General features: G+C 71.1%; 46 protein-coding genes, 10 tRNA genes, 1 other RNA gene, 1 pseudogene and 1 riboswitch (1 of these 59 running past the window's edge). Of the genes and pseudogenes, 24 read left to right on the top strand and 34 right to left on the bottom strand.

Translation table 11 applies throughout. The features are described from left to right. Positions 1-1973: the 5' portion of an asparagine synthase-related protein gene (locus NW895_RS31620; RefSeq protein ID WP_289939899.1), read on the bottom strand. The gene continues 127 nt to the left of window position 1, outside the view; 1973 of the gene's 2100 nt are visible here — the first part of the coding sequence; its start codon is at positions 1971-1973; the stop codon falls past the left edge of the window. A 699-nt stretch (positions 1974-2672) separates the two neighbouring features. Here NW895_RS31620 and NW895_RS31615 point away from each other — a divergent pair. The 4 genes from NW895_RS31615 to NW895_RS31600 all read left to right on the top strand — a co-directional run bounded on the left by NW895_RS31615 (position 2673) and on the right by NW895_RS31600 (position 7999). Continuing rightward, positions 2673-4097, top strand: coding sequence for an MFS transporter (locus tag NW895_RS31615; RefSeq protein ID WP_289939898.1), 1425 nt, complete (start codon positions 2673-2675; stop codon positions 4095-4097). 42 nt (positions 4098-4139) lie between these two features. Next, on the top strand, positions 4140-5381 hold the full coding sequence (gene lhgO / locus NW895_RS31610) for an L-2-hydroxyglutarate oxidase (protein WP_289939897.1): 1242 nt from the start codon (positions 4140-4142) through the stop codon (positions 5379-5381). A gap of 434 nt (positions 5382-5815) precedes the next feature. Then, positions 5816-6646: a tRNA (guanosine(46)-N7)-methyltransferase TrmB gene (trmB, locus tag NW895_RS31605; RefSeq protein ID WP_289939896.1), complete on the top strand. Its 831-nt coding sequence runs from the start codon at positions 5816-5818 to the stop codon at positions 6644-6646. Between the two features lie 42 nt (positions 6647-6688). Further along, entirely contained in the window at positions 6689-7999 is a 1311-nt protein-coding gene (locus NW895_RS31600; RefSeq protein ID WP_289939895.1) for a PrsW family intramembrane metalloprotease, read from the top strand. Between the two features lie 129 nt (positions 8000-8128). On the opposite strand, the gene NW895_RS31595 is transcribed toward NW895_RS31600, so the two are convergent. The 4 genes from NW895_RS31595 to NW895_RS31580 form a co-directional block, all read right to left on the bottom strand. Further along, positions 8129-9073: an aldo/keto reductase gene (locus NW895_RS31595; protein ID WP_289939894.1), complete on the bottom strand. Its 945-nt coding sequence runs from the start codon at positions 9071-9073 to the stop codon at positions 8129-8131. 111 nt (positions 9074-9184) lie between these two features. Continuing rightward, positions 9185-10201, bottom strand: a complete 1017-nt coding sequence (locus tag NW895_RS31590; protein ID WP_289939893.1) for a M23 family metallopeptidase — start codon at positions 10199-10201, stop codon at positions 9185-9187. 12 nt (positions 10202-10213) lie between these two features. Next, a riboswitch (cyclic di-AMP (ydaO/yuaA leader) is annotated at positions 10214-10371 on the bottom strand. A gap of 304 nt (positions 10372-10675) precedes the next feature. Next, positions 10676-10749: transfer RNA gene (locus NW895_RS31585), tRNA-Met, on the bottom strand. Between the two features lie 232 nt (positions 10750-10981). Beyond that, positions 10982-11569, bottom strand: a complete 588-nt coding sequence (locus NW895_RS31580; RefSeq protein WP_289939892.1) for a helix-turn-helix domain-containing protein — start codon at positions 11567-11569, stop codon at positions 10982-10984. Between the two features lie 74 nt (positions 11570-11643). Between NW895_RS31580 and NW895_RS31575 the strand changes: the two genes are divergently transcribed. Next, positions 11644-12474 carry a class I SAM-dependent methyltransferase gene (locus NW895_RS31575; RefSeq protein WP_289939891.1) on the top strand — a complete coding sequence of 277 codons (831 nt, stop codon included), beginning with the start codon at positions 11644-11646 and terminating at the stop codon, positions 12472-12474. Positions 12475-12550: 76 nt separating this feature from the next. Here the strand turns inward: NW895_RS31575 and NW895_RS31570 are convergent, their stop codons facing one another. Next, positions 12551-13684, bottom strand: a complete 1134-nt coding sequence (locus tag NW895_RS31570; protein ID WP_289939890.1) for a dihydrofolate reductase family protein — start codon at positions 13682-13684, stop codon at positions 12551-12553. A gap of 71 nt (positions 13685-13755) precedes the next feature. Between NW895_RS31570 and NW895_RS31565 the strand changes: the two genes are divergently transcribed. Together NW895_RS31565 and ribA are read left to right on the top strand one after the other, a co-directional pair. Continuing rightward, entirely contained in the window at positions 13756-14268 is a 513-nt protein-coding gene (locus NW895_RS31565; protein WP_289939889.1) for a MarR family transcriptional regulator, read from the top strand. A 104-nt stretch (positions 14269-14372) separates the two neighbouring features. Beyond that, entirely contained in the window at positions 14373-15014 is a 642-nt protein-coding gene (gene ribA / locus NW895_RS31560) for a GTP cyclohydrolase II (RefSeq protein WP_289939887.1), read from the top strand. A 21-nt stretch (positions 15015-15035) separates the two neighbouring features. Here ribA and NW895_RS31555 read toward each other — a convergent pair whose 3' ends face one another. The 5 genes from NW895_RS31555 to NW895_RS31535 are packed head-to-tail and all read right to left on the bottom strand — an operon-like array spanning position 15036 to position 19646. After that, positions 15036-16292, bottom strand: a complete 1257-nt coding sequence (locus NW895_RS31555; RefSeq protein WP_289939886.1) for a cytochrome P450 — start codon at positions 16290-16292, stop codon at positions 15036-15038. Between the two features lie 44 nt (positions 16293-16336). Then, entirely contained in the window at positions 16337-17524 is a 1188-nt protein-coding gene (locus tag NW895_RS31550; RefSeq protein WP_289939885.1) for an FAD-dependent oxidoreductase, read from the bottom strand. Continuing rightward, on the bottom strand, positions 17521-17721 hold the full coding sequence (locus tag NW895_RS31545) for a ferredoxin (RefSeq protein WP_289939884.1): 201 nt from the start codon (positions 17719-17721) through the stop codon (positions 17521-17523). Before NW895_RS31545 ends, NW895_RS31550 begins: the two co-directional genes overlap by 4 nt. 12 nt (positions 17722-17733) lie before the next feature. Then, on the bottom strand, positions 17734-18396 hold the full coding sequence (locus tag NW895_RS31540) for a TetR family transcriptional regulator (RefSeq protein WP_289939883.1): 663 nt from the start codon (positions 18394-18396) through the stop codon (positions 17734-17736). A 2-nt stretch (positions 18397-18398) separates the two neighbouring features. Continuing rightward, positions 18399-19646: a cytochrome P450 gene (locus tag NW895_RS31535; protein ID WP_289939882.1), complete on the bottom strand. Its 1248-nt coding sequence runs from the start codon at positions 19644-19646 to the stop codon at positions 18399-18401. A 226-nt stretch (positions 19647-19872) separates the two neighbouring features. On the opposite strand from NW895_RS31535, the gene NW895_RS31530 reads away from it, so the two are divergent. Together NW895_RS31530 and NW895_RS31525 are read left to right on the top strand one after the other, a co-directional pair. After that, positions 19873-20370: a phosphatase PAP2 family protein gene (locus tag NW895_RS31530; RefSeq protein ID WP_289939881.1), complete on the top strand. Its 498-nt coding sequence runs from the start codon at positions 19873-19875 to the stop codon at positions 20368-20370. A gap of 169 nt (positions 20371-20539) precedes the next feature. Next, on the top strand, positions 20540-21010 hold the full coding sequence (locus NW895_RS31525; protein WP_289939880.1) for a DUF3618 domain-containing protein: 471 nt from the start codon (positions 20540-20542) through the stop codon (positions 21008-21010). Between the two features lie 27 nt (positions 21011-21037). Here NW895_RS31525 and NW895_RS31520 read toward each other — a convergent pair whose 3' ends face one another. From NW895_RS31520 to NW895_RS31495, 6 genes are all read right to left on the bottom strand, one after another. Further along, complete coding sequence (locus NW895_RS31520) at positions 21038-21757, bottom strand: leucine-rich repeat domain-containing protein (protein ID WP_289939878.1); 720 nt, start codon at positions 21755-21757, stop codon at positions 21038-21040. A gap of 94 nt (positions 21758-21851) precedes the next feature. Beyond that, positions 21852-21927: transfer RNA gene (locus tag NW895_RS31515), tRNA-Lys, on the bottom strand. Positions 21928-22036: 109 nt separating this feature from the next. Further along, positions 22037-23572, bottom strand: a complete 1536-nt coding sequence (locus NW895_RS31510; protein ID WP_289939877.1) for an amino acid permease — start codon at positions 23570-23572, stop codon at positions 22037-22039. 111 nt (positions 23573-23683) lie between these two features. Then, the gene (locus NW895_RS31505; RefSeq protein ID WP_289939876.1) at positions 23684-25795 is read right to left on the bottom strand and encodes a DEAD/DEAH box helicase; all 2112 of its coding nucleotides are present in this window, start codon (positions 25793-25795) and stop codon (positions 23684-23686) included. A 279-nt stretch (positions 25796-26074) separates the two neighbouring features. After that, on the bottom strand, positions 26075-26605 hold the full coding sequence (locus NW895_RS31500; protein WP_289939875.1) for a hypothetical protein: 531 nt from the start codon (positions 26603-26605) through the stop codon (positions 26075-26077). 87 nt (positions 26606-26692) lie between these two features. Beyond that, complete coding sequence (locus NW895_RS31495; protein ID WP_110629035.1) at positions 26693-27043, bottom strand: metallopeptidase family protein; 351 nt, start codon at positions 27041-27043, stop codon at positions 26693-26695. Positions 27044-27127: 84 nt separating this feature from the next. On the opposite strand from NW895_RS31495, the gene NW895_RS31490 reads away from it, so the two are divergent. The 7 genes from NW895_RS31490 (at position 27128) to NW895_RS31460 (ending at position 33843) form a co-directional block, all read left to right on the top strand. Continuing rightward, positions 27128-28690, top strand: a complete 1563-nt coding sequence (locus NW895_RS31490) for a metallophosphoesterase (protein WP_289939873.1) — start codon at positions 27128-27130, stop codon at positions 28688-28690. An 80-nt stretch (positions 28691-28770) separates the two neighbouring features. Continuing rightward, a tRNA-Glu gene (locus tag NW895_RS31485) sits at positions 28771-28843 on the top strand. 35 nt (positions 28844-28878) lie between these two features. Continuing rightward, positions 28879-28953 (top strand) — tRNA-Asp (locus NW895_RS31480). A 24-nt stretch (positions 28954-28977) separates the two neighbouring features. Further along, positions 28978-29051: transfer RNA gene (locus NW895_RS31475), tRNA-Phe, on the top strand. A 349-nt stretch (positions 29052-29400) separates the two neighbouring features. Further along, the gene (gene hrpA / locus NW895_RS31470) at positions 29401-33345 is read left to right on the top strand and encodes an ATP-dependent RNA helicase HrpA (protein ID WP_289939872.1); all 3945 of its coding nucleotides are present in this window, start codon (positions 29401-29403) and stop codon (positions 33343-33345) included. A 95-nt stretch (positions 33346-33440) separates the two neighbouring features. Beyond that, positions 33441-33515 (top strand) — tRNA-Asp (locus tag NW895_RS31465). Positions 33516-33657: 142 nt separating this feature from the next. Continuing rightward, on the top strand, positions 33658-33843 hold the full coding sequence (locus tag NW895_RS31460) for a DUF6274 family protein (protein ID WP_289939871.1): 186 nt from the start codon (positions 33658-33660) through the stop codon (positions 33841-33843). A gap of 492 nt (positions 33844-34335) precedes the next feature. Here the strand turns inward: NW895_RS31460 and bldC are convergent, their stop codons facing one another. Then, positions 34336-34542, bottom strand: coding sequence for a developmental transcriptional regulator BldC (gene bldC, locus NW895_RS31455; protein WP_003949541.1), 207 nt, complete (start codon positions 34540-34542; stop codon positions 34336-34338). 543 nt (positions 34543-35085) lie between these two features. Then, the gene (locus tag NW895_RS31450; protein ID WP_289939870.1) at positions 35086-35937 is read right to left on the bottom strand and encodes a hypothetical protein; all 852 of its coding nucleotides are present in this window, start codon (positions 35935-35937) and stop codon (positions 35086-35088) included. 222 nt (positions 35938-36159) lie between these two features. Here NW895_RS31450 and NW895_RS31445 point away from each other — a divergent pair, with 222 nt between their 5' ends. Together NW895_RS31445 and NW895_RS31440 are read left to right on the top strand one after the other, a co-directional pair. Continuing rightward, positions 36160-37263 carry a Glu/Leu/Phe/Val dehydrogenase dimerization domain-containing protein gene (locus NW895_RS31445; protein ID WP_289939868.1) on the top strand — a complete coding sequence of 368 codons (1104 nt, stop codon included), beginning with the start codon at positions 36160-36162 and terminating at the stop codon, positions 37261-37263. Positions 37264-37565: 302 nt separating this feature from the next. Continuing rightward, the gene (locus NW895_RS31440) at positions 37566-37814 is read left to right on the top strand and encodes a DUF3073 domain-containing protein (protein ID WP_289939866.1); all 249 of its coding nucleotides are present in this window, start codon (positions 37566-37568) and stop codon (positions 37812-37814) included. Positions 37815-37928: 114 nt separating this feature from the next. Here NW895_RS31440 and purM read toward each other — a convergent pair whose 3' ends face one another. From purM to purS, 9 genes are all read right to left on the bottom strand, one after another. Continuing rightward, positions 37929-39008, bottom strand: a complete 1080-nt coding sequence (gene purM / locus NW895_RS31435; protein WP_289939865.1) for a phosphoribosylformylglycinamidine cyclo-ligase — start codon at positions 39006-39008, stop codon at positions 37929-37931. 43 nt (positions 39009-39051) lie between these two features. Beyond that, positions 39052-40581, bottom strand: a complete 1530-nt coding sequence (purF, locus tag NW895_RS31430) for an amidophosphoribosyltransferase (RefSeq protein ID WP_289939864.1) — start codon at positions 40579-40581, stop codon at positions 39052-39054. 72 nt (positions 40582-40653) lie between these two features. Then, positions 40654-41424, bottom strand: a complete 771-nt coding sequence (locus NW895_RS31425; RefSeq protein WP_289939863.1) for an META domain-containing protein — start codon at positions 41422-41424, stop codon at positions 40654-40656. Between the two features lie 40 nt (positions 41425-41464). Then, positions 41465-42262 carry a maleylpyruvate isomerase family mycothiol-dependent enzyme gene (locus NW895_RS31420; protein ID WP_289939861.1) on the bottom strand — a complete coding sequence of 266 codons (798 nt, stop codon included), beginning with the start codon at positions 42260-42262 and terminating at the stop codon, positions 41465-41467. A gap of 9 nt (positions 42263-42271) precedes the next feature. Beyond that, positions 42272-43105 carry a M23 family metallopeptidase gene (locus tag NW895_RS31415; RefSeq protein ID WP_289939860.1) on the bottom strand — a complete coding sequence of 278 codons (834 nt, stop codon included), beginning with the start codon at positions 43103-43105 and terminating at the stop codon, positions 42272-42274. Positions 43106-43136: 31 nt separating this feature from the next. Continuing rightward, entirely contained in the window at positions 43137-43637 is a 501-nt protein-coding gene (locus tag NW895_RS31410) for a helix-turn-helix domain-containing protein (RefSeq protein ID WP_289939859.1), read from the bottom strand. Positions 43638-43752: 115 nt separating this feature from the next. Then, positions 43753-46011 carry a phosphoribosylformylglycinamidine synthase subunit PurL gene (gene purL, locus NW895_RS31405; protein ID WP_289939858.1) on the bottom strand — a complete coding sequence of 753 codons (2259 nt, stop codon included), beginning with the start codon at positions 46009-46011 and terminating at the stop codon, positions 43753-43755. Continuing rightward, positions 46008-46688 carry a phosphoribosylformylglycinamidine synthase subunit PurQ gene (gene purQ, locus NW895_RS31400; protein ID WP_289939857.1) on the bottom strand — a complete coding sequence of 227 codons (681 nt, stop codon included), beginning with the start codon at positions 46686-46688 and terminating at the stop codon, positions 46008-46010. Before purQ ends, purL begins: the two co-directional genes overlap by 4 nt. Further along, positions 46685-46948 (bottom strand): phosphoribosylformylglycinamidine synthase subunit PurS, encoded by a 264-nt coding sequence (gene purS, locus NW895_RS31395; protein WP_289939855.1) that lies wholly within the window; start codon positions 46946-46948, stop codon positions 46685-46687. The genes purQ and purS overlap by 4 nt, the downstream gene beginning before the upstream one ends. 343 nt (positions 46949-47291) lie before the next feature. Between purS and NW895_RS31390 the strand changes: the two genes are divergently transcribed. From NW895_RS31390 to NW895_RS31370, 5 genes and pseudogenes are all read left to right on the top strand, one after another. Then, positions 47292-47609 (top strand): Lsr2 family protein, encoded by a 318-nt coding sequence (locus tag NW895_RS31390; protein ID WP_289939854.1) that lies wholly within the window; start codon positions 47292-47294, stop codon positions 47607-47609. Positions 47610-47733: 124 nt separating this feature from the next. Beyond that, positions 47734-47805, top strand: a tRNA-Gly gene (locus tag NW895_RS31385). 81 nt (positions 47806-47886) lie between these two features. Further along, positions 47887-47959: transfer RNA gene (locus tag NW895_RS31380), tRNA-Gly, on the top strand. A gap of 49 nt (positions 47960-48008) precedes the next feature. Next, a pseudogene (locus NW895_RS31375) lies at positions 48009-48243 on the top strand (hypothetical protein); the annotation flags it as partial. Between the two features lie 23 nt (positions 48244-48266). After that, positions 48267-48339 (top strand) — tRNA-Gly (locus NW895_RS31370). Between the two features lie 93 nt (positions 48340-48432). On the opposite strand, the gene NW895_RS31365 is transcribed toward NW895_RS31370, so the two are convergent. From NW895_RS31365 to ffs, 6 genes are all read right to left on the bottom strand, one after another. Beyond that, positions 48433-49332, bottom strand: coding sequence for a phosphoribosylaminoimidazolesuccinocarboxamide synthase (locus tag NW895_RS31365; RefSeq protein ID WP_289939853.1), 900 nt, complete (start codon positions 49330-49332; stop codon positions 48433-48435). A gap of 69 nt (positions 49333-49401) precedes the next feature. Beyond that, entirely contained in the window at positions 49402-50973 is a 1572-nt protein-coding gene (locus NW895_RS31360; protein WP_289939850.1) for a N,N-dimethylformamidase beta subunit family domain-containing protein, read from the bottom strand. 322 nt (positions 50974-51295) lie between these two features. Further along, a complete protein-coding gene (locus tag NW895_RS31355) occupies positions 51296-53161 on the bottom strand; it encodes a hypothetical protein (RefSeq protein WP_289939928.1) in 1866 nt (621 codons plus the stop codon). Positions 53162-53576: 415 nt separating this feature from the next. After that, positions 53577-54830, bottom strand: a complete 1254-nt coding sequence (gene purD / locus NW895_RS31350) for a phosphoribosylamine--glycine ligase (RefSeq protein ID WP_289939848.1) — start codon at positions 54828-54830, stop codon at positions 53577-53579. Positions 54831-54980: 150 nt separating this feature from the next. Beyond that, entirely contained in the window at positions 54981-57314 is a 2334-nt protein-coding gene (locus NW895_RS31345) for a DNA polymerase III subunit gamma and tau (protein WP_289939846.1), read from the bottom strand. A gap of 76 nt (positions 57315-57390) precedes the next feature. Further along, positions 57391-57487: signal recognition particle sRNA small type (gene ffs, locus NW895_RS31340), an RNA gene on the bottom strand. Positions 57488-57559: 72 nt separating this feature from the next. Here ffs and NW895_RS31335 point away from each other — a divergent pair. Then, positions 57560-57647, top strand: a tRNA-Ser gene (locus tag NW895_RS31335). Positions 57648-57671: the final 24 nt, after the last annotated feature.

Below are 57671 nucleotides of genomic sequence, written 5' to 3'. Positions count from 1 at the left end.
AGCCACAGTTCCAGGGAGACCAGGTCCGCGAGGCCGTCCACGGGCAGCGGTTCGCCCGCCGCGGCCCCGCGCACGGCCTTGCGGACCACCCGTGCCTCGACCAGCCCCGCCTCCGCGAGGAGCGGGGTGTCGAACAACGTCACCAAAGTGTCCGCGGCGACCCTCAGCCCCGTACGCGCCGCCGCTGCCGCCACCCCCTGAGTCGGCGTCCCCCATCCGGCCGGCAGTTCGCCGACCCCCGCACCCTCCAGCACCGTCCGCAGGATCGCGGCTCGCGCCCCCGGCTGCACCCGCAGCGCCTCGGGCAGCGCGCGGCACGCGCGGACCACCTGGTTGTCGAGGAACGGCGCGTGCAGCCGCTGGAAGCGGATCTCGGCGGCCTGCTCCAGCACCCGCAGATCCGCCGCATACCGAGCCAGCGCCGCACGCGCGCGGAAGTCGCCGGGACGCTGCCCCGGCCCCACCCCGGACCGGTTCGTGGACGCCCCCAGGCGAACCGATACTTCAGCGAGCGCCTCCCCGGTCAGCCAGCGCGCGGCCGGCCCGGGTCTGCCCCAGGTGAGCGCCGCGAGCGACGCCTCGACCGCCCCGCCGGGCTCGTCGAAACGCCGGTGCAGCAGCAGCTCGGCGAGAACCTCCAGTCCCGCCCGGTACGGCGTACGCGCCAGCCGCCGTGCCGCGGCGTACACGCGCGCGGGAACCATGACGGACCCGTCCGCCTTCGCCAGGGCGGCGACCGGCCGCACGAGGTGGCGCCGCTTGCGGTCCATCAGCAGATCCGCCAGGCGCGCGGGATGGGCGTCCAGCACCTGCCGTGCCCCGTATCCCGTGAAGTGGTCCGCGCTGCCGGACGCCAGTCGTGCCCGGTGCCGGGCCGCCGTCACCAGGGACGGGCCCGGTTCGTCCGTCAGCGGCCCGTCCAGGTCGGCGTACGGCAGGGTCTCCTCGCCACCCGCCACCACGACGTGGTGCAGCCGGGGGTTCGCGGCCAGCGCTCCGGCCCGCTCCAGCTCGGCCTCCCGCCCGCCCACAGCCAGATCGTTGAAGGTGACCGCCAGCAGCCGCTCCCCCGCCCCCGTACCGTGCCCCAGCACGGTCCCCGGCATCCCCGGCAGCCCCGCCGCCAGCAGCGCCAGTGTCCCCGAAGCCGATCCACCGGACAGGTCGGCCCCGATCCCCGGAACCGGCATCCCGCGCGCGGCACGCCGTTCGGCGGGCCCCATCCCGGGCACCGGCCCGGGGTCGATGTCGGCGCCGGGGACATGCCGGGGCGCCGACAGCCGCGTACGGACCGCCTCGACGAGCGCGTCCCGTACGGCGTCGACCGCACTGTCCGGGTCCGCCGGAGGCGCCGCCACCGCGAGCGAGGCCACCGGCTCGTACCCGGCGATCTCCCGTGCCCCGGCGCGCAGGATCAGCGCATGCCCCGGCGGAACCCGTCGCACGCCGTCGTACGGGGTGGAGTCGTGCAGCGCGGCCGGCACGTCAGGGGCGGCCAGCAGCGCGGCGAGGTGTCCGAAGTCGAGATTGGCCTCGATGAGGTCGGCCAGGGGCAGCGCGGCCGTCGCATACGCGGTTCCGCCGGCCCAGGGGGTGTGGAACACCGGCCGTGCGCCTGCCAGATCACCGCAGACGGTGATCCTCCGGCCCACCTGGACGACGGCCGTGTAGCTGCCGGGCCAGGCCGTCAGATGCCGAAGTGCCCCACCGCGCGCGGCGAACAGCCCGACACGCAGCTCTTCGTCCGAGGCGCCGCAGATGCCGAGCACGGCGATCCGGGTCCGCTCGTCCGCCTTCACGACCCGTACTTCGTCGGGGCGCCAGTCGCCGACCGCCCACAGGGGATCGGGGTCGCCCCACAGCAGCTGGGAGCCCACCGGGTGCACGGCCTCGCCGTCGAGTCCGGTGGCACCCGCGGAGCCGGGTCCGGCGGCCGCCGCGGCGGTGCTGCTCCAACCCACCAACCACCGCATCGACGCCTCCACAGGCTGTGGACAACCAGTGCACGGTACGAACTGGTTCCCCATGCTGCCATGAAGGGCGCGCTCCGGAGGGCCGACAGAGCCGCTCGCGCTCCCGCGAATGCGCCCCCGCGGATACCCTCACGACACCCGAACACCGGACGCGACACCTCAACACCCGTCCAGGGCAAGGCGACTGCGACGTGAATGCGCCCCTCTGCGCGCCCCAAAAACGCCGAACGCGCCCTCAACTGCCATGGTAGGAGCGGTGATGACCCAGAAAGGGCGGAGTCGATTTTCAGCCAAATTGGCGACACACGCGCAGGTTTGAACACTCTCCGTACATGCTCTGCGCAGCACCCGGCGGCGCGCAGTCCGGGAGACGGAGCACGCCTCCCGGACCGTTCCGCCGCCCGCGGGGATGGAGGCGGCGGTGTCCCCCAGCCCACTGGATCCAGTACAGCGGGCCGACCCACGCACCGCCATGGAACCGTTCCGCCGATGGCCGGAGAAGAGCGCACGGACAGGCGCACGGCCACACACCGGGAGCACGCCGCAACTGCCCGTATCTGAACCGCACTTCAGTACGGACCACAATCCCGCCATCCGGAAGAATGCCCCTTAACGCTTGGGATGCGGCGAACTACGCTGGGTTTACGAATGCCGCGTGGTTATGCCAGCGCGGCAGCCGTCTGTGTCGAGGGGTGGCGCATGTCCAGGGAGCAACGCGGGCCGAACGAAAAGCTCGGCGCCGTTCTCGCCCTCGCGGGAATCTCCAACGCAGGCCTCGCACGACGCGTCAACGACCTTGGCGCGCAGCGCGGTCTGACACTTCGCTACGACAAGACGTCGGTGGCGCGCTGGGTGTCGAAGGGGATGGTGCCGCAGGGTGCGGCGCCGCACCTCATCGCCGCCGCCATCGGTCAGAAACTCGGCCGCCCGGTGCCGCTCCACGAGATCGGCCTGGCGGACGCGGACCCCGCGCCCGAAGTCGGACTCGCCTTCCCCAGAGACGTCGGACAGGCCGTGAAGACCGCCACGGAGCTGTACCGCCTCGACCTCGCCGGCCGACGGGCCGGTTCCGGCGGCATCTGGCAGTCGCTGGCCGGATCGTTCGCAGTAAGCGCGTACGCAACGCCTGCCTCACGGTGGCTGATAACCCCGGCCGACAGCTCGGTGGCGCGCGAGGCGAACCCGGCGGAGGGCCCCGGCGCACCGATCAAAGTCGGCCACAGCGATGTGCAGAAGCTGCGGGAGGCCGCCGAGGACGCCAGGCGCTGGGACTCCAAGTACGGAGGCGGCGACTGGCGTTCGTCGATGGTCCCCGAATGCCTGCGCGTGGAGGCGGCACCTCTGCTCCTCGGCTCCTACTCGGACGAGGTCGGCCGGGCCCTCTTCGGCGCCTCCGCCGAGCTCACCCGTCTGGCGGGCTGGATGGCCTTCGACACGGGTCAGCAGGAGGCAGCCCAGCGCTACTACATCCAGGCCCTGCGCCTGGCCCGCGCGGCGGCGGACGTCCCCCTGGGCGGCTACGTCCTGGCCTCCATGTCCCTCCAGGCCACCTACCGGGGCTTCGGCGACGAGGGCGTGGACCTCGCCCAGGCCGCCCTGGAGCGCAACCGGGGCCTGGCCACGGCCCGCACCATGAGCTTCTTCCGCCTGGTCGAGGCCCGCGCACACGCGCGTGCGGGTGACGCCCAGGCGGCCGGCGGGGCGCTGCGCGCGGCGGAGAGCTGGCTGGAGCGCGCCCGCCCCGGCGACAACGACCCCAGCTGGCTCGGCTTCTACTCCTACGACCGCTTCGCCGCCGACGCCGCCGAGTGCTACCGCGACCTGAAGGCGCCACGCCAGGTCCGCCGCTTCACGGAACAGGCGCTGTCGAAGCCGACGGAGGAGTTCGTACGCTCCCACGGCCTGCGCCTGGTGGTCTCCGCGGTCGCCGAACTGGAGTCCGGCAATCTGGACGCGGCCTGCGAGCAGGGGGTACGGGCGGTGGAGGTCGCCGGACGCATCTCCTCGGCCCGGACCACCGAGTACGTCAAGGACCTCCTCCACCGGCTGGAGCCGTACGGCGACGAACCCCGCGTGGTCGAGCTGAGGGAACGCGCACGCCCCCTGCTGATGGCTCCGGCCTGAGCCCAGGGGCATCCCGGGTTTGAAGGCATTGTCAGTGGCGCAGTGCACTATCGAAGCCGGGAGGTGGAGCAGGTGCGGCCGGAGATCGCATACGACTGTGACGTGCTGGTGATCGGCGGCGGAATCGTCGGCCTGTCGACGGCGTACGCGATCACGCGCGCCGCGCCGGGCACACGGGTGACGGTGCTGGAGAAGGAGCCGGGCCCGGCCCGGCACCAGACGGGGCGCAACAGCGGAGTCATCCACAGCGGCATCTACTACCGCCCGGGCTCCCTGAAGGCACGCTACGCCGTCCGGGGCGCCGCCGAGATGGTCAAGTTCTGCGCCGAGTACGGCATCGCGCACGCCGTCACCGGCAAGCTGATCGTCGCGACGGACCGCGCGGAGCTGCCGCGCCTGCACGCGCTCGTGCAGCGCGGCCGGGAGAACGGAATACCGGTACGGGAGCTGGGCGCGGCCCAGATCGCCGAGTACGAACCCGAGGTACGCGGCCTGGCGGCGATACACGTCGGCACGACCGGCATCTGCGACTTCGTTGGTGTCGCCCGGCAGCTGGCGCACGCGTCCGGGGCGGAGATCCGGTACGGGGCCGAGGTCGTGCGGATCGACCGGCGGGCCGGTGTGGGGGTCGCCGTGCTCACCGCGCGCGGTGATGTCGTACGCGGACGTGTCCTGGTCAACTGCGCGGGCCTGTACTGCGACGCGATAGCCCGCCTCACCGGGGACGACCCCGGTATGCGGATCGTCCCCTTCCGGGGCGAGTACTACGAGCTGGCCCGGCCCGAGCTGGTGCGGGGGCTGGTCTATCCGGTGCCGGATCCGGCGTTCCCGTTCCTGGGGGTGCACCTGACACGCGGGATCGACGGGGGCGTCCACATCGGCCCCAACGCCGTGCCGGCGCTGGCCCGGGAGGGATACGGGTGGGGTGTGCTCCGCCCGCGCGAGCTGGGGGCGACCCTCGCCTGGCCCGGGTCGTGGCGGATAGCCCGGCGGCACTGGCGGTACGGGGCTGGTGAGCTGCGGCGGTCGGTGTCGAAGGGAGCCTTCACGGCGGCCGTACGGCGGCTGTTGCCGGCCGTTTCCGAGGAGGACCTGGTGCCGACGGCTGCGGGGGTGCGGGCGCAGGCCGTTCTCCGGGACGGGACGCTGGTGGACGACTTCCTCATCCGCGAGGGTGCCCATGCCGTGCATGTACTGAACGCCCCGTCCCCTGCGGCGACGGCGTCCCTGCCGATCGGGCGGGAGGTGGCGAACAGGGCACTGGCCGCGCTGGCCCGGGACTGAGGCGGGCCGGGGTTGCAGCGCGGGGTGGGTCACCTGGTCCGGCGTTGACTGCGTGCCCGGCGTTGCAGTGCCCGGGTGGAGTTGCGCAGCCCGGCTCGACGGGGTGCCTCCCCCAAGCTCTTCGAGCAGGGGGTACCCCCAGCGCCCACCCGTGCCGCCCCAGGCGGCACGCATGCCCGCAGCGGCGGCGGCATCGAGCGCGGGGACCCCCACCCACGCGCACCCGCCCACGGCGAGAAGGGGCCGTGTCGGGGGGTGTCCGCCCGCAGCGGCCGGCGTCCATCACCGCCCACCCCCCAGCCGACAGCCCCGCCGGACCGAGGACGGACACCCCCCGGCGCGGCCCCGACCCACCCCCCACCCGTGGGCGCAAGGCGCACCCCCACCCACCCGCACAGGCCGCCGCAGGCATCCGCCGTAAAATCGACCCCACTGTGTCTGACTCCCGCAACGCTCCCGAAGCGCCCGAGCCCGCCGACCGCCGTGTCCGTCCCAAAGGCGAGCCACGATTCCCCGACGGGCCGAAGGCCGACCCTGCCGGGTCGCACTTCGAGCGGCGGATCCGGAGTTTTCAGCCGCGGCGGAGCCGGGTGACCTCCGGGCAGGCCGACGCCCTGCAGCGGCTGTGGCCGAAGTGGGGGCTCGACATCGACGGACGGCAGGTGATCGACCTCACCGACCTCTTCGGCAACAGCAACCCCGTCGTCCTGGAGATCGGCTTCGGCATGGGCGAGGCCACCGCCCGGATGGCCGCCGCCGACCCGGACACCAACATCCTCGCCGTGGACGTCCACACCCCCGGCCAGGGCAACCTCCTCAACCTCGCCGACCGCAACGGACTGTCCAACATCAGGGTCGGCAACGGCGACGCCATCATCCTCCTGCGCGAGATGCTCACCCCCGACTCCCTGGACGGGCTGCGCGTCTACTTCCCCGACCCCTGGCCCAAGAAGCGGCACCACAAGCGGCGGCTCATCCAGCCGGACTTCCTCACCCTCGCCGCCTCCCGCCTCAGGCCGGGCGCCATCGTGCACTGCGCGACCGACTGGGAGCCGTACGCGGAGCAGATGCTGGAGGTCCTCACCGCGCACCCGGACTTCGAGAACACGCAGCCCGGCGGCGGTTTCGCGCCCCGTCCCGACTTCCGCCCCCTGACCCGTTTCGAGGGCCAGGGACTGGACAAGGGACATGTCGTGAACGACCTGCTCTTCCGTCGCGTACAGCACCCTGTACCCCACCCCGAACAGCGTCCCGTACAGCACTAGGCACCGTCGCGGGCGGCGCCCTCCGTCGTTAGGGTCAATGCCGTGGCCACCTGTCCCCCGTACCCGACGCACCCCAGCGGTCCCGCCGGCGGCGCACAACGGCACGCGCACTGGTGGCACCGCACATGGGTGCGTTACGGCGCACTGATCACCCTGCTCACGCTCTCCGGTCTCGTCATCCTCGCCCTGGTGCGCGAACAGACCGGCACGGAAGGTTTCCTGGTCGGCCTCGGCCTGGCGATCCTGCCCGTGCCCCTGCTCATAGCCGCCTTCCGCTGGCTGGACCGGGTGGAGCCCGGCCCTTGGCGCAACCTGCTGTTCGCCTTCGCCTGGGGCGCCTGCGCGGCGGCGCTGATAGCGATCGTCGCCAACAGCTTCGCGACCAGATGGATAGCGACGGCGACCGCGGACCCGTCCAGCGCGGACACCCTGGGCGCGACCGTCATAGCCCCGATGGTCGAGGAGTCGGCCAAGGCGGCGGCTGTTTTACTCATCTTCCTCTTCCGTCGCCGTGATTTCACCGGCGTCGTCGACGGAGTCGTCATAGCCGGCGTCACCGCCACCGGCTTCGCGTTCACGGAGAACATCCTCTACCTCGGCACCGCCTTCGGCACCGATCAGCTCACCGGCGGCAGCGGCATCGCCTCCGTCACCGCGGCGACCTTCTTCGTCCGCATCATCATGTCGCCGTTCGCCCACCCGCTCTTCACCGTCCTCACCGGCATCGGCTTCGGCATCTCGGCACTCTCGGCGGACCGGCAGCACGTGCGGCGCGTCCTGCTGCCCCTCTCCGGCCTGCTGCTCGCGATGGGCATGCACGCGCTGTGGAACGGCTCCTCGGCACTCGGCGAGTACGGCTTCTTCGCCGTGTACGCGGCCTTCATGGTGCCCGCGTTCGCCCTGCTGACCTGGCTGGTGATCTGGACCCGGCAGCGCGAGCTCAGGACCGTACGGGCCGAGTTGCCCGCGTACGCGGTCGCCGGGTGGCTGACGCCGGCCGAGCCGTTCGCGCTGGGCTCGATGCGGGCGCGGCGCATCGCCCGGCAGTACGCCCGCCGGCACGCCGGGAAGGCGGCGGCGCGGGCGGTGGCGGAGTACGAGGCGTACGCGACTTCGCTGGCGTTCCAGCGGCACCGGGGGCGCCGCGGCCGGGCGGGCGCCGACTTCGTCGTACGGGAACGGGAGCTGCTGGAGCAGCTGTGGCGGCGCCGTGAGGTGGCGCGTCCCGCGCTGGATCACGCGGCCAGGATGACCGCTCCGCCCGTCCCGGTGGCTGTGCCGCCCTGGCCGGTGTACGGGGTGTACGGGTATCCGGCGGCGCCGTATCCCGCGTACAACCCGTACCGGACGTAACGCGACCCGCATCGGACGTAACGCGACCCGCATCGGGCGTAACGCGACCCGCACCGGACGCAGCGGACGTAGTACGACCGCACCGGACGTAGTACAGCCCCGTACCGGACGCAGCGAATCAGCCGGAACTCAGGCCGACGCCTCCGTCAGCCTCCCCAGTTCCTCCTCCGTCAGCGTCAGCTCGCCCACGCCCAGCAACGCCGGCAGTTGCTCCACCGTCCGCGCGGAGGCGATCGGCGCTGCCACGGTCGGCTGGGCCGCGAGCCAGGCCAGGGCCACGGTGGGGACCGGGGCGTCGTGGGCCTGGGCGACCTCGTCCAGAGCCACGAGAACCCGCTGCCCCCGCTCGGTCTCCAGGTGCTTCGCGGCGCCGCCCGCCCGCGCGCTGTCCACCGTCGTACCGGGCCGGTACTTGCCGGTGAGGAAGCCGGAGGCCAGCGCGAAGTAGGGGACGGCGGCCAGCCCTGCCTGCTCGGCGAGGTCCTGCAGCTCCCCTTCGTAGGTGTCGCGCGAGACGAGGTTGTAGTGGGGCTGGAGCGCCACGTAGCGGGCGAGGCCCTCACGCTCGGAGAAGTCCAGCGACGCCCGCAGCCGCTCGGCGGAGATGTTGGAGGCGGCGATGTGCCGCACCTTGCCCGCCTTCACCAGCTCGTCGAGCGCGCCGATGATCTCCTCCACCGGCACCTCGGGCTTGTCGAAGTGGGTGTAGTAGAGGTCGATGTAGTCGGTGCCGAGGCGGCGCAGGGACGCGTCGGCGGCGGCCTTGATGTTGGCGGCGGTGAGGCCCTGGAACTCGGGGTGCTGGCTGACCTTCGTGGCGATCACGACGTCCGAACGGTTGCCACGTGCCGTGACCCACTTGCCGATGATGGTCTCGGACTCGCCGCCGGAGTTGCCCTCGACCCAGGCCGAGTAGGAGTCGGCGGTGTCGATGAAGTTGCCGCCGGCGGCGGCGTAGGCGTCGAGCACGGCGAAGGAGGTCGCCTCGTCGGCGGTCCAGCCGAAGACGTTGCCGCCGAGGGAGAGCGGGAAGACCTCGAGGTCGGACAGGCCCAGCTTGCGAAGAGAAGTCATGCTCTACGTCAACACCGTGGCCGGACGCGGGAATTCCACGCGTCCGGCCAAGGGTTCGTAAACATCCGGGAGAGAGATCACCTCACCGCTCCCGGAAGACTTGAGGGCGCCTCAGGGGTTGAGGCCCTTGCTCCGCAGCCAGGCCATGGGGTCGATGCCCGAGTTGCTGCCGCTGGTGTGGACCTCCAGGTGGAGGTGGGCCCCGGTGACGTTGCCGGTGGCGCCGACGCGGCCGATGACGTCGCCGGTGTTGACCTTCTGGCCGACGCTGACGCCGATCGACGACTGGTGGGCGTACCAGATCTCGGTGCCGTCGTCGAGGGTGAGCACCGTCTTGTAGCCGTACGAGCCGTTCCAGCCGGCCTCGGTGATGGTGCCGCTGTGGACCGCCTTGATCGGCGTGCCCGTGGGCGCGGCGAAGTCGAGGCCGGTGTGGTAGCCGGAGGACCAGTAGGAGCCGGCCTGCCCGAAGCTGGAGGTGATGGTGTACGAGGAGGTCGGCAGCGTGAACTGCCTGGCCAGCTCGGCGAGCCGCTCGGCCTCGGCCTTCTTCCTGGCCTCCTCCTCCGCCTTCTTCTTCGCGGCGGCGGCCTTGGCCTTGGCCTCTTCCTCGGCCTTGGCGGCGGCTTCCGCGGCGGCCTTCTCCGCGGCGGCCGCGGCTTCGGCGGCGGCCTTGCTCTCGATCTGCTGCTGCTGCCGCTCGGCCTGCTCCATGATCCGCGCCCGGAGCGCCTCACCGGCGTCGCCCGCGCCCTGCTCGGTGTCGGCGGAGTTCACGCCGATGTCGCTGAGCGGGGTGGAGGAGCCCTGGGGGGCCTCCTCGTCGGATATGAGGGAGCCCACGGAAGGCAGGTCGGGCAAGGAGATCGACACGGGCGGCTTGCCGGTGTTGGCGCTCGCTATACCGCCCGCACCGACGGCGGCGATGACGCCGACGCCCAGGACGGTGGAGCTGCGGGCGAGCCCGCCGCGCTGCTTGGCGACGCGATGCCGGCCGCGTACGGGGCGAATGGACTCCGCGGTGGGGTTCCACTCCTCCCACGGACCCTCGTCGGTGCTGGAACCGCGGTAAGCGAAGGTCTCGCTCGGCACGAACGGGGCCTCAGGGGCAGGCCGGTTGGACGCCACGTGGGCGTACTCCTTTCCTTCCGTCTCCGCCTACCGGGTTAGCTGACGGGTTCGGAGCGGGAAGGTCTCCTACGCGCGTATACCGGCCGTGCTTCCACGGCGGCATCCGCGCGATTCACCCCACGGTGATGGTTCCCCGGTTCCCTTACGGGATTCGGCGCGTGCGCACGGAGCCGCCTTCTGTGACGGCTGGGACGACCGCGCTGCGTTATCGAACGTTAATGTACGCGAGGTGTGGATTCCAAGCTGTTCCGCTTGATCATTAGCGATTTCGGTGAGGACTTACAGTCCAGGAGTGGTGAAAACAGGGCGAGTTGACCACACGCCGACCGCCCCATCGCATCTGACGGTATGTCAGTTGTTATGCGCAGGGCGCTCGTACGGTCACCAAACGTAATGATGGTCAAGGCCGCTCGGAACAGCAGAAAACACCGATGGCCGGGACCCTCAAGGATCCCGGCCATCGGCCTTCAGTAGCGGGGACAGGATTTGAACCTGCGACCTCTGGGTTATGAGCCCAGCGAGCTACCGAGCTGCTCCACCCCGCGTCGGTGTGACACCAGTGTACGCCATGTCCAGGGCAGGAAGCACACGGGTTCCTCCGAGCGGTCGATCGCAGCCTCGACGAGGGCTGCTCGGCCCGGGCTGGCCGAGAAGTGGGGCATCGAGATCCGCGCGCATCAGCTCCATGCCCTGGAAAAGGCCGCAGGCGTTCAGCTGATCGAACAGGCCCGCCCCTCGCAGCCGCTCCCGCGGGCGCCACCCGACCGGCGGCTCGACCTACGGCTGGGGGGCTCGCAAGGCACCGGCGATGACGGTGGTCACCATCTTGCGGATGGCGGCGGTCTGCGGTGGGGCGCTTGCCCGGTCGGCGAACAGCAGGTGCCCGGCCCCGACGAGGGTGGGGGCGAGCGTGTCGATGTCGGCGTCGTCGGCCAGGCGCCCCGACTCCCGCTCGGCGGTGAGGTATGCGGCGATCATGGCGGTGCCTTGCACAGCCGGCGGGATGCCCGTCAGGCCGGCCTCGCGCAGCCGGGCGCGGAGGCCGTCGCGGAAGGTGACGAGCGCGACGATTGCCACCGTGACCGGCCCGAACAGGTCCCGCAGCGCGTCGGCGAGGTTGTCCACCACGCTCCCGGTGCCGGCGGCCGCGCGCAGAGTCGTAGTCCGGTCCTCGATGCCGCGGACGCGTTCGAGGACCAGTTCCGCCAGGAAAGCGTCGAAGTCGGTGAAGTGCCGGTGCAGCACACCCTTGGCACAGTTCGCCTCCTCCGTGACCGCCCGGCTGGTCAACGCGTCGGGCCCGTCCCGAAGCAGGACGCGCTCGGCGGCTTCGAACAACTGGCCACGCACGTTGTGGATGTGCACCCCTGACGGCATTGTCTCCCTTTCCGCACCGCCCCCGACTTAACAAGTGGGCAACCGCCCATTAAGGTGGGCGCATGCCCACTTTATCGCAGGGACAGCCGGACAAGTCCGGACCCGAGCCCCACCGCCACCGGGAGACGGCCGAGTCGTTCGGCGTGGACGCCGAACGCTACGACCGCGCCCGACCGCCGTATCCCGAGGCCCTGGTGGACAGAATCGTCGCGGCAAGCGCCGGTCGGAACGTCCTCGACGTCGGAGCCGGGACCGGCATCGAGGCCCGGCAATTCCAGGCAGCCGGCTGCACGGTGCTCGGTGTCGAGCCCGACGAGCGGATGGCCGCCTTTGCGCGACGCAGCGGTGTCGAGGTCGAGGTCGCCACGTTCGAGGACTGGCAGCCGGCCGGGCGGCAGTTCGACGCGGTCATCGCCGGCACCGCCTGGCACTGGGTGGACCCCGTCGCCGGCGCGGCCAAGGCGGCCCAGGTGCTCCGGCCCGGCGGCCGACTCGCCCCTTTCCACCACGTCCCCCAGCTCCCGGCCGAGGTGATCGACGCGCTCGCCGAAGCACTCCAGCGGGTCGCCCCCGATTCCCCGTTCAACCCCGGCCTGCTCAGAGGATCGGCCGTGGACGCGTACCAGCCACTGTTCGCGAAAATCGCCGACGGGATCCGGCAGACCGGCAGCTTCAGCGAGCCGGAACAGTGGCGCTTCACCTGGGAGCGCACCTACTCCCGAGAGGAGTGGCTCGACCAGCTCCCCACCTTCGGCGGCCTCACCCAACTCCCCGCAGACAAGATGGCGGAGGTCCTGGACAGCGCAGGGAACGCGATCGACATGCTCGGCGGCCACGCCACCATGCCCTACACATCCGTCGTGATCACCTCGACCCGCTCCCATACAGCCTGACCGCCGCACACGTCGGGCGTCGCCGGGCCGCGCGCAGACCGACTGCTAACGGAGCGGCTCAACCCACAAGACCGCCTCAGCCCCCCACCAGATGACGATTGGGCCCCTTCGCCGCCGCCTCGTACTCCCCCAGCACCACCACGTCCGCACCCCCGGCCACCAGCACCCCGGTCCCGTCCGCCCCCGCCACGAACGTGTCCGGTTCGCGCCAGGCCGTGACCACCCGGCGCACCCCCGCGTCGAGGATCAGCCGGGCGCAGGGCACGGGGCGGGAGGCGCGGTGGGCGCAGGGCTCCAGGCTGCTGTACACCGTCGCCGTCGCGAGCCTCGGATCCGTCGGGTCGATCTTCGCCAGGGCCGCCTCCTCGGCGTGCGCCACAGGGTCGCCGGTCTCACGTGAATGCCCGCGCGCCAGCTCCGTACCGTCGGCGGCCACGACCACCGCCCCCACACTGAACGCCGTCCCGGAGGGCGGGCACTGGGCCGCCAGCTCACAGGCCGACGCCAGCCAGTGCCGGTCGGCGGCGGACACCGTCCCGCCCACTCCCGGCGCCGTGGGCGCGTACCGCATCAGTACGACGTCCTCGATCCGCCGTGTCTCCAGCAGCCGCAGCCGTCCGCCCTGATAGGCCCCGGGGCCGAAGAGCCGGGGCGCGTCCGAGGTGCCGACGAACAGCGGCGCCAGGACCAGCTGGAGTTCGTCGGCGAGTCCCTGCGTGAGCAGCTGGGTGTGGATGTGGCCACCGCCCTCCACCATCAGCCGCCGCACGCCCCGCTCGCCGTACAGGTGCTCCAGCAGCAGCCGCCAGTCGAGGTCCGGCCCCACCGGCACGATGTCGGCCGCGATGCCGAGCGCACGGGCCCGCTGCGCGCCCTTGTCCGTCGTGAAGAGGACCTTCTCACCGCCCGTGTGCCAGAACCGCGCCGCCGGGTCCAGGTCGCCGGACCCGCTGACGGTGACCTTGAGCGGGTAATCCGGCTTGCCTGCGGCGACGCGGGCGGCCCGCCGCTCGGGCGAGTTGACCAGCAGGCGAGGGTTGTCGGCACGGATCGTGCCGGCGCCGACCAGGATCGCGTCGACGGACGCCCGCACCTCGTCGACCCGGTCGAAGTCGGCCGGGGAGGAGAGCAGCAGGCGCTCGGGACGGGTGTCGTCCAGGTAGCCGTCGAGGGAGACGGCGGCGGACAGCAGGACGTACGGGTGGGGCATCGACGCGCCCTCTCGGATACTCGGAGACGGGACGGCTTGGTTCAAGTTTGAAGCAAACTTACACTGGCCGCATGACGACTCGCTGGCTCACCCCCGAGGAGCAGCGCGCCTGGCGCGCGTACATCGCCTCCTGGACCCTCCTGGAGGACGCGCTCGACCGGCAGCTCCAGCAGGACGCCGGCATGCCGCACCTGTACTACACCATCCTGTCCGTCCTCTCCGAGGCCCCGGAACGCCGGCTGCGCATGACCGACCTCGCCGAGCGGCTGAAGATCACCCGCAGCCGGCTGACGTACGCCGTGACCCGGCTGGAGAAGGACGGCATGGTGCGGCGCGAGGCCTGCCGGTACGACAGGCGTGGCAGCATCGCGGCCCTGACCGACGAGGGCCTGGCCGTACTGGAGCGCACGGCGCCCGGGCACGTCGAGACCGTACGGGCCTCCCTGTTCGACCATCTCACCGCCGAGCAGGTCGGCCAGCTGGAGCAGATCTGCACCGGGATCACCCAGGCCCTGCAGGGCGGGGCACGGGCGGCGCAGGACGACGTGCCGTGGCTCCGCCGCTCCTCGCCCCCCTGTACGTGATCTGCGCCGCAAACCTATTGCTTCAAATTTCAAGCAGTACTAGAGTCCCGAACCGACCATCTGCTTCAAACCTGAAGCAGCGGACCGGATCCGGGAGACACCGCATGCCCGACTTCCCCGCCGCCACACAGCGCGCCCGCGTCCGGGTACCGCTGCGCTTCCACGACGGCTACAGCGTCAACGCCGACCTGGTCACCTTCCACGGCCTGGCCGACGGCCAGGAACACGTGGCAGTGGTCCTCGGCGAACCGGGCCGCGTGCCCCTGGTGCGGCTGCACTCCGAGTGCCTGACCGGCGATGTCTTCGGCTCCGCCCGCTGCGACTGCGGCCCGCAGCTGCGCGAGGCCGTCGAGCGCATCGCCGACCGCGGCGGCGTCCTGCTCTATCTGCGCCAGGAGGGCCGCGGCATCGGCCTCTACAACAAGCTCGACGCGTACGCCCTCCAGGACCAGGGCCTCGACACCTACGAGGCGAACGCGGCCCTGGGGCTGCCGGAGGACGCCCGCGACTACACGGCGGCCGCGCAGATGCTGCGGGCCCTGGGCGTCGGAGAACTGGACCTGCTCTCCAACAACCCCGACAAGGCCGAGCAACTGCGCGGCCTGGGCATCGACGTCCGCGACCGCGTCCCCACGGGCGTCTTCACCACCGCCCACAACGTCCGCTACCTGCGCGCCAAGGTGCTCCAGACGCAGCACACCCTGCCGCTGGGCGCACTGGACCTCACCGAGCTGACCGCGGGCTGACCGCGGGCTGAGGCGTACGCCCTACCAGGTGACCGGCAGCTCGTACACCCCGTAGATCACCGCGTCGTACTTGAACGGCACCCGGTCCAGGTCGGTCGCCGCCCGCAGCGTCGGGATCCGGCGGAACAGGGTCGGGTACACCACCTGGAGTTCCATCCGGGCCAGCGACTGACCGAGGCAGTGGTGGGTGCCCGCGCCGAACGCCTGGTGCCGGCGGGCGTCACGGGTGAGGTCCAGCCGGTCGGGGTCGGGGAAGACGGACGGGTCCCGGTTGGCCAGCTCGCCGAGCAGGATCACGCCCTCGCCGGCGCGGATGGTGTGCCCGGCGACCTCTATGTCCTCCAGCGCCGTCCGGCGGCGGCCGAGGTGGACGACGCTGAGGTAACGCAGCAGTTCCTCCACCGCGGCGGCGATCGCCTTCGGGTCGTCGGTCTCCCGCACACGGGCGAGCTGCTCGGGATGCCGGAGCAGCAGCAGCGTGCCCGTGGTGATCATGTTGGCGGTGGTCTCATGGCCGCCGAGCAGCAGCAGGACACCCATCGCGGCCGCCTGATGGCGCGTCAGCCGATCCGCCTTCACCTGCTGGGCAAGGCTGGACAGCAGGTCGTCGCCGGGCTGCGCGGCCTTCTCGCCGACGAGTCGGTCGAGATACCCGTACAGGTTGCCGTGCGCGGTCTGCCGCTCCCGGGGCGTCGCCACGGCGGACACCAGGGTCTTGCTGTTGGTCTGGAAGAACTCGTGGTCCTCGTACGGCACACCCAGCAGCTCCGAGATGACCAGCGACGGCACCGGCAGCGCGAGCGCCTGAACCAGGTCGGCCGGCTTGGGACCGGCCAGCATGCGGTCGATGAAGCCGTCCACCATCTCCTGCACGACCGGGCGCAGCGCCTCGACCCGCTTGATGGTGAAGGCACCGCTGACCATGCGGCGCAGCCGGGCGTGCTCCGGATCGTCCATGCCCACGAAGCTCAGATCGGTGGCCTGCCGCCCGCCGGACCGCTCCGGCCGCTCGTCGTGGCCGTGGTGGGCGACGGGGCTCGGATAGCCGGGGTGGGAGAAGTCGGCGCTCAGCCGCGGGTCGGAGAGCAGCGCCTTCTGCTCGGCGTGGCCGGTCACCACCCAGGGGGTACGGCCGTCCCGGGACCGGACCCGGGTCAGCGGGCCCCACTGCGCGAGGCCGCGCAGCTCGGGTGAGGGGTCGAAGGGGCAGGACGCGGAGCGTGGTGCGGGGAACTCGGGGATCCGGCCCGCTGCGGAGGCGGTGGTCGTGGGGGGCATGGGGGTCCTTGGGAGGTAGGTGGACTCTGGGCGTCGTACGCCGGTCAGGGCGTCGTGGGCGCGGGCCCCGTCAGGGCGTCCGCGGTCTCGGCGAGAAGGGACTGGCGGTGCAGGCGCGCCTGCTTGGGCATGTTCCAGCCGAGCACGCCGGTGACCCGGCCCTCGTGGCGGTGGACGGCGACGAAACGGCGGTCCGCCACGGAGCCCTCGACGACCGTCACCTCCGCGTCGGCGGCCGGCCGCCCGTGGACCTGGATCCTGGCGTCGAACTGGTCGGTCCAGAAGTACGGGACGGGTGTGTAGGGCTGGTGTTCGCCGAGGATGTTCCCGGCGACCGCGGCGGCCTGTTCCACCGCGTTGGTCCGGTTCTCCAGCCGCACCGGCGCGCCGACGCCCTGGTGGAACCAGCGGGCCACGTCTCCGGCGGCGTAGATCCCCTCGGCGGCCCGGCAGTAGGCGTCGCACACCACGCCGTTGTCCAGCACCAGCCCGCTGCCGGTGAGCCAGCCGGTCTCCGGCTCGGAGCCCACGGCGACCACGACGACCTCGGCGGGCAGCACCTCACCGCCGCTCACCAGCACCCCACCGCGCGTCAGCCCGTCGACCGGGGTGCCGAGCCGCAGGACCACGCCGTGCTCCCGGTGCAGCTCGCCGAGCAAAGCGGCGACGTACGGTCCGAGCTGAGCCCGCATCGGCGCGGCCTGGGGACCCACGAGGGTGACGGCCACGCCCATCCCCCGTGCGGTGGCGGCGATTTCGGCGCCGAGGACGCCGTCTCCGACGACCACGGCCCGCTCCGCCGAGGTGAGCTCCGCGCGCAGGGCCGCCGCGTCGTCGAGGGAGCGCACGACATGGACCCCGGCCAGGCCGTCCTGCCCGGGCAGTGTCCGGGGGCGTACGCCGGTGGCGATGACCACGGCGTCCGCGCTCAGGGTGCGTCCGGCCGCCGTACGGACGGTGCGTGCCGCGGCGTCCAGCGCGACGGCCGGGTCGCCGAGCAGGAACTCGGCGTCCAGCGCGTCCAGCGCCTGAGGGGGCCTCAGCCGGAGCCGCTCCGGCAACCAGGCGCCGGACAGGACCTGTTTGGACAACGGCGGACGGTCGTAGGGCGGGTGGGCTTCGGCGCCGAGGACGGTGAGGCTGCCCCGGTAGCCCTTGCGTCGCAGGGCCTCGGCGGTGCCGAGCCCGGCGGCCGAGGCGCCGACCACCAGGACGCTCGACGGCTGTGTCACGCGCTCTCGCCCAGGTGGATCGCGGCGGCCGGGCAGACGCTCGCGGCCTCGCGGACGGCGGCGTGCTGCTCCTCGGCGGGCTCGGCGTCGAGCAGGACGACGATGCCGTCCTCGTCGCGCTGGTCGAACACCTCCGGTGCGATCAGCACGCACTGGCCGGCGCCGCAGCATGTGACCTCGTCGACGGTGATCTTCATGTGGGGGTTCTCCTAGGAGTGATGGGGGGTGCGGGGGGTTACGGGAGCGAGCAACAGGCCGGTGACCGCGTCGGTCAGCGCGTCGGCCGTGTCCTCCCAGGACGTGCGGGGCGGGGCGGTGCTCTCGGCGAGGGCCCGTTCCTGTTCGGCACAGGCGTGGGTGATCAGCAGGCGGGCCATCGGGCTGCGCTGGGCGCGCACCTGGTCGGGGAGTAAACCGAGGCAGCGGCCCAGGCCGTTCAGGGTCTGCCGCAGCGGCTCCCGCAGCAGGGCCTCGTCGGTGACGAGCACCCGCAGCACGGGGTCGGTGAGCACCTGGGCGCAGAAGCGGGCGTACCAGGAGGGCACACCCAGCGAGGCCAGGTGCTCGGTGGTGGGCCGCACCAGGCAGGCGACCCAGTCCCGGACCTCCCGGCTGTCGCCGGTCTCGTCCAGCATCCGCTGCCGGATGCGCTCGGTGGCCTCGCCGTGCCTGCGCATGATGGCGCGCACCAGATCGGTCTTGGTGCCGAAGTGGTAGCCGACGGCGGCGACGTTGCCCTGCCCGGCGGCCTCGCTGATCTGCCGGTTGGAGACCGCGACCAGCCCGTGCTCGGCGAAGAGCCGTTCCGCCGCGGCCATGATGGCCTCGCGCGTCTCGGCGGAGCGACCGGTGCGCTCGGTTCTGCCGCTCATGCTCACCACCTCACGGGGAGCTGGCGCACGGGACGGGTCAGCAGCCCCTCGACCTGCCGCAGTTCCTCGGTGCCGACGGCCAGGGCGAGACCGGGCAGGCGGCGCAGCAGTACGTCGAGCACGGCCTGCATCTCCGTACGGGCCAGGGGCTGGCCGAGGCAGGAGTGCGGGCCGGCACCGAAGGTCAGGTGGGGGTTGGGGGTGCGGGCCAGGTCCATCTCGTCCGGGCGTTCGAAGGCGCTGCCGTCCCGGTTGGCGGCGGCCATGCCGCACACGACGGTCGTGCCGCTCGGCACCACGGTGCCGGCGATCTCGACGTCCTCGTGGACGTACCGGATCATGCCGAGGCCCGCGGTGTTGGGGTCGTAGCGGAGCACCTCCTCCACGGCCGGGCGGATGAGCGAACGGTCGGCCAGGAGCTGCTCCCAGCGCCGCCGGTCGGCCAGGAGGTGGGCGGCCATCATCGTGATGAAGCCGGCGGTGGTCTCGTGCCCGGCGATCAGCAGGGCCTGCCCGGTGGCGGTCAGCGCGTCGTCGGACATCGGCCGGCCCTCGGCGTCCGTCGCGGTGATCAGCAGGGTGAGCAGGTCCTCCTCGCCCTCGACGACGGTGCCGGCGGCCACCGCCGCACGCTTCTCGGCGATCAGCCCTGCCATGTACCCGGCGAAGTCGCGGTAGGCCGCCCGCACTTCCTCCGGTGTGTACCTGGTCATGCTGAGGAAGGTGTCGGACCAGCGTTTGAACGCGTCCCGGTCGCTCTCCGGGACGCCGAGCATGGCGCAGATGACGAACACCGGCAGCGGGAACGCCAGGTGCCGCACCAGGTCGGCCGGCTGCCCGTGCGCCTCCATCTCGTCGATGAGGCGTTCGGCGGTGGATTCGATGCCGGGCCGCAGCGCCCGCATGCGTTTGGCGGTGAACCACTTGCCGAGCATGCGGCGCCACCGCTCGTGCCCCTCGGCGTTGAGGGTCCGCGCCATCGGGCTGGTGAAGATGCTGGAGTCGCCGTCGGACACCCGGGCCGCGTCGGCCTCCATGGCCCCCTCCCGGCTCAGGCGCGGATCGGTGAGCGCGAACCTGACGTCGTCGTACCGGGTGAGCAGCGTCGCCTCGTCGCCACTGGCCAGCGTCACCCGTGTCACCGGGCACTTCTGCCGCAGATCCGGCCACTCCACGGGCGGGTCCAGCGGCGTCGGGGCGGAGAGCGGATAGCTCAGCCCGGCCTCTTCGTGTTCCTGCACACCGGTCACTGCGGACCTCCAGGGTCGGTCGCCCAACGGATTGCCGACGTCCACCCAACTTAAAACAGCTGCATTAATCAAGCGACTGACTTAAAAAGGTGGGTGAAGGGTCTGCGAAGGCAGGTGGGCGACGGAGGCGCCGCCCGCCGTGTTAGCGACACGCCTGGCCGGGAAGTCGCAGCTCATGGGGGCATTGACGGTCATGCAAGAGGGTGATCACCGTTTGGTCCGGCGGGTGGCGGCGTGGCGGTCGGCCCGTGCGCGGCGCGTGCTGTCGGCGGTGGAGGAGGCGGCCGAACACACGAAGCTGTGGTGGTGCGCCGCCGTCGTCATGGCGGGCGTCGGCGGTTGGCGCGGGCGGCGGGCCGCGGCCGCGGGCCTGGTGAGCATGGCGCTGGCGGAGACGGCGGCCAGCTGTGTGTTCAAGCAGCTGTGTCAGCGCCGACGGCCGCCGAAGGAGTGGATCTCGCACGAGGAGGTCCACGACCGGCCCGACTCCTCGTCCTTCCCTTCCGGCCACACCGCGGCCGCCGTCGGGTTCACCGCGGCCGCGGCCGTGATCTGGCCGGCGGCGGGCGCGGTGTGCGCGGTGCCGACGCTGGCGGTGGCCTTCGAACGGGTCCACACCGGCGCCCACTACCCCTCCGACGTGGCCGCCGGCGCCGCGATCGGCCTGGCCGCCACCGCGTTGACCCGCCGCGCTCCCCGCCTGGTCGTCCGCGGGCTGACGTGACCGGGTCCGCGGGCGAATGCGCCGGGCCGCTGGATGGCGCGCTTTCGCCCGGGTACTCGACGGTCCCGAGCGGAACTGATCAACGGGACCGCGAGACCGACGAGACCAGCGCGACCAACGCGACCAACGCGACCAACGCGAAATACAAGTTCAAGGAGAGTGCACAGCGATGACCCAGCCGCCCCACGACGAGCCCACCGCCGACGGCCCCGAAGAGCTGCGGGAGCAGGTCGAGCAGACCCGCCACGAGCTGGGGGAGACGGTCGAGGAGCCGGCCGCCAGGACGGACGTCAAGGCCCGCGCGCAGCACAAGGCCGTCGCGCTCAAGGAACAGGCCGGTGCCCGGACCGCGGAGCTGACCGAGCAGGCCAGGACGAAGGCGGCACAGGCCGCGCACCTCGTCCAGGACAAGCTGCCCGACCCGGTCAAGGACCGGTGCTCCGCCGCCGCCCACCACGTGAAGACCACCGCGGACCAGGCCGCACACCTGATGCGGGACAAGACCCCCGATCAGGTCCGCCACACGGCCGAACGCGGCGCCCAGGCGGCCCGGGACAACCGCACCACACTGATCGTGGCCGGCGGCGTGGCGGCGGCCACCTGCGTCCTGCTGCTGCGCAGGCGCAGCGGCAGGAAGTAGCCGGCCGGTCCGGCGACTGCTTCCGGCCTACGAGAGGACGACGCACCCTCGCCGCTCCAGTTCGGTCAGCAGCGACCAAGAGGGCTCACAGGCGTTCCAGCGCAGGTCCAGCTTCTCCAGCGCGGGCATGTCGGCGACCCAGTCCGGCAGCCGCGTGAGGCGGTTGGCCCGCACGTCGAGCTGACGCAGCAGAGGCAGGCCGGCCAGCGCCTCCGGGAGTTCGGCGAGGGCGTTCTCCCTCAGGTCCAGGTGGCGCAGTTCGCGCAGGCCGGCCATGGACGGCGGCAGGCTGTCGACCGCGTTGCCCCGCAGCCAGAGTTCGCGCAGGTTGCGCAGGTCACCGATGCTGTCGGGCAACCCGGTCAGCCGGTTGTACTGCGCCCGGAGTTCGATCAGGCCGGACATACGGCCGATGGCCTCGGGCAGGACGGTGAGCGCGTTCTCGCCGATATTGAGGTAGCGCAGCCGCGTCAGGTTTCCGAGCGCGTCCGGGATCCGGGTCAACTGGTTGTCGTGCAGGTACAGGCAGCCGCTGAGGGCAGCCAGGCCGCCCAGCTCGCCGGGCACCGACCTGAGGCGGTTGTGACCGAGGTCCAGGGTGGCCAGCCGGTGCAGCCGCCCGATCTCGGGCGGGAGCTCCGTGAGCCCGGTCTCGGCGAGGATCAGCACCTGGACCTCGGTGTGCTGCCAGACCGACTCGGGCACCTGCCCCAGCTGTTGACGCCAGAGATTCAGCGTGCGCCGCACGGCACGATCCCTCCCTCGGGCCGGCCAGCGCTCACCGGGCCCGGTCACAACGGACAGGACCCCAGCTCATTCCTGCACTGAGCTGGGGTCCCGCTGGTAGGCCCTGTGGGACTCGAACCCACAACCAATGGATTAAAAGTCCACTGCTCTGCCAATTGAGCTAAGGGCCCAGGCGATGTCGCCACCCCGAGCATAGCCGGACGAAGCCGTGTCTCCGATCGGGTATCGGAGTGCAGGCCTCGCCAGGCGGGCAGAACAGGCCGTTCGGAGGCATGAGAGCTACGGATCGACCGGTTCCGGCGCGCCCGCGCGCGCCGCCTCCCGGGCCCGCGTCCGTTCGTGGTCGGGGTTGAGGAACCAGTGCCGGGCCGACGCCAGCCACCAGGTCGCGGCGAAGCCGAGGACGACCAGGACGGCGACCGGGGCGTAGTTGAAGGTCTCCCAGGTGACCGGGGAGACCTGCGGGAGCATGAACAGCACCGTGATCACCCCGACCCACGCCACCGACACCACACCCACCGCCTGCGACCAGCGGCCCAGGTGCCACGGCCCGCGTTCGAAGGCGGCACCCTTGCGCACCCGCAGCAGCGTCGGGATGACGTACGCGATGTAGAGACCGATGACGGCGATGGAGGTGACCGCCGCGTAGGCCGTGACATTGATCAGGTACGGCAGCCCGAGCACCAGCGCGCCCAGCGCCGCCAGCCACACCGCCGCCACCGGCGTCCGCGTACGCGGGCTGACCGTGTGCCAGATATGCGAGAAGGGCAGGGCACCGTCGCGCGAGAAGGCGTAGATCATGCGGCTGTTGGCCGTCACGGACGCCATTCCGCAGAACAGCTGCGCACCGATCACGACGAGCAGCAGCAGCTTGCCCGCCGTCGCGCCCAGCGCGTCCAGCAGAATCTGGGCCGGGGGTACCTCGGTCGGCGAGCTCAGTGCCCCCTCGTACGACTGGATGGCGAAGGTGAAGCCCAGCAGCAGTACGAATCCGGCGATCCACGAGGTCCAGATGGACCGGACGATCCCCTTCGGGCCCGCCGTCGACGCGTCGCGCGTCTCCTCGGTCATGTGGGCCGAGGCGTCGTAGCCGGTGAAGGTGTACTGGGCCATCAGCAGCCCCAGCAGCACCACGTACACCCCGCTCCCCCACCCCGTGTTGTTGACGAACTCGCCGAACACGAAGGACGCCGACTGGTGCTCGTCCGGTACGAAGGTCAGCGCGCCGACGATCACCGCCACGCCCAGCACGTGCCACCACACGCTCACGCTGTTCAGGAGGCCGACGATGCGGACGCCGAAGGTGTTCAGCAGGCCGTGCAGCAGCAGGATCCCGGCGAACAGCAGCATCGTCCGGCCCGGCGTCACCTCGAAGCCGAACTGCAGGTTCAGGTAGGCGCCGAGGAAGGACGCCGCCCCGAAGTCGATACCGGCCGTCACCGCCACCTGGCCGAGGACGTTGAACCAGCCCGTGAACCAGGCCCAGGCCGCGGCGGTCCTGGCCGGCGCCAGCCGGTGCGCCCAGAAGTACAGGCCCGCCGACGTCGGGTACGCCGAGCAGATCTCGGCCATGGACAGCCCGACGAACAACGTCATCAGGCCGACCGCGACCCAGCCCCAGGTGATCACTGCCGGGCCGCCCGTGTTCATGCCGAACAGGTACAGCGTCAGACACCCCGACAGCACCGAGATGATCGTGAACGAAACCGCGTAGTTGGAGAACGCCGACATGCGGCGGGCCAGAACCTGTGTGTAGCCGAGCTGGGCCAGCCGTTCCTCGTCCGACAGCCCACTCACCTTGGCGTCATCTGTCATGCCCCCAGCAATTCCCTCGGAGAGGGCGTGAGACACGTCACAACTTGGCTAGAAAGCGCCGTGGCCCCCACCAGGGACGGTGGGGGCCACGGCGCTCAGTTCGCGTCGGCGTCAGCCGTTGCGCTTCCAGCGCGGCTTGTCCTCGCGGCGGCCGAAGGAGCCGGTGCCACGGTGGTCGCCGCGGTGGTCGTCACGACGGCCGTACGGGCGCTCGTGACCGCCGGACCGGTAGCCGGGGCGGTCGCCGCCCTGACGGTCCCGGTTGAAGGGCCGGTCGCTGCCCCGGTGGCCGCCCCGGTCGTCGCGCCGGAAGCCACCGCGGTCACCGCGCTCGTCCCGGCGGAAACCACCCCGGTCGTCCCGGCGCTCGAAGGAACGGCCACCACGGTCGTCGCGGCGCTCGAAGGAACGCCCGCCCCGGTCGCCCCGGTCGTCGCGCCGGAAGCCACCACGGTCGTCCCGGCGCTCGAAGGAACGGCCACCGCGGTCGTCGCGGCGCTCGAAGGAACGCCCGCCCCGGTCGCCCCGGTCGTCGCGCCGGAAGCCACCACGGTCACCGCGCTCGTCCCGGCGGAAACCACCCCGGTCGTCACGGCGCTCGAAGCCACGCCCACCACGGTCACGGTCGAAGGAACGCCCGCCCCGGTCGTCCCGGCGCTCACGCCGCTCGAACGGCGCCGAGGACTCCGCACGAGCCTGCGGACGCTCCTCGCGCTCGCCCCGCTCGACGTCCCGCGCGCCCGGCTGCGACGGCACAGAGACCCCGACGGCCTCGGCCACCGGCGTGTCCTGCTCCGCCCGCGCGTCGGCCACCGCCGCCTCCGGGTCCTCGCCGCGCTCCCGCGCGACCCGGGCGACCAGCCGGTCGGCCTCCTCGCGCAGCTCCGCCGCACGCCGCTGGGCCCGCTCCAGCTCCTTGGTGAGCTGGGCGACCTCGCGCTCGGCCTGCTGCGCCGCGTTGCCCACGGACTCGGCCTGCACCTCGGTCATCGACCGGGCGCCGGTGATCTCGGCCACCTCCGGGTCGAAGGCCGCGCCGCCCTGGATGATGTGGCGCGTGGCGTCCACGCCCGCGTCCTCCATCAGCCGGAAGATCTGGCGCCGCTGGTGCGGCAGGGAGAGGGACACCACGGTCCCGGTACGGCCGGCACGGGCCGTGCGGCCGGCACGGTGCAGGTAGTCCTTGTGGTCACCGGCCGGGTCGACGTTCAGCACCAGGTCGATCCCGTCGACGTGAATACCGCGCGCCGCGACATCGGTCGCGACCAGCACGTTCACGTACCCGTCCTTGAAGTCGGCCAGCGTCCGCGTCCGCGCGCCCTGGGTCATGCCGCCGTGCAGCGCCTCGGCCTTCGCGCCCGCCTCGCGCAGCTGCTCGGCGACCCGGTCGGCGCCCAGCTGGGTGCGGACGAAGATGATCGTGCGCCCCTTGCGGGAGGCGATGGCCGCGGTGACCGGCGCCTTGTCCTTGGGCTTCACGACGAGGATGTGGTGCGACATGGTCGTCACGGCGCCCTGGGCGGCGTCGACCTCGTGGCTGACCGGGTCGTTGAGGTAGCGGTCGACGAGCGTCTTGATCTCGTTCTCCATCGTCGCGGAGAACAGCATCCGCTGACCGCCCGCCGGGACCTGGTCCAGCAGCTCGGTGACCTCGGGCAGGAAGCCCAGGTCGGACATCTGGTCGGCCTCGTCGAGAACGGCGACCTCGACGTCCTGAAGGGAGCAGGCGCCGCGGTTGATGATGTCGCGCAGCCGGCCCGGCGTGGCCACCAGCACGTCCACGCCCTTCTCCAGGGCGTAGATCTGGTTGCCCATGGAGGTACCGCCGCAGACGACCTTCATCTTCAGCCCGAGGACATCGCCGTACGGCTGCAGCGCGTCGGCGACCTGCATGGCGAGTTCACGCGTCGGCGTGAGGATGACGGCGCGCGGCTTGTGCTTCTCGGTGCGGCCGCCGGCGAGCTGGGCCAGCGTCGGCAGACCGAAGGAGAGGGTCTTGCCGGAGCCTGTGCGGCCACGGCCGAGGATGTCCTTTCCGGCCAGGGCGTCCGGGATGGTCGCGGCCTGGATCGGGAAGGGGACCGTCACGCCGTTCTGCGCGAGCTTGCGCACGACGCCCTCGGGCAGGCCGAGGTCCGCGAAGGTGACCTCGGGGGCGTCGGTCGCGGCGTCGTTCTCGGTGTTCTCGGGCACGACGACGTGATCAGTACTGGCAATGGACATGCGAATGCGAAACCTTCCGGAGTCTCGTCGGCACGCGCCCGTCAACTCCGTGAGTCGCAATATGACCGCCTCGATGCGGTCCGCCACGGCAAGGGAGAGTACGCGCCACACGGCGCGCTCTGTGATGGCGCCGGGCAAATGGGATCAAACGATCTGCCACCATACGCACCCACCACCCCCAAAGGCAAACCGAGCTCATCACCCCCAGGGGCGAACGAGCCCGTCGCCGCAGGCAGATGACCTGCCGCTGCCCGCATCGCCGCTCCCGCATGACGAACGTCACGCAGGCACTCCCGCCTCGGGCGCCGGCTCCCGCTGCGCCAGCTGCGGTCCCGGCGGCTCGTGCGCCGACGACGACGGCTCGGCCTCGGTCGGTTCCGGCGTCGGGGAGGCGGGCGGCTCCCGGGTCGGCGTCGGCTCCGGCTCGATCGTACGCGTGGGCTCCGGCTGGGCCGTCCGTGTGGGAGTCGGCCTGGCCGGCTTGTCCTGCGCGGGAGCGGACTCGCTCGCGCGCGCGGACGGCGACGCGGAAGCGGGCGCGGACTCCTTCGCGTGGCCCCGCCCCTCGTGCTTCCCCTTCTTCTTCTTGCCGCGCCCGCGTTTGCCGTCGGTCGCCGGGGCGCCGGCCCCCGCGCCTCCGCCCGACACCGCCGATCCCCCGTCGGGCTCCTCCCCGCCCCGCTGCCCGGCCGAGTGGGACGGCTTGACGCCGCCGCCCCCCGTCTCGTCCCCCACGCTCATGCAGCCGGCGGCAGCGGCGACGGCCATGACCGTGGCGGCCAGGCGGACGGGTACGTACAAGGGGCGCACGGGAAGCCACCTCCGAGTGGGGCGAAGAAGTCAACATGCCCAACTCCCGCCGCCCACAAGAGGACACGCGCCCCGTACGTCAGACACTCACCCGTAGCCCAGGGCGTGCAACCGCGCGTCGTCGATCCCGAAGTGGTGCGCGATCTCGTGCACCACGGTCACCTCGGTCTCGGCGACGACGTCCTCGCGCGTCTCGCACATCCGCAGCGTCGGCCCCCGGTAGATCGTGATCCGATCCGGCAGCACACCGGCGTACCACTCGCCCCGCTCCGTCAGCGGAGTCCCCTCGTACAGCCCGAGCAGCTCGGGATCGTCCGCCGGGGGCTCGTCCTCGACGAACACCGCGACGTTGTCCATCAGCCGCGTCAGCTCCGGCGGAATCCGGTCGAGCGCCTCGGCGACCAGTTCCTCGAACTCCTCGCGCGTCATCTCCAGCACAGGCCCATTGTCAGGTACGACACCCCCGTACGAGCCCTCCAACAGTCCCGCATATCCCCCGGAGAACCTGGGCATACGCGACCAATGGCCCGCGTCCCCGCCGCAGTCCCGACCCTCCCGAACCTCGTGAACCGGAACCGCAAGGCGCCCCGCGCCCGCCAGGCACCCACGACGATCGAACTCGTCCCCCAGCCGCGTCCCTGGTCCCGCGCCCTCGGCCTCGTCGCCGTAGTCCTCATGGGGGCCTGGCTGGGCCTGCTGGTCGTCGGCAACGTACGCGTCCCGGTCGGCCCGATGAACACGACGATGACCCTGCGCCCCTCCTTCGCCGGCGGCACGAAGATCAACGTCTCGCCCCTGGGCGCCCTCGAACTCGACAGTCACATCGCCCCGGTCCGCCTGGACGTGAACGTCGACCAGCTCGACCCGGTCCGCTCCCAGGCCCTGGTCGACCACCCCGAACGCCTCTCCGGCCTCCAGGACGAGGTCACCCGGGACGTCGCGCACGGCACCCTGGACCTCGCCCTGCGCTCCTGCGTCGCCGTGGTCACCGGCGCCACGGCCCTCGGCCTGGCGGTCTACCGCCGCCCCCGCCGCGCCCTGACGGCCGGCGGCCTGGCCCTCACCCTCCTGGCCGCATCGGGCGGGACCGCGTACGCGACCTGGAACCCGGAATCGGTCCTGGAACCGAAGTTCTCCGGCCTGCTCTCCTCCGCCCCGTCCGTGGTCGGCAACGCGCGCAGCATCGTCACCGAGTTCGACGTCTACCAGAAGGAACTGGCGCGCCTGGTCACGAACGTGACCAAGCTGTACGACGCCACCTCGACCCTCCCCGCCTACGCGCCCGACCCGACGACGATCCGTGTCCTGCACGTCTCGGACATCCACCTGAACCCGGCGAGCTGGAAGATCATCGCCTCACTGGTGGAGCAGTACAAGGTCAACGTGATCGTCGACTCCGGCGACACGATGGACCACGGCACGGCGGCGGAGAACGGCTTCCTGGACCCGATCGAGGACCTGGGAGCCCCCTACGTCTGGGTCCGGGGCAACCACGACTCACTCGTCACCCAGCAGTACCTGGAAGACCTGAAGAACGTGCACGTCCTGGACAACGGCGAGGCCAAGACCATCGCGGGCCTGCGCTTCGCCGGCATGGGCGACCCCCAGTTCACCCCCGACCGCTCGAAGAGGCCCGGGGCCGAGGCCTCCCAGGAACTGGCGGGCGCCCGCCTGGCCACCGCTCTGCACGGCCAGCAGACCGCGGGCACGCCCGTGGACATCGCCATCGCCCACGAGCCGGCGGCGGCACGCCAGGTGGACGGCGACGTACCGCTCGTCCTGGCCGGCCACCTCCACCACAACGAGATGGAGATCATGAAGTACGGCACCCGCCTCCGCATCGAGGGCTCCACGGGCGGCAGCGGCCTGCGCGCGGTGGAGGGCAAGTACCCGGACCCGATCGAGACATCGATCCTCTACTTCGACCGCGACACCCGCCGCCTGCAGGCCTGGGACGAGATCAAGCTGGGCGGTCTGGGCCTCACGACAGCCGAGGTCAGCCGCCACCTGGCCAAGGAGAACCCATCCGGTGCGACCCCGTCACCGACCCCCTCCTCCCCCGCCCCCACGACGAGCACCCCGTAAACCGTTTTGGCGATCCCTCCCGCCATCCCATATGCTTCTCACGTCCCCGACGCGCTGAGAAGCGCCCAGGCGGGCCGATAGCCCTCATCGTCTAGCGGCCTAGGACGCCGCCCTTTCAAGGCGGTAGCACGGGTTCGAATCCCGTTGGGGGCACGCACCACCCTGTGCGACACTGTCGTACATCGCTTGGTCCTGTGGAGCAGTTTGGAGTGCTCGCCACCCTGTCAAGGTGGAGGCCGCGGGTTCAAATCCCGTCAGGACCGCTGAGGTTTCACGTGAAACCTCGTGGCTGGGTAGCTCAGTTGGTACGAGCGTCCGCCTGAAAAGCGGAAGGTCGCCGGTTCGACCCCGGCCCCAGCCACAACGCCCTACGGGCATCAGCCCCCGTCGAGATCATCGACGGGGGTTTTCCGTACGCTCCGACTGGCCGCGCGCACCCCCACCCACCCGCACTCGCCCACGGCGAGAAGGGGCCGTGCCGGGGGGTGTCCGCCCGCAGCGGCCGGCGTCCATCACCGCCCACCCCCCAGCACACAGCCCCGCCGGACCGAGGACGGACACCCCCCGGCGCGGCCCCGACCCACCCCCCACCCGTAGGCGCAACGCGCACCCCCACCGCACCCGCACAGGCCGCCGCAGGCACCCCGCCCAACCGCCGGAGGCAAAAGCGTTCGCCACGAATTTCGCCGGGATGAGATCCTGGGACCCGTATGTCTACGCACCCCGCCCCCGCCCTAGGCACCCTCGCCCCCCGCCTGACCGAGCTGTCGCTCCGCGACGCCCACCGCATCGGCCGCAGGCTCGAAGGCGCGCGCAAGATCCGTAAGCCGGAGGCCCGCGCCGCCGTTCTCACCGAGATCGAGGCCGAGGTCGCCAAGGCCGAGGCGAGGATGGCCGAGCGCCGCACCCGCATCCCCGCCGTCACCTACCCCGAGCAGCTCCCCGTCAGCCAGAAGAAGGACGAGATCGCCGACGCCATCCGCGACCACCAGGTCGTGATCGTCGCCGGTGAGACCGGTTCCGGCAAGACGACGCAGATCCCCAAGATCTGCCTGGAGCTCGGCCGCGGCGTACGCGGCATGATCGGCCACACCCAGCCCCGCCGCATCGCCGCCCGCACCGTCGCCGAGCGCGTCGCGGAAGAACTCGACACCCCCCTCGGCGAGGCCGTCGGCTGGAAGGTCCGCTTCACCGACCAGGTGAACCCGGACGCCACCTTCATCAAGCTCATGACCGACGGCATCCTGCTCGCCGAGATCCAGACCGACCGCGAGCTGCGCGCCTACGACACGATCATCATCGACGAGGCGCACGAGCGGTCCCTCAACATCGACTTCCTCCTCGGCTACCTCGCCCAGCTGCTCCCGAAGCGCCCCGACCTCAAGGTCGTCATCACCTCGGCCACCATCGACCCCGAGCGCTTCTCCCGGCACTTCGGCGACGCCCCGATCATCGAGGTCAGCGGCCGGACGTACCCCGTGGAGGTGCGTTACCGGCCCCTCCTCGAAGAGGACTCCGACGACGCCGACCGCGACCAGATCACCGCGATCACCGACGCCGTCGAGGAACTGATGGCCGAGGGCAAGGGCGACATCCTGGTCTTCCTCTCCGGCGAACGCGAGATCCGGGACACCGCCGACGCGCTCACCAAGAAGCAGTATCGCTTCACGGAGATCCTCCCCCTCTACGCCCGCCTCTCCCACGCGGAGCAGCATCGCGTCTTCCAGCCGCACACCGGCCGCAGGATCGTTCTGGCGACCAACGTCGCCGAGACCTCCCTCACCGTCCCGGGCATCAAGTACGTCATCGACCCCGGCTTCGCCCGCATCTCGCGCTACAGCCACCGCACCAAGGTCCAGCGCCTCCCCATCGAGCCGATCTCCCAGGCGAGCGCCAACCAGCGCAAGGGCCGCTGCGGCCGTACCAGCGACGGCATCTGCATCCGCCTCTACAGCGAGGACGACTTCACCGCCCGCCCGGAGTTCACGGACGCGGAGATCCTGCGCACGAACCTCGCGAGCGTCATCCTCCAGATGACCGCGGCCGGCCTCGGCGACATCGAGAAGTTCCCCTTCATCGATCCGCCGGACCACCGCAACATCCGCGACGGCGTCCAGCTCCTGCAGGAACTCGGCGCGCTGGACCCCACCCAGAAGGACCCGCGCAAACGCCTCACGGACACCGGCCGCAAGCTCGCCCAGCTCCCCGTCGACCCCCGCCTGGCCCGCATGGTCCTGGAGGCCGACAAGAACGGCTGTGTCCGCGAGGTCATGGTGATCGCGGCGGCGCTGTCCATCCAGGACCCGCGCGAACGCCCCGCCGACAAGCAGACCCAGGCCGACCAGCAGCACGCCCGCTTCAAGGACGAGACCAGCGACTTCCTCGCCTACCTCAACCTCTGGCGGTACATCCGCGAGCAGCAGAAGGAGAGGGGCTCGTCCTCCTTCCGCCGGATGTGCAAGCAGGAGTACCTCAACTTCCTGCGCATCCGCGAATGGCAGGACATCTATTCCCAGCTGCGTACGGTCGCGAAGCAGATGGGCATTCACCTCAGCGAACAGGACGCCCCCGCCGACCGCATCCACGTCTCCCTCCTCGCCGGTCTGCTCTCGCACATCGGCATGAAGGATGTGAAGGAGGGCGCGAAGAACGAGTACCTCGGCGCCCGCAACGCCAAGTTCGCGATCTTCCCGGGCTCGGCCCTGTTCAAGAAGCCCCCGCGCTTCGTGATGTCCGCCGAACTCGTCGAAACCTCCCGCCTCTGGGCCCGCGTCAACGCGAGGATCGAGCCCGAGTGGGTCGAGCCCCTCGCCGGCCACCTCCTCAAGCGCACGTACAGCGAACCGCACTGGGAGAAGGACCAGGCGGCCGTGATGGCGTACGAGAAGGTCACGCTCTACGGCGTGCCGATCGTCGCCCAGCGCAAGGTGAACTACGGCCGTATCGACCCGGAGGTCAGCCGCGAGCTGTTCATCCGGCACGCCCTGGTCGAGGGTGACTGGCGCACGCACCACAAGTTCTTCGCCGACAACCGCAAACTGCTCACCGAGGTCGAGGAGCTGGAGCACCGCGCCCGGCGCCGGGACATCCTGGTCGACGACGAGACGCTCTTCGACTTCTACGACCAGCGGGTTCCCGAACACGTCGTCTCCGGTGCCCACTTCGACTCGTGGTGGAAGCGCAAGCGGCACGAGCAGCCCGACTTCCTCGACTTCGAGCGGGAGATGCTCATCAACGAGAGGGCGGGCGCGGTCACCAAGGCCGACTATCCGGACTCCTGGCGCCAGGGCGATCTCAAGTTCCGTGTCACCTACCAGTTCGAGCCGGGTGCGGACGCGGACGGCGTGACCGTGCACATCCCGCTCCAGGTCCTCAACCAGGTCACGGACGAGGGCTTCGACTGGCAGATCCCGGGCCTGCGGGAGGAGGTCGTCACGGAGCTCATCCGCTCCCTCCCGAAGCCGATCCGCCGCAACTACGTCCCGGCCCCGAACTACGCGAAGGCGTTCCTCGAGCGGGCGGTCCCCCTCCAGGAACCGCTCACCACGACCATGGCGCGCGAGCTGAAGCGCATGGTCGGAGTCCCCTTCGACGCGGACGACTTCGACTGGTCCAAGGTCCCCGACCACCTGAAGATCACCTTCCGGATCGTCGACGAGCGCCGCCGCAAGCTGGCCGAGGACAAGGACCTTCAGGCCCTGAAGCTCAGGCTGAAGCCGAAGGCCCGCAAAGCCCTCTCCCAGGCGGCCGCAGCGACGGCCGAACGGCAGGGCGGCGAGTCCCTCGAACGCAAGGGCCTGACCGACTGGACGATCGGCACCCTCACCCGCGTCTTCGAAACGCGCCGGGCCGGCCAGCCCGTCAAGGCCTACCCGGCACTGGTCGACGACGGCGACACGGTCTCCGTGCGCCTCTTCGACACGGAGGCCGAACAGCAGCAGGCGATGTGGAAGGGCACCCGTCGCCTGATACTGCGCAACATCCCGGTGAACCCCGCGAAGTTCGCATCCGAGAAGCTGACGAACGCCCAGAAGCTCGCCCTGTCCGCCAACCCCCACGGCTCCATCCAGGCGCTGTTCGACGACTGCGCGACGGCCGCGGCCGACAAGCTGATCGCGGACTTCGGGGGGCCGGCGTGGGACGAGGAGTCGTACCGGAAGCTGTACGACCGGGTCCGCGCGGAGATCGTCGACACGACGGTCCGTACGGTGGGCCAGGTGCAGCAGGTGCTGGCCGCCTGGCAGGCCTGTGAGCGTCGCCTGAAGGCCGTACGGAGCCCCGCGCTGCTGCCGAACCTCCAGGACGTACGGGCGCAGCTGGACGCCCTCGTGAAGCCCGGCTTCGTGACGGAGGCGGGCCTGCGCCGCCTTCCCGACCTGATGCGCTACCTGATCGCCGCCGACCGTCGTCTGCAGCAGATGCCGACGAACGTCCAGCGGGACACGACGCGCATGGAGAAGGTCCACGAGATGCAGGACGAGTACGCGTGGCTCCTGGAGCAGCTGCCGCAGGGCCGCCCGGTCCCTCCCTCGGTCCTGGACATCCGCTGGATGATCGAGGAACTCCGGGTCAGCTACTTCGCCCACGCCCTCGGCACGGCGTACCCCGTCTCCGACAAGCGCATCGTGAAGGCGATCGACGCGGCGGCACCGTGACGGACTCTGTACGCAGGGTGAGTTCGACCAGGGGCCCACCCTCCTGTACAGTCTCTTCTCGCAGCGCAACGCAGAAAAACAGCGCAGCAACATCTGGTCCTGTGGAGCAGTTTGGAGTGCTCGCCACCCTGTCAAGGTGGAGGCCGCGGGTTCAAATCCCGTCAGGACCGCAGTAACGAAGGAGGCCCGTACCCCACAAGGGGTGCGGGCCTCCTTCATGCCGACTCACAGCCCACCGCTGGGCTTGACGGCGTCACATTCCCTCGGTACCCCGGAAGCAGAGCTCTCCCGTGCAGCCTCCGGAGGTGGCGTATGGCGGCATCGGCTAGGCACGAAACGCGGGCGTTGCTCCGCGCGCACCTGTCGGCCGCGTCGTCGTATGGCCATCTGACGCGTCACTGCCCGATCTGCCACCGCCTGCTGCGTCTGGTGATGGACTCTCCTCCACGGACCGTGGAGAGCCCCCAGAGGCCCGCCGAGGGCGAAGGCGCCTCGTGACCCCCGCAGAGCTCAACACCCGTTCCACCGTGGGCAACTGGAGCCGAAGCCTCCATTAGCGCACAGACAGAGTGGCAACAAGCGCCCTGGCATGTGACGGGTGTCACCGCATGAGTTTTTGAAAGTACGGTACTTACAGCTCCCCTACAACAGGTCAATTTAATATGTGCAATTGCACCTGCCGGGGCAGGCGGCCCAGAGGCTCGCCAGAGACTCCCCGAGGACCTGTCACAGGAGATCCGACAGCCCTCCCCAGACTCCGACAAGCCCGCTCACAGAGCCGACGGACGACCCAACGCGCAGGCACAAAAAAGATCGCGCTGGACCCGGCGGAGTCCAGCGCGATCGACGACGCACCCTGTCAGTTGCCTAAAAGCTCTTACGGCTTGGGCGTGGGGCCTGTTGGGGCAGATCCCCGCGTCGCTTGGAGCTGTGGTTCCGGGCGCCCCGGCCAGTTGGGGGACCAGCCGTTTTGCCCGGTTATGAAGTTGTTCAGGCCTCGCTGCGCTGCTGCGGGATGCCCGCGAGCAGAGCGCGGACCTCAGCCTCGCGGTAGCGGCGGTGCCCGCCGAGCGTGCGGATGGACGTGAGCTTGCCGGCCTTCGCCCACCGCGTGACCGTCTTCGGGTCGACGCGGAACATGGTGGCGACCTCAGCCGGGGTCAGCAGCGGCTCGGCATCAGGGGTGCGAGCGGTCATGAGCGGCCTCCTCGGGAGAACCGAACCTTCTCGGTTCTTTCCTCTAAATTCTGCACCTTGACCCGCGTTGCCCGAAATGGCGGACGCGAGTCGAGTCGGTTATAGGACGAACGGCTTGTCCTCGGCACTACAACTACACCATCTGTCCAGCCGCCACGGCCAAACCGATGGAATTGCCCTCCCAGGTGTTCATCAGCGACGGAAGCCGATGGACCATGCCATAGCGGACAGTCACGCCACTGTGACGATCAGTCACAGGACGATCAGGAGTCACCAGACCCCCCAAAGCGTGCAATGCTGAGATTCCGACCACACCAGGACACAGCGGGACGGAAGGAGTCCTCCCCGGACTCCTTGTCCTATTTTGGCATGAGGATGGGCAAGGGACGCAAGGGTGAAGTAAGTGCGGTCCGTCACGCTTGACACATCATCGGCACAAAGCCTCGGATCGGGATCTACATCCCATGTGCATCTCGTGTACGTCCCGTGGTGACGTCACCTCAGATCGAGGACGAAACCCCAAAACGGGCGCCAGGTCAAACGTCAGTTCGCCGACCGCCGGTCCCGTACCGCCCGCCACCGCTCCACGAGCCGCCCGTACGCCTCCCCCGCGGCCACCCCGTCGCCGTGCCGCAGCGCCTCGATGCCCTCGGCCACGTCGGCCGCCGAGTGATCGTCCTCCAGCTCGCCGGCCGGCAGGGCGTGCACCAGGCCGCCGTAGTCCAGCTCCACCAGGGAACGCGGATGGAACTCCTCCAGCCAGCGCCCCACGTCCACCAGGCCGTCGATCAGCGGCCCCTCGTCGATGGCGTCCCTCAGGGCTCTCAGCGCCCGCGCCACCCGCCGCCGGGCCTGCACCATCGGCGTCCGGTAGCGCAGCACCGGCGCCGCCCCGCCCGGCGAACCGGAGCCCTTGTCGTACTCCCGCTCCTCGTCGGAGACCAGGACGAACCAGTTCAGCGGGACCTGCCAGGTCGCCGTACGGATCCAGGGGCGGGCGTCCGGATTGCGGACGAGCCAGCGCTCGTAGTCCTGCGCCGCCTGACGTCGTACGACCGGGGGCAGCACCGCGTCCAGGACCGGCGCCGGAAGCTCCTCGGCGAGCTCGCCCAGGGCCTGCCAGCCGCGCAGCCGGGTGCGCCAGGGGCACACGCAGACCACGCCGTCGACCTCGGTCACGAACGCTTCGTCGCTCTCGTGCACCGGCACCACGACCGGCGGAGTGGGCAGCAAGTCGGCCAGGGAACGGCGCAGTTCGTCCTGGTAGGAGGGGCGGTCGGGGCGGCGGGCGTAGCGCGCCCAGTGGCTGCGCTCCGGCTCCGGGAAGGCGGCCAGCGGTTCGTACACGCGCAGGTAGGTCGCGTAGGGGACGATCACCGAGGACACCTTGGGCACGCCTGCTCCCTCCCCCGCGCACCGTCACGAAAACCTGCCGAACCCACTCACAAACGCGCGGGAAATCTGTGCAAATCGTCGCACGGACGTACTCCACACGGAGGTGATCCTGAGCAGTGTGCCACCGGCGGGCACTGCAGGCTCTAATCTCGTGCTCACAGCACCCGCCACCCACACGGGAGCCTGTCCCCACCTGCCGCTACTTACTCAGGAGTCACCACAGTGACCGACGTAACCGGCGCACCTGCTGATGTACTGCACACCCTGTTCCAGTCGGAACTCGGGGGCCATGAGCAAGTCGTGCTCTGCCAGGACCGCGCCAGCGGCCTCAAGGCCGTCATCGCCATCCACTCCACCGCCCTGGGCCCCGCCCTCGGCGGCACGCGCTTCTACCCGTACGCGAACGAGGCGGAGGCCGTCGCCGACGCCCTGAACCTCGCGCGCGGGATGTCGTACAAGAACGCCATGGCCGGTCTCGACCACGGCGGCGGCAAGGCCGTGATCATCGGCGACCCCGAGCGGGACAAGACCGAGGAGCTGCTCCTCGCCTACGGCCGCTTCGTCGCCTCGCTCGGCGGGCGGTACGTCACGGCCTGCGACGTCGGTACGTACGTCGCCGACATGGACGTCGTGGCACGCGAGTGCCGCTGGACGACCGGGCGCTCCCCCGAGAACGGCGGCGCCGGTGACTCCTCCGTGCTCACCGCCTACGGCGTCTACCAGGGCATGCGGGCCGCCGCCCAGCACCTGTGGGGCGACCCGTCGCTGCGCGCCCGCCGGATCGGCATCGCCGGCGTCGGCAAGGTCGGTCACCACCTGGTGGAGCACCTCGTCCAGGAGGGCGCCGAGGTCTTCGTCACGGACGTGCGCGAGGACGCCGTACGGCGGATCACCGAGCGGCACCGGGACGTCCGGGCGGTCGCCGGCACCGACGAGCTGATCCGGGTGGAGGGCCTCGACATCTACGCCCCCTGCGCGCTCGGCGGGGCGCTGAACGACGACACCGTGCCGGTGCTGACCGCCCAGGTGGTCTGCGGCGCCGCCAACAACCAGCTCGCCCACCCGGGCGTGGAGAAGGACCTCGCCGACCGCGGGATCCTCTACGCGCCGGACTACGTGGTGAACGCCGGCGGGGTCATCCAGGTCGCCGACGAACTGCACGGCTTCGACTTCGAGCGGTGCAAGGCGAAGGCCGCGAAGATCTTCGACACCACGCTCGCCATATTCGCACGTGCGAAGGATGACGGCATTCCGCCGGCCGCCGCGGCCGACCGGATCGCCGAGCAGCGGATGCAGGATGCGGCCGCCGCGCGCAGGAAGTCCTGATTCATCGGGCCGTTCGAGGAAGGTTTGGCCGGTACCCGTCGGTGGGCAGTTAGAGAGAACTCTCACTTCTACCGGCGGGTCGACCGCCGATAAGTGGTTAAAATCGCGGTTGACCAGCGAGGACGGGGCGCCTCGAAGGTCCTGGGCACGGGCACGTCGTGCGGGCGACGTACCGTATGGGCGCGGGCTCAGGTACCGTGGAAGCCCTACGGATCGGCCTCTCCATGGAGAGTCCGTTCTGGACCATGAACGCGTGTCAAGACTCTGGGGCCGTCGAGCCCCGTCGTTGAGGGGGTCGAGCCATGGGGCGCGGCCGGGCCAAGGCCAAGCAGACGAAGGTCGCCCGCCAGCTGAAGTACAACAGCGGTGGGACGGACCTCACACGCCTGGCCGAGGAGCTGGGCGCATCGACGTCGAACACGTCGCCTAACGGCGACCGGTTCACGGACGATGAGCATGACGACGACCTGTACGCACGGTACGCCGACCTCTACGAGGACGACGAGGTGGACGAGGACGACCAGTCCTCGCAGCAACGTCGCGGCGCTTGACCTTGCACTGAGCACTTACCCGGTCGGTGACCCCGGTCACCGACCGGGTTCTGTGCTGCCTGCAAGGCCGCTGCCCGCGCGATCACTGCCTGCGGAATCACTGCCTCCGAGGTCTCAGCTCGCGTAGTCGCCCACCAGCTCGGCGCCCGTCGCGTGGTCGCCCCGGTCGGTGATCTCACCGGCCACCCAGGCGTCCACACCCCGGTCGGCCAGAGTGGCGAGCGCCACGTCCGTCGACTCCTGCGGGACGATCGCGATCATGCCGACGCCCATGTTGAGGGTCTTCTCCAGCTCCAGGCGTTCGACGGATCCGGTCCTGCCGACGAGGTCGAAGACCGGTGCCGGGGTCCAGGTGGAGCGGTCGACGACCGCGTGCAGGCCGTCGGGGATGACGCGGGCGAGGTTGGCGGCGAGCCCGCCGCCGGTGACGTGGCTGAAGGCGTGCACGTCGGTGGTGCGGGTCAGGGCGAGACAGTCCAGCGAGTAGATCTTCGTCGGCTCCAGGAGTTCCTCGCCGAGGGTGCGGCCGAGCTCGGCCACCTCCGTCTCCAGGGCCAGCCCCGCCTGGTTCAGCAGCACGTGCCGGACGAGCGAGTACCCGTTCGAGTGAAGGCCGGAGGACGCCATGGCGACGACCACGTCACCCTTGCGGATACGATCCGCGCCGAGCAGCCGGTCGGCCTCCACGACGCCCGTACCGGCGCCGGCGACGTCGAAGTCGTCCTCGCCCAGCAGACCGGGGTGCTCGGCCGTCTCGCCGCCCACCAGGGCGCAGCCGGCCAGGACACAGCCCTCGGCGATGCCCTTGACGATGGCGGCCACGCGCTCGGGGTGGACCTTGCCGACGCAGATGTAGTCGGTCATGAACAGCGGCTCGGCGCCGCACACCACGATGTCGTCCATGACCATGGCGACCAGGTCGTGGCCGATGGTGTCGTAGACGCCCAGCCGGCGGGCGAGGTCGACCTTGGTGCCGACGCCGTCCGTGGCGGAGGCGAGCAGGGGGCGCTCGTAGTTCTTGAGGGCGGAGGCGTCGAAGAGACCGGCGAAGCCGCCGAGGCCGCCGAGGACCTCGGGGCGCTGGGCCTTCTTCACCCACTCCTTCATCAGCTCGACGGCGCGGTCGCCCGCTTCGATGTCGACGCCCGCTGCTGCGTAGCTGGCACCAGTGGTCGCACCGGTTGTCTCAGGCATGACGATGAGAACCTTCGTGTCGTACGGCAGGTATTGCGGACGGCTACGGGCGACGGATGGCGTCGGCGGCGGCCGTGGCGGCGGGCCCGGCGGCGAGTTCGGTCTCCAGGAGCTGCTTGCCGAGCAGCTCGGGGTCCGGGAGATCCATCGGGTACTCGCCGTCGAAGCAGGCGCGGCACAGGTTCGGCTTGGCGATGGTGGTCGCCTCGATCATGCCGTCGATGGAGATGTACGCCAGGGAGTCGGCGCCGAGCGAGGTGCCGATCTCGTCGATGGTCATGCCGTTGGCGATGAGCTCCGCCCGGGTGGCGAAGTCGATGCCGAAGAAGCAGGGCCACTTCACCGGCGGCGAGGAGATCCGGATGTGGACCTCGGCGGCGCCCGCCTCGCGGAGCATGCGGACCAGGGCCCGCTGGGTGTTGCCGCGGACGATGGAGTCGTCGACGACGACCAGCCGCTTGCCCTTGATGACTTCCTTCAGCGGGTTCAGCTTCAGACGGATGCCGAGCTGGCGGATGGTCTGGGAGGGCTGGATGAACGTACGGCCGACGTAGGCGTTCTTCACCAGGCCGCTGCCGAAGGGGATGCCGGAGGCCTCCGCGTAGCCGATGGCGGCCGGGGTGCCGGACTCCGGGGTCGCTATCACCAGGTCGGCCTCGACCGGTGCCTCCTTGGCGAGGCGGCGGCCCATCTCGACGCGGGACAGGTAGACGTTCCGCCCGGCGATGTCGGTGTCCGGACGGGCCAGGTACACGTACTCGAAGACACAGCCCTTGGGCTTCGCTTCCGCGAACCGGGAGGTGCGCAGGCCGTTCTCGTCGATGGCGACGAACTCGCCCGGCTCGATCTCGCGGACGAAGCTGGCGCCCGTGATGTCGAGGGCGGCGGTCTCGGAGGCGACGACCCAGCCGCGCTCCAGGCGGCCGAGGACCAGCGGGCGGATGCCCTGCGGGTCGCGGGCGGCGTAGAGGGTGTTCTCGTCCATGAAGACGAGGGAGAAGGCGCCGCGCACCTGGGGCAGCACCTGGCCGGCCGCCTCCTCGATGGTCAGCGGCTTGCCGTCCTCGTCGACCTGGGCCGCGAGGAGAGCGGTGAGCAGGTCGGTGTCGTTGGTGGCCGCCACACGCGGGGTGCGGCCGCCCTCCTGCTTGGGCAGGTCGGCGACCATCTCCGCGAGCTGGGCCGTGTTGACCAGGTTGCCGTTGTGGCCGAGCGCGATCGAGCCGTGCGCGGTGGCGCGGAACGTCGGCTGGGCGTTCTCCCACACGGAGGCGCCGGTGGTCGAGTAGCGGGCGTGACCGACCGCGATATGACCCTGGAGCGAACCGAGCGAGGTCTCGTCGAAGACCTGGGAGACCAGGCCCATGTCCTTGAAGACGAGGATCTGGGAGCCGTTGCTGACCGCGATTCCCGCGGATTCCTGACCCCGGTGCTGGAGGGCGTAGAGCCCGAAGTACGTGAGCTTTGCGACCTCTTCGCCCGGAGCCCAGACACCGAAGACGCCGCATGCGTCCTGGGGGCCCTTCTCACCGGGGAGCAGATCGTGATTGAGTCGACCGTCACCACGTGGCACGCCACCGAGTGTAGGCGAGATCGACCACTGGTCCGAATTGGGGAACCTTTGAAAGGGCCCTGCCGTTGTGGATCACCTGTCGGCGACGGCCGTCACCTTTTCCCCGTTGTCGCTGGTCAGCGTGAGGGCGCGGTGATCGAGTCGGTACGTCACCGTGCCGTCGAGGACCTTCAGGAGACGCTTCTCCGCCTTCATGAGTGAGGCGTCGCACATCATTCGGGTGGTGGACGGCGCGCCCAGGGTGATACGGCCGTCGCGGACCGTGGCCGTCGCGGTGACCTTGTTGCAGCCGAGGCTCCCGGTGACCTTGCCGGACTTCTTGTCGAAGGTGAGGTGGGCCTGCGCGGTACTCGCGGGTGAGGTGACGTTCCACCGGGTGCCGTACAGCGGGACGTCCTCCGCCCTGGTGAGGCGGACGCGGTCGCCGGCGTCGGTGGTGAGGGTCAGGCGGTCGCTCGTGACGCGGGCCTTGAGCGGGCCGTCGGTGAGGGCCCGGGCGAGGGTCTCCTCGAAGTCCATGGGGGCCTTCTCGCAGGCCATCTCGGTCGACCGGGTGTCGCCGAGCCGGACGCGGTCGCCGTCGATGTCGGCCTTCGCGCTGAAGTGGTTGCAGCCGAAGTTGCCCTGCGCCGTGCCGCTGTCGTCGATCTCGACGTGCGCTCCCTGCGGGGCGCGGTGGGTGGTGCCGTCGACGGTGACGCTGTCGACGCTCCAGTGGACGCCGGTGAGAGGCTGCTCGACGCCGGCCGAGCCGCTGCCCGCCTTCTCGCTGCCGCAGGCCGCCGCGAGCGGGACGAGTACGGCGGCGGCCGTCAGGGTCATGCGCTGCTTGTGCCTGTCCATGCCGGTTCGACGGGCCCGGGGAACGGCCGGTTCCCTCGGGTCAGCCCATCAGCGGCAGATACGGCTCCAGATCCGCCCGCTCCCCGCTGGCGCTGACCGTGGCGTCCCGCACGGCGTCCGCCCACGCCACCCGCCCGGTCGCGAGCCGGACCCAGGTCAGCGGGTCGGTCTCGACGACGTTGGGCGGGGTGCCGCGGGTGTGCCTCGGTCCCTGCACGCACTGCACGACGGCGTACGGCGGGATCCGCACCTCCGTCGACCCGCCGGGCGCCTTCGCGGCCAGCGCGTCGGCGAGCAGCCGGGTGCAGGCGGCGAGGGCCTGGCGGTCGTACGGGATGTCGAGGCCGGGCACGGCGGCGTTCAGGTCGTCGGTGTGGGCGACGAGCTCGACGGTGCGGGTGACGAGGTAGTCGGCGAGCGTCATGGCACCGGTCCGGGCGGCGAGCAGCCGGGCGCCGGGAGCGGTGGCGAGGCGCTCGGTGAGGCGTTCCTCGGTGCGGGCGTAGAGGGCGTCGAGGTCGGGGTTGGCCCGCGCCAGTTCCCGGGTGCCCTCGTCGATGTCGGCGGCCCGTACGGCGGTGGCGAAGGGCCAGTCCAGCAGGGTCAGTTCCGCCTTCGCCGGCTCCTCCCGGTCGAGGTTGCGGCTGACGGTCTCCACGGCCATGGTGACGTGCGCGGCCAGGTCCCGGACCGTCCAGTCCCCCAGCCGCGTCGGCAGGCCGAGCTGCGCGGGGCTCAGGGTGCGTACGGCCTGTCGTACGTTCCCGAACTGGGTGAACACGGCGGTGCGGATCTTGGCGGGGTCGTAGCTGCGGGTGCGCTTCCTGGCCGGGGGCATGGCGGCAGCCTATGCGGGCCGCGACGCGGTCGTGGACGCCTCGAAGATCTCCTGGTTGCGGGGGACGCCGATTCCGCGCCAGGTGAAGGGGATACCGCGGGCGGTGTCCGGGTCGGGGCCGTCCATCAGCTGGAAGTGCAGGTGGGGCTCGGTGGTGTTGCCGGAGTTGCCGCAGCGGGCGATCGGCTGTCCGGCGGTCACCCGGTCGCCCTCGCGGACGGTGAGGGAGCCGCGCTGAACGTGGGCGTAGAGGGCGTGGGTGCCGTCGCCCAGGTCGAGGACGACGTGGTTGCCGACGATCCGCTCTGCGCCGGCCAGGTCGCGCACGGACGCCTCCACGACCATCAGGTACAGCAGCGCGGGCAGCGATGTGCGGCTGAGGTGGTCGCGCTGATCGTCGACGGCCCGTACGACGGTGGCGTCGGCCACGGCGAGCAGCGGGGCCCCGAAGGCCGGAAAGGCGCTGCTGCGGCGGGCGAGTGGCCACAGCGGGCGGAAGCCGGGGCGGGCGCCCGGCTCGGGCTCGGCGACGACGTCGATGGCGAAGGTCTGGCCGTAGGCGTGCGTGCCGTGGCTCGGCGTGCGGTCGGCCGGGCTGTTCAGCGCGAGCCAGCGGCCGGTGACGGGCGGGTCGACCTCGACCGGTTCCCGGGCGGCGCGGGGGCCGTCCGGGGCGCCGCCCCACCTGTGGGCCACGACGAGGATCACGTAGGACAGGGCGATCGGCAGGAAGTTCCACCACCACGGGTATCCCCAGTCCAGCGCGGCATGGCCGATCACCAGGCCCAGGAACGTCAGCTGCAGCAGGCGGTAGACGATCTTGACGAGTTTGCGTACGGACATCGTTCCCCCGGTTCCGTTCGGTTCGGTTCGCTTACGGGCGGGCCGCCGACAGCGCCACCAGCAGCGGTACGACCCGCCCGGCCGGCACCTCGTAGCGGCCGCGCCCGGTCGTGTGCAGCCAGCCGGCGCCAGTGAGTTGGCGCAGGTGGTGGTAGATCTGGCCGGTCGTGCCGATCTCGTCCAGCTCGGCCAGCTCGGCCGCGGTGCGCCGGCCGCCGACGACCTCGCGCAGCAGCCGCAGCCGGACCGGATGACCGAGCGCCGCGAACGACTCGGCGGCCCCGGTCCAGTCGTCGTCCAGCAGGCCCTCGGTCAGCACCCCGTGCTGCCACTCGTAGTGCTCCCCGGTGGGCAGCCGCACGGCCCCCGTGAACAGCACCCCGCCATCGGCCGCCCGCACCTCGGCCAGCTGCTCCTTGAACCCTTGCAGGGCCCAGAAGTCGCCCTCGCCGAGGTGCGGGGCGGTGTGCTGCGCGCTTTCCAGCGCTGCCAGCCGCCGTTCGAGCTCGGCGACGCGTTGTTCGAGATCCACGCCTCGATATTACGGGACTACGTAATTACGTGCAACCAACGGGAACGGGCACGACACGTCGAAGCCCCCCGACCGGCGGACCGGTCGGGGGGCTTCGACGTGCGTACTGCGGAACTCAGGCGAGCAGTGCCGGGATGGTCTCCTCGTGCGCCTTGCGCAGTTCCTCCAGGGAGAGCTCGAACTCGCCCTGGACCTCGACCGTGTCGCCGTCCACGACACCGATGCGGGTGGCCGGCAGGCCCCTCGCGCCGCACATGTCGTTGAAGCGGAGCTCCTCCGAGCGCGGCACCGCGACGACCGCGCGGCCGGCCGACTCCGAGAAGAGGAACGTGAACGCGTCGAGCCCGTCCGGTACGACGAGGCGCGCGCCCTTGCCGCCGAGCAGCGCCGACTCCACCACGGCCTGGACCAGGCCGCCGTCGGACAGGTCGTGCGCGGAGTCGATCATGCCGTCGCGGGAGGCGGCGATGAGGATCTCGGCGAGCAGGCGCTCGCGCTCCAGGTCGACCTTCGGGGGCAGGCCGCCGAGGTGGTCGTGGATCACCTGGGACCAGGCCGAGCCGCCGAACTCCTCACGCGTGTCGCCGAGGAGGTACAGCAGCTGGCCCTCCTCCTGGAAGGCGACCGGCGTACGGCGGGACACGTCGTCGATCACGCCGAGGACGGCCACCACCGGCGTCGGGTGGATGGCCGCCTCGCCCGTCTGGTTGTAGAGCGAGACGTTGCCGCCGGTCACCGGGGTGCCGAGCTGCCGGCAGGCGTCCGCCAGACCGCGCACGGCCTCGGCGAACTGCCACATCACCGCCGGGTCCTCGGGGGAGCCGAAGTTCAGGCAGTCGGAGACGGCGAGCGGCCTGGCGCCGGTCGTCGCCACGTTCCGGTACGCCTCCGCCAGCGCCAGCTGCGCGCCCGCGTACGGGTCGAGCTTGGCGTACCGGCCGTTGCCGTCCGTGGCGAGGGCGACGCCGAGGCCGGTCTCCTCGTCGATGCGGATCATGCCGGAGTCCTCGGGCTGGGCGAGGACCGTGTTGCCCTGCACGAAACGGTCGTACTGGGAGGTGATCCAGGACTTGGAGGCCTGGTTCGGGGACGCGACCAGCTTCAGGACCTGGTCCTTCAGCTCCTCGCCCGACGCGGGCCGCGGCAGCTTGTTCGCGTCGTCCGCCTGGAGCTCGTCCTGCCAGGACGGGCGGGCGTAGGGGCGCTCGTACTCCGGGCCCTCGTGGGCGACGGTCCGCGGGTCGACGTCGACGATCTTCTCGCCGTGCCAGTAGATCTCCAGGCGGTCGCCGTCGGTCACCTCACCGATGACGGTGGCGATGACGTCCCACTTCTCGCAGATCTCCAGGAAGCGGTCGACCTTGTCGGGCTCGACGACCGCGCACATGCGCTCCTGCGACTCGCTCATGAGGATCTCCTCAGGAGACAGGGTCGAGTCGCGCAGGGGTACGTCGTCCAGGGTGACGTGCATGCCGCCGGAGCCGTTCGACGCCAGCTCGCTGGTCGCGCAGGACAGACCCGCCGCGCCCAGGTCCTGGATGCCGACGACCAGCTTCTCCTTGAACGCCTCCAGGGTGCACTCGATGAGGAGCTTCTCCTGGAAGGGGTCGCCGACCTGAACGGCGGGGCGCTTGGAGGGCTTGGCGTCGTCGAAGGTCTCGGAGGCCAGGATCGACGCGCCGCCGATGCCGTCGCCGCCGGTGCGGGCGCCGTACAGGATGACCTTGTTGCCCGCGCCGGACGCCTTGGCCAGGTGGATGTCCTCGTGCCGCATCACACCGACGCAGCCCGCGTTGACCAGTGGGTTGCCCTGGTAGCAGGCGTCGAAGACGACCTCGCCGCCGATGTTGGGCAGGCCCAGGCAGTTGCCGTAGCCACCGATGCCGGCGACGACGCCCGGGAGCACCCGCTTGGTGTCCGGGTGATCGGCGGCGCCGAAGCGGAGGGGGTCGACGACGGCGACCGGCCTGGCGCCCATCGCGATGATGTCGCGGACGATGCCGCCCACGCCGGTGGCCGCGCCCTGGTAGGGCTCCACGTACGACGGGTGGTTGTGCGACTCGACCTTGAAGGTGACCGCGTAGCCCTGACCGACGTCGACCACGCCCGCGTTCTCGCCGATGCCGACGAGCAGGGCGTCGCTCTGCGGGGCCTTCTCGCCGAACTGGCGCAGATGGACCTTCGACGACTTGTAGGAGCAGTGCTCGGACCACATGACCGAGTACATGGCGAGCTCGGCGCCGGTCGGGCGGCGGCCGAGGATCTCGACGATGCGCTCGTACTCGTCCTTCTTCAGGCCGAGTTCGGCCCAGGGCAGCTCGACGTCGGGGGTCGCGGCCGCGTGCTCGACCGTGTCCAGAGGCGTCTTGCTCATACGTTGACCAGCTTCTTGAGGATCGAGGTGAAGAAGGGGAGGCCGTCGGTGCGGCCGGTGCCGATCAGCGGTTCGACGGCGTGCTCCGGGTGCGGCATCAGGCCGACGACGTTGCCGGCCTCGTTGGTGACGCCGGCGATGTCGTTGAGCGAGCCGTTGGGGTTCAGGTCCAGGTACCGGAAGGCGACCCGGCCCTCGGCCTCCAGCTTGTCCAGCGTGCGCTGGTCGGCGACGTACTGCCCGTCGATGTTCTTCAGCGGGATGTGGATCTCCTGGCCTGCGGTGTAGTCGCTGGTCCAGGCGGTCTCGGCGTTCTCCACCCGCAGCTTCTGGTCACGGCAGATGAAGTGCAGGTGGTTGTTGCGCAGCATCGTGCCCGGCAGCAGGTGGGCCTCGGTGAGGATCTGGAAGCCGTTGCAGATGCCGAGCACCGGCAGACCGGCCCTGGCCTGCTCCAGCAGGGGCTCCATCACCGGCGAGAAGCGGGCGATCGCCCCGGCGCGCAGATAGTCGCCGTAGGAAAAACCACCGCACAGCACCACCGCGTCGACCTGCTTGAGGTCCTTGTCCTTGTGCCACAGGGCAACCGGCTCGGCCCCTGCGACGCGGATCGCACGCTGCGTGTCCCGGTCGTCGAGGCTGCCCGGGAAAGTGACGACGCCAATACGAGCGGTCACTTCACGGCCTCCGCGACTTCCTCGACCCGGACGGTGAAGTCCTCGATCACGGTGTTGGCCAGGAAGGATTCCGCAAGATCATGGATGCGGGCGAGCACGGCCTCGTCGACCGGCCCGTCAACCTCGAGTTCGAATCGCTTTCCCTGACGTACGTCGGAGATGCCCTCGAAACCCAGTCGCGGCAGTGCGCGCTGCACCGCCTGGCCCTGGGGGTCGAGGATCTCCGGCTTGAGCATGACGTCGACTACGACGCGTGCCACTGGCACTCCCGGTGTGTGGTGCTGAGCAGGTCCCTTCAGACTACCCGCACAAAATTTCTACGCGAGTAGAGTTGTAGGAATCTACGTGACCCCTGTCACGATCCGGTCTCGGTCGCGCCTTGTCGCGAAAAGTTCTGGGAAAGTTCCGGGAACCGCCCCGGACGGGTATTGCGCGATGGACACGCGGACGGATTTAGTCCGGCTTCACATTGCAATGCCAGGCACTGTACAAATGAATTGGCAATAGCCGATACTTTGCCCAATAACAGGCGGACAGCCGACATCTCCGTGACGTCTTTGCATGTCATCACGGACAAGGTGTCGCACGAAGGGACCGATATTCGTGGCGCAGAAGGTCGTGGTCACTCTCTTTGACGACATCGACGGCTCGGAAGCGGCGGAAACGATCGCCTTCGGACTCGACGGCAAGTCGTACGAGATCGACCTGAACGAAGCCAATGCCCAGCAACTGCGCAGCGCGCTGGAGCCGTACGTGGCGGCCGGCCGCAAGCGGTCGCGGTCGGGCCGGGCGTACAAGCAGACGGAGGTCGCCCCCGACCCGGCGGCCGTCCGGGCCTGGGCCCTGGCGAACAAGATGGACGTGCCCGCGCGGGGCCGGATCCCCAAGAAGGTGTACGAGGCGTTCACCGCGGCACAGTGAGCGACGGCCGACGGCCGCTCACCCGCCCCTCGGGACAACCGACTTGCGCAGCACCCCTGCTGATCAGCTAGAGTCTGGAGCACGCCGAGGGGCACGGCCGAAAGGCCAGGCCCACGAAGGCCACGCGGGTGTAGTTCAGTAGTAGAACATCCCCCTTCCAGGGGGAAGGCGCAGTGTGCGATTCCTGTCACCCGCTCTGCACCACCGGTCCCGAGCACTCTTGTGGATCAGGTAGGCTGGTGCTCGCACCGATCAGTGAAAGCTGGTCGGGGGCAATGCGGACGTAGCTCAGTTGGTAGAGCGCAACCTTGCCAAGGTTGAGGTCGCGAGTTCGAGCCTCGTCGTCCGCTCGGGAATGAGACCCCGGTCCTGATGGACCGGGGTCTTTTTTGCGTTCCCGTACGGGAACCGCAGATCACCGGCGCGGACGGTGTGAAGGTCGCCACATCGCTGGTCGGCCGGCCTGCCCGGAAGCCGGGTGCGCGGAGACGCCCCTTCGCACGACCCACGCTGGAGACTCGTACGCCGGCCCCGAGTTGGCCGCCGAACTGCGGGGGTGTCGGCCGCGTCCGAGCTCGGAGCGGAGAACCGGCATGCGGCTGTGCGTCCCGCGCGGGAGCGAGGTTGGGTATAGTTGCTCTCGCGCCACGGCGCAACGCGGACGTAGCTCAGTTGGTAGAGCGCAACCTTGCCAAGGTTGAGGTCGCGAGTTCGAGCCTCGTCGTCCGCTCCGTCACAGAAGGCCCCGGTCATCGACCGGGGCCTTCGTCGTGTGATCGTCGCTCCGCGGGCCCGGCCCTCCGGCCGGGCCCTCATCGTGCGGTCAGCTCCAGCTCGTGCCGGTCAGCCGCTCGTACGCCTCCACGTACCTCCCGCGGGTCGCCTCCACGACCTGCTGCGGCAGCTGCGGCGGCGGCTGCTCGCTCGCGCGGTCCCAGCCGGAGTCGGGGGAGGTCAGCCAGTCGCGGACGAACTGCTTGTCGTACGACGGCTGGGAGCGGCCCGGCTGCCACTGGTCGGCCGGCCAGAAGCGCGAGGAGTCCGGGGTGAGGACCTCGTCGGCGAGGACCAGGTCGCCGTCCTCGAAGCCGAACTCGAACTTGGTGTCCGCGAGGATGATGCCGCGTTCACGGGCGATGTCCCGGCCACGTGAGTAGACGGCGAGGGTCGCCTGGCGCAGCTGGGCGGCGGTGTCGGCGCCGACCTGGCGGGCGACCTCCTCGTAGGACACGTTCTCGTCGTGCTCGCCGACCGCGGCCTTGGTGGCCGGCGTGAAGATCGGGGCGGGCAGCTCGGAACCGTCGACGAGACCTTCGGGGAGGGCGAGCCCGCAGACGGTACGGGACTGCTTGTACTCGGCGAGGCCCGAGCCGGTGAGGTAACCGCGGGCCACGGCCTCGACGGGGACCATGCTCAGGGACTTGCAGACGACGGTGCGGCCCTCCCAGTCGGCGGGGACGCCTGCGGGCAGCTCCGTGCTCAGGATGTGGTTCGGGATCAGGTCGGCGATCTGGTCGAACCACCACAGGGAGAGCTGAGTGAGGATCCGGCCCTTGTCCGGGATCTCGGTCGGCAGCACCCAGTCGAAGGCGGAGATGCGGTCACTGGCGACCATCACGAGGTCGCCCGCCTCGTTCTGGTACAGCTCGCGCACCTTGCCGGTGTGCAGATGCACCAGGCCCGGAACCTGGATCGGCTCGGGCTTCTCGACGAATCCGGACACGGTTCCTCCCCGTGGCTCTGTCCAATGCTCCTGATTGTCCCGTACGGGGAGTGGTTGAGGCGCATGGGGTCAGTCGCGTTTGCAGATGCGGTCCAGGAGGCTGGCGGTGGCGCGCTGGATACGGGCGTCGGCGTGGCCGGGGCGGTCCAGGGCCGGGGTCCAGGCGAACGTCCCGGATGCGAAGACCCAGGCGCCGGAGGGGGCGCGGTAGAGGGACGTCTCCTGGTGGCGGACGGCGCCCTCCTTGTCGGTGTACGGGGAGTGGGCGAGCAGGACGCGCTCCTCGTGCTCCGGGAGCGGGGTGCGCGGGAAGTAGCGGTCGGCCTCGCCGGCCACCAGGCCCTCGATCTCCTCGCCCTCCTGGACGCCGGACGCCTCCCACATCCAGTGGTCGGCGTTGCGGACGACCAGGGGGTGCGGCTCGGGGACGTGGCCCGCGTACTGGATGCCGAGCAGTTGCTGTTCGGGGCGGTCGATCTCGCGCCAGAGGACGGGTTTCCCCGGGCCCCTGCGCTTACGGCAGGTGAGAAGCCGGTCCGGGGCGCCGGACGGGGAGGGGCTCAGCTCCACCTGCCAGTACAGGGTGTTGGCGGAGAGGAAGACCAGGGACGTGCCGTGGTCGCGGGCGGCCTCGGCGGTACGCCGCATGGGGACCGACCAGTACTCGTCGTGGCCCGGGAAGACCAGGCCCCGGTAGCGGGTGGGATCGACGCGGCCGGCGTGCAGGTCGCGGGCGTCGGCGTAGGCGAGGTCGTAGCCGTAGCGCTCGGCCCAGCGGATGACGTCGTAGGCGCGGCCGACGTGCAGGGGGAGGCCGGCGCCCGCGTACGGGCGGTCGAAGGAGACCGTGGTGGCGGCGTCCGCCTCGCCGAGCAGCCTGCCGTCCTCGTCCCAGGCGTGATAGAAACTGGCGCCGGTGCGGCCGTCCTCCGGGTAGAGGTTGTACGCCTGCCAGGTGATGTCCGGGAGGACGAGGAGCAGGTCCGCTGGGCGGTCGTCGCGGACGGTGAACGGGACGTGGGAGCGGTAGCCGTCGGCGGTGGTGAGGACGGCGACGTACGCACCGACCTTCCAGTGCGCGGGGATCTGCAGCCGCCAGGACAGCCACCAGTGGTGGCAGGAGACCGTGCGGTCGGCGGTGAGCGGCGGGGCCTGGACGATGCCGGAGAGCCGGGGACTGGTGGTGATCTTGGCGGCGCCGTCGCCGTCGTAGTGGCCGATGCGGTAGATGTCGACGCCGAATTCCTGGGGCGGGTCCACGGTGACGTGGAAGTCGAGGGCCTCGCCGGGTGCGACGGCGCCGGTGGAGACGAATCCCTTGATCTGGCGGTGGACGTCGTCGGCCGCGCGGGGGCCTCCAGTGGGGCGCTGGGCGGGGATCCCGCGGGTGCCGTCCCGCCGGGTGGCGCGCTGGTGGGTGTGGCTCCGGTGGGCGTCCTGGCCGGGGGCGTCCTGGCCGGGGGCGTCCCGGTGGCTGGTGCGGGCCGGGTCCGGGTCCGCGTACCAGGGGACGACCAGGCCTGTGTCGTCGAAGTACGTCTCGCCGCCGCGCAGCCAGGGGACGGGGCCCTGACCGAAGGGATCCGTGACGGCGTGCGCGCGTGCCCCCGACTCCCAGCGGCGGATGTTCTCCGACCCCATGGGTCTTCCCCTCCCTTGTGCCCCCGTGGTCGCCTGTGCGCAGATGTGCCTGTTTGTGGGCATGTCGTGGCTGTCGTATGTCGTCAGCGTTTGCCATGTGCGCGAACGGTCTCAGCACATCACATAACGCACGCGCGCTGTCACGATTCGTTGCGAATTCACCGAAAGTGGAGCAGGGGAATCCGATTCTCGGAGCGGGGGTGGTTCTTTCGGGTGCGGGGGTGATGCGTGGGGCGGTGCGGGGGGATGGCTCTTTTCGATGCGGGACGCGGTGCGAGGGGGGCGGAGATGAATCGGTGGTGCGGTCGGGGTGCCGGTGGCGTCAGACCAGCCGGACCGGCTTCTCCGCGCGTATCCCCAGCTCCGTCAGCCAGGCCCGCAGGGGGGTCGGGTCGCCCGTCTCGACGAGGCTGAGGACCCGGGGCGCCAGGTCGGCCGCCCGTGCGCCGTTGACCAGGAGGGACGGGCCGTCCAGCCAGTCGAGGCCCGGGGTCGCGCCCGCTGTGTCCATGGCGGCGCAGCACACCATCGCCGTGATGTGGTCGGTGAGGATCTCGCGGGCCGTGCGCGGGAGTTGCAGGGGGAAGAGGGGGAGCACACGGTCGTCCCAGGGAGTGGTGCCGGGGCCGGGCTGCCCGGTGGGAGCGGAGTCCTCGGGCCCCGTGGTCCGCACGGCCGCCGCCTCCTCACGCGCCAGCGCGGCACGCAGTCCGGCGGCCAGGGCGGCACTGCGAGGGGTGGTGCCGGTGAGGTCTTCCTCGTCGTCGTCCTTGGCGGGGGCGTCGTTGCGGGGAGCACCCTTGGCGGGAGCGTCCTTGCCGGGGGGTTCGGGGGGCTGGAGCGGTGGGGCTGGTTCGGGAGGTGCCGGCGTCCGGGACGGTTTTCCCTCTGCTCGCAGACCCCTCGGTCCGGTCAGGTCCGTGAGGTGGTCGAGGACCCGGGCGAGGGTGGGGCCGACGGAGTCGTGGGAGGGGCCGGCGCCGGCGCGGCGGACACCGAGGGCGTCCAGGACGCGGTGGAGGCGGGCCGCGTCGGTGCGCCATTTGCGGTCGACGACCTCCTCCGGGTATTCGTGCCACTCCACGGGGGACCAGTCCGGGCCGGGCTTCGAGGGACCGCCGTGGAAGAGACGGGCGGCGAGGAGAGAGGCCGCCTCGTCCACGACGCCGGGTTCCTCCAGCAGGTCGCAGGCGGGGCGTTCGCCCAGGCGGGAGGCGAATCCCTCGGCCAGGCGGTCACGGCGGGACAGCTCGGTGAGGGCCGCGACCACGCCCGCGTCCAGCCGGGAGGGCCAGCGGCCCATCCGCCAGGCGGGCAGCGCCACGCGGGTCAGCAGCCGGTCCCAGCCCGCGTACGCCAGTCCCACCTGCTCCTGCGCGACGATCCGCAGTCCGTAGTCCACAGCCTGTGCACGCTCGGCGGCGGCCGCCGCGACCCCGCGCTCCATCTCGGCGGCATGGCCCTGGCAGCTGCGCAGCAGGAGCCGGGACACCTCGCCGATGCCCGCACACACCACCCGGGCCAGGGGGCAGCGTCCGCGGTCCGAGGCCACCGCCACCGCGGCGTCCAGGCCCCGGACGAAGCGGCGGGCCGCGGCTATGTCCGGGTGCGCCGACGGTCCCGTACCCGCGACGACCGGGGCGAGGACCGCGCGCAGCTCGCCGACGCGCATCCACCACAGGAACGGGGAGCCGATGACGAGGACGGGCGCGGCGAGGGACCGGCGGCGCGGGAACCCGCCGGCGCCCGCTATGTCGTCGTGCTCCTCCGGCGGCGGAGGGCCATGGGCCGGGTGGGTGCGGTCCTCCAGCCAGCTGTCGCAGTCCGGCGTGAGCGCTATCGCGGAGGGGGCGGGGACGTCGAGGCGGTCGGCGAGGTCGCGCACCATGCGGTACAGGTCGGGCGCCGACTCCTCCGCGATCGTGACCGTGGGACTCATGGCGGGACGGGCACGGGCGACGACCAGGGCGACGCCGCCGGCGGCGAACAGCACGAGGAGGGCGAGGGCGGTCACGGTCCAGCGGGCGACCTCCCAGCCCCGGCCCACGAGGTGGCCGGTGGAGCCGCCGGCGAGCAGGATCACGGCGGCTGCCGCCGGGAGCAGCGCGACCGCCAGCGCCCGGCTGCGGATGCGCAGCACGGCCAGCGCCCGGGAGCGCGCGGCCTGCGCGCCCGCTTCCACACCCATACCGGTCACGTCCGGACGTCACCCCCTCCCTGCTGTCGTGACGCTGCTCTGCTCGTTGCTCACTCCCCCACTGTGGCACCCGCCACTGACATCGCAATGCCGATGGGCCAAGTGCCGGAAAGCTTGCGCCGCACCCTAGTTGGGGCCCCGGCCGCCGTCAGCCGGATAGGCCATCGGTCACTCGATGGAATGGCTTTGGGGAGAGGTGGACGACGGACAGCGAGGATCAGGCCCCTGGTCCCGGTGCCCCTCCCCAGCGCGATCTGGGCCCCTCCACCGCTGGTCACGCCCCGGATCACCCCCCAGTCCCCCTCGTCTCCGACTCACCAAAAGACAGGCCCCGGATCCTGAGACGGATCCGGGGCCTGCCGGGTTCATCGGCGGGAGGCGATCGGCGAGGCGATCGCCGGGTGAGTCACGCGCCCTCGGCTGCCTTCGCCGCGATGTCCGTGCGGTGCTGGGAGCCGTCGAGGCGGATACGGGAGACGGCCTGATACGCGCGGTCGCGGGCCTCGGCGAGGTCCTTGCCGGTGGCCGTGACGGACAGGACACGGCCGCCCGCGCTGACGATCGCGTCGCCGTCGCGCTTGGTGCCGGCGTGCAGGACGTACGCGTGCGGGGCGTCCTCGGCGGCCACCTCGTCGAGGCCGGTGATCGGGTCGCCGGTGCGCGGGGTGCCCGGGTAGTTGTGCGAGGCGACGACCACGGTGACCGCCGCGTCGTCGCTCCAGCGCAGGGGCTCCAGGTCGCCGAGGGTGCCGGTGGCGGCGGCCGTCAGGACTCCGGCGAGCGGCGTCTTCAGGCGGGCGAGGACGACCTGGGTCTCGGGGTCGCCGAAGCGGGCGTTGAACTCGATCACCCGGACACCACGGGAGGTGATCGCGAGGCCGGCGTAGAGGAGACCGGAGAAGGGGGTGCCGCGGCGGCGCATCTCGTCGACGGTCGGTTGCAGCACGGTCTGCAGGACCTCGTCGACCAGCTTCGGGTCGGCCCAGGGCAGCGGGGAGTACGCGCCCATGCCACCGGTGTTCGGGCCCTCGTCGTTGTCGAGGGCGCGCTTGAAGTCCTGGGCGGGCTGGAGCGGGAGGACCGTCTCGCCGTCGGTGACGGCGAAGAGGGAGACCTCGGGGCCGTCGAGGTACTCCTCGATGACCACGCGCTCGCAGGAGTTCGCGTGGGCGCGGGCGGCCTCGATGTCGCTGGTCACGACGACGCCCTTGCCGGCCGCGAGCCCGTCGTCCTTGACGACGTACGGGGCTCCGAAGGCGTCGAGGGCCGTGTCGACCTCTTCCGGTGTCGTACAGACGTACGAGCGCGCCGTGGGCACACCGGCCGCTGCCATGACGTCCTTGGCGAAGGCCTTGGAGCCCTCGATCTGCGCGGCTGCCCCGGAGGGGCCGAAGACCGGGATGCCGGCCTCGCGCACGGCGTCGGCGACCCCGGCGACGAGGGGCGCCTCCGGCCCGACCACGACCAGTTCGGCGCCGAGCTGCCGGGCCAGAGCGGTTACGGCCCTGCCGTCGAGGGCGTCGACCTGGTGCAACTCGGCGACCTCGGCGATGCCGGCGTTGCCGGGTGCGCAGTGCAGCGCGGTGACGTCGGGGTCGAGGGACAGGGAGCGGCACAGGGCGTGTTCGCGGGCGCCGCTGCCGATGACGAGGACCTTCACGGGGCCAGCCTAACGGGAGCTGTTTTGTGCGGGCTTCCGAAGGGGTGCCGGTTGGGGGTTTGGAGGTTCACCCAAGGCGGGGTTACGGCAGGCCAGGGGCACGGCAGGCCAGGGCCAGGCCGCCGAGCCACAGCTGCCCGGCCGCCGGGGCTACTCGTTCATGAACTCGTCGACGACCGTCGCCCCCAGCTCCCGCACGATGAGTTCCTGGCCGGACAGGGCCGACTCGTCGAGGTCGGGGTCGTCGTCCGCGGGGATGTCGTCCTCGATCGAGGACGGCTCCGGCGCGGAGGGCCGCGGAGCGGGTGTGGTCGCCGGGGCGGGGGCGGCCGGTGCCGCTGCGGGCTGCGCGGGGGCGGCCGGGGCGGCCGACTGCGGCGTCGCCGGGCGAGGGGCGGACGTACCGCCGCCGCCGTACCCGCCGGTACCGGAACCGCCGTAGCCGCCGCCACCGCCGGGGAAGCCGGTCGTTGACTGGGGGGACGAGCCGCCGGAGGGGTCGACGATCGCCTCGATCTTCCACTGGACGTTGAACTGCTCACCCAGGGCCTGCCGCAGCACGTCCTCGCTGCCGCTGCTCAGGAAGTTGTCGCGGGCGCCGGCGTTGACGAACCCGAGCTGCAGGGTCGTGCCGTCGAAGCCGGCCACCTGTGCGTTCTGGCTGAGCAGGATCCAGGTGAACCGGCGGCGGTTCTTGACCGCCTCCAGGATGTTCGGCCAGAGAGCGCGGGGGTCGAGGCCTCCGCCGGCGGGTGGGGAGGCGGGTGCCGGGGCCGACTGCGGTGTCGGGGTGGCCGGTGGTGTCGAGGTGGGTGCAGACGGGGGCTGGCCACCGTCCGCGGGTGCTGCGGTGGGCCATCCGCCGGGCCGCCGTCCGCTGCCGGCGGCTGCGGGGGTGGGCCAGGCGCCGGGGGCGGATGCGGGCGCGGGGGAGGACGGGGCCTGAGGCCTCTGGGGTGCTTGGGGTTGCTGGGGCGGCTGCGGTTGGCCTCCGCCGGAGGGGCCGGAGCCCGTGGCGGGACCAGCACCGGTGTCGGCGCCGACGCCCGGCCCGGCAGGCGCACCGGCTCCCGAGGGCGGCCCACTCTGGCCCGTGGGGGCCGGAGGAGCCGCTGGACCCGTGGGAGCGACCGGACCCGTGGAAGGGACCGGACCCGCAGGCCCCGGAGCCGCACCACCGCTCGTCGGCGCCCCCGAGGCCCGTACCGCCGCGCGGGCCGCAGCAGCGCCGCCGCCCGGCGGGATGGGTGCGGCCGGAGCTCCCGCGTGGGCGTCGGGTCCGGGCACGTACCCCATGGCGGGCGCGCCGGCGCCCGCGGAGAAGTGCACGCCCCGCTCGATCCGGTCCAGGCGGGCCATGACGGACCGCTCGTCGCCGTACGCGGCGGGCAGCAGCACGCGCGCGCAGATCAGTTCGAGCTGCAGCCGGGGTGAGGTGGCACCCCGCATCTCGGTCAGCCCCTCATTGACGAGATCGGCGGCGCGGCTGAGTTCGGCGGCACCGAAGGACTGCGCCTGGGCCTGCATCCGCTCGACGACATCGGCCGGGGCGTCGATCAGCCCCTTCTCGGCCGCGTCCGGTACGGCGGCGAGAATGACCAGGTCACGGAGCCGTTCCAGCAGATCGGCGACGAAGCGGCGCGGGTCGTTGCCGCCCTCGATGATCCGGTCCACGACCTCGAAGGCCGCGGCGCCGTCACCGGAGGCGAACGCCTCGACGACGGAATCGAGCAGCGAGCCGTCCGTGTACCCGAGCAGGGCGGTCGCCATGGCATACGTCACACCGTCGTCGCCGGCACCGGCCAGCAACTGATCCATGACGGACATGGAGTCACGCACGGACCCGGCACCGGCCCGCACGACCAGGGGCAGCACCCCGTCCTCGACGGGGATCTTCTCCTTCTCGCACACCTCGGCGAGGTAGTCCCGCAGGGTCCCCGGCGGCACGAGCCGGAACGGATAGTGATGGGTCCGGGAGCGAATCGTCCCGATGACCTTCTCGGGCTCGGTGGTCGCGAAGATGAACTTCAGATGCTCCGGCGGCTCCTCGACCACCTTGAGCAGCGCGTTGAAACCGGCCGACGTGACCATGTGGGCCTCGTCGATGATGTAGATCTTGTACCGGCTGCGGGCGGGCCCGAAGAAGGCCTTCTCCCTCAGGTCACGGGCATCGTCCACGCCGCCGTGCGAAGCGGCGTCGATCTCGATGACGTCGATCGACCCCGGCCCGTTGCGCGCCAGGTCCCTGCAGGACTGGCACTCCCCGCACGGCGTCGGCGTGGGCCCCTGCTCGCAGTTCAGGCACCGGGCCAGGATCCGCGCGCTGGTCGTCTTGCCACAGCCACGCGGACCGCTGAACAGGTACGCGTGATTGACCCGGTTGTTCCGCAGCGCCTGCTGCAGCGGGTCGGTGACATGCTCCTGCCCGATGACCTCGGCGAAGGTCTCCGGGCGATAGCGGCGGTACAGAGCGAGAGACGACACGCATACGAGGTTATAGGCGCCCACTGACAACGGGCCCCGCCCGAGGAGCCGGACCCCGCCAGGCCCGCCCCACCAACGCAGACGCCCCCCACGCACCCGCCAGAGCCAACCTACCCTTGCTGCCTTCCGGCCCTGGGGGAGTTCAGTCAGATAGCGCCGCGTGAGGGGCTGCGCCAAGGCTACCTGATGTCGGGGCCGGGGAACGAGTTCGCGAGCACTCCTCTCGGTCATGTAATGTTTCCGGCGGAGGATTCGCCTAGAGGCCTAGGGCGCACGCTTGGAAAGCGTGTTGGGGGCAACCCCTCACGAGTTCGAATCTCGTATCCTCCGCCAGTGCCTCACCGGGCACGATGTCGA

This window comes from Streptomyces sp. S.PNR 29 (genome assembly GCF_030386795.1).
Classification (GTDB): domain Bacteria; phylum Actinomycetota; class Actinomycetes; order Streptomycetales; family Streptomycetaceae; genus Streptomyces.
This window is presented reverse-complemented; position numbering and strand designations above follow the sequence as displayed.

Coding starts and splice junctions, on each gene's coding strand:
- NW895_RS31525 (WP_289939880.1), top strand. CDS start 20,540: ATGACCCAGCCGCCCCACGACGAGCCCACCGCCGACGGCCCCGAAGAG.
- NW895_RS31505 (WP_289939876.1), bottom strand. CDS start 25,795: ATGTCCATTGCCAGTACTGATCACGTCGTCGTGCCCGAGAACACCGAG.
- purM (WP_289939865.1), bottom strand. CDS start 39,008: ATGCCTGAGACAACCGGTGCGACCACTGGTGCCAGCTACGCAGCAGCG.
- NW895_RS31595 (WP_289939894.1), bottom strand. CDS start 9,073: ATGACTTCTCTTCGCAAGCTGGGCCTGTCCGACCTCGAGGTCTTCCCG.
- NW895_RS31460 (WP_289939871.1), top strand. CDS start 33,658: ATGGCGGCATCGGCTAGGCACGAAACGCGGGCGTTGCTCCGCGCGCAC.
- ribA (WP_289939887.1), top strand. CDS start 14,373: ATGCCCGACTTCCCCGCCGCCACACAGCGCGCCCGCGTCCGGGTACCG.
- bldC (WP_003949541.1), bottom strand. CDS start 34,542: ATGACCGCTCGCACCCCTGATGCCGAGCCGCTGCTGACCCCGGCTGAG.
- NW895_RS31575 (WP_289939891.1), top strand. CDS start 11,644: ATGCCCACTTTATCGCAGGGACAGCCGGACAAGTCCGGACCCGAGCCC.
- NW895_RS31355 (WP_289939928.1), bottom strand. CDS start 53,161: ATGGGTGTGGAAGCGGGCGCGCAGGCCGCGCGCTCCCGGGCGCTGGCC.
- NW895_RS31540 (WP_289939883.1), bottom strand. CDS start 18,396: ATGAGCGGCAGAACCGAGCGCACCGGTCGCTCCGCCGAGACGCGCGAG.
- NW895_RS31490 (WP_289939873.1), top strand. CDS start 27,128: ATGGCCCGCGTCCCCGCCGCAGTCCCGACCCTCCCGAACCTCGTGAAC.
- NW895_RS31415 (WP_289939860.1), bottom strand. CDS start 43,105: ATGTCCGTACGCAAACTCGTCAAGATCGTCTACCGCCTGCTGCAGCTG.
- NW895_RS31555 (WP_289939886.1), bottom strand. CDS start 16,292: ATGCCCCCCACGACCACCGCCTCCGCAGCGGGCCGGATCCCCGAGTTC.
- purL (WP_289939858.1), bottom strand. CDS start 46,011: ATGAGCAAGACGCCTCTGGACACGGTCGAGCACGCGGCCGCGACCCCC.
- NW895_RS31510 (WP_289939877.1), bottom strand. CDS start 23,572: ATGACAGATGACGCCAAGGTGAGTGGGCTGTCGGACGAGGAACGGCTG.
- NW895_RS31425 (WP_289939863.1), bottom strand. CDS start 41,424: ATGGACAGGCACAAGCAGCGCATGACCCTGACGGCCGCCGCCGTACTC.
- NW895_RS31570 (WP_289939890.1), bottom strand. CDS start 13,684: ATGCCCCACCCGTACGTCCTGCTGTCCGCCGCCGTCTCCCTCGACGGC.
- NW895_RS31360 (WP_289939850.1), bottom strand. CDS start 50,973: ATGGGGTCGGAGAACATCCGCCGCTGGGAGTCGGGGGCACGCGCGCAC.
- hrpA (WP_289939872.1), top strand. CDS start 29,401: ATGTCTACGCACCCCGCCCCCGCCCTAGGCACCCTCGCCCCCCGCCTG.
- NW895_RS31565 (WP_289939889.1), top strand. CDS start 13,756: ATGACGACTCGCTGGCTCACCCCCGAGGAGCAGCGCGCCTGGCGCGCG.
- NW895_RS31420 (WP_289939861.1), bottom strand. CDS start 42,262: ATGCCCCCGGCCAGGAAGCGCACCCGCAGCTACGACCCCGCCAAGATC.
- NW895_RS31440 (WP_289939866.1), top strand. CDS start 37,566: ATGGGGCGCGGCCGGGCCAAGGCCAAGCAGACGAAGGTCGCCCGCCAG.
- NW895_RS31545 (WP_289939884.1), bottom strand. CDS start 17,721: ATGAAGATCACCGTCGACGAGGTCACATGCTGCGGCGCCGGCCAGTGC.
- NW895_RS31615 (WP_289939898.1), top strand. CDS start 2,673: ATGTCCAGGGAGCAACGCGGGCCGAACGAAAAGCTCGGCGCCGTTCTC.